This is a genomic window from Kitasatospora sp. NPDC001159 (assembly GCF_053598235.1).
On the sequence record NZ_JBSFJV010000067.1, the window covers coordinates 1 to 45,983 of the forward strand.

Genomic DNA, 45,983 nt, shown 5'->3' on the forward strand with positions numbered 1-45,983 from the left:
GCCGGGGGAGGCGCTGTACCAGCGGTAGCCCGGAAACGCCTCGGGCGAGCAACCCCGAAATTTCGGGGGTGCTCGCCCGAGGGGAGTCACGTCAGCTGTAGACCGGGCCGGTGAACTTCTCGCCCGGCCCGGCGCCCGGCGCGTCCGGGACGATGGACGCCTCGCGGAAGGCCAGCTGCAGCGAGCGCAGGCCGTCCCGCAGCGGGGCCGCGTGGAAGTTGCTGATCTCCGGGGCGCCGGCGGTGACCAGCCCGGCGAGCGCGGTGATCAGCTTGCGGGCCTCGTCCAGGTCCTTGTCCTTCTCGCCGCCCTCGGCGAGACCGCACTTGACCGCGGCCGCGCTCATCAGGTGCACCGCGACGGTGGTGATCACCTCGACGGCGGGCACCTCGGCGATGTCGCGGGTGAGGTCGTCGAAGCCGATCGCGTCGTCGTCCGCGCCGGGGTTCTGGGTGGGCTCGCTGCTCAAGGGGGGCTCGTTCCGTCGTGCGGTGTGGGTACACGTGGAGCGTACAAGGGCCCTGTAACGCGCCGAAAAGGCAGTGCGCCGGGGCGGGAATGGATTTCGACCCCCCGGCGCTGTATGCTTCGAGACTGACCGGCCGGGATCCCGTATGGGTACCTGGCCAGCAAGTGGAGGCTCCACTGCAAGGAGGCCCGAGAGGGCAACCGCGAAAGTCTCCCACCTGATCGGCCTCGCGGTCGACGGGTCCCGGTCCGCGACGGGCGCCACGGCGCCGAGTCGCCGCAGCGCCCCTCACCGGGTGCCGCCCCCGGTTGTGTGGAGCCCCGCTTGTACCGAGCGGGGCTTTTTTCGTGTCGCGGTGCATGCGGTGCCGAGAGGTGCCGGGCAGCGCAGCTCGAATGAAGCCCCGCCCAGTGGTCGAGTCCACTACGTGCGACCGCCGTCCGACGGCCGCATCGCAGAAGGTGCAACCGAGGAGGCCCCATCAGCACCGAGCCCCGCATCAACGACCGGATTCGCGTCCCGGAGGTGCGACTCGTCGGTCCCAGCGGCGAGCAGGTCGGCATCGTGCCGCTTGCCAAGGCGCTGGAGCTCGCGCAGGAGTACGACCTCGACCTGGTCGAGGTCGCGGCGACCGCCCGGCCGCCGGTGTGCAAGCTCATGGACTACGGCAAGTTCAAGTACGAGTCGGCCATGAAGGCCCGTGAGGCGCGCAAGAACCAGGCGCACACGGTCATCAAGGAGATGAAGCTCCGGCCGAAGATCGACCCGCACGACTATGACACCAAGAAGGGTCACGTCGTCCGGTTCCTCAAGCAGGGCGACAAGGTCAAGATCACGATCATGTTCCGCGGTCGTGAGCAGTCCCGTCCCGAGCTGGGCTTCCGTCTGCTGCAGCGGCTCGCCGACGACGTCCAGGAGCTGGGCTTCGTCGAGTCCTCGCCGAAGCAGGACGGCCGGAACATGATCATGGTTCTTGGCCCGCACAAGAAGAAGACCGAGGCGATGGCCGAGGCCCGCGCCCTCGCGGACGCCCGCAAGGCCGAGCGGCTGGGCCGGACCCCCGGCTCCGACGCCGCCCCCGCGGACGACGCCGAGACCGACGTCGTGACCGAGGCACAGGACGCCCCGGCCGAGGCCGAGGCCCCCGAGGCCGACGCTCCGGTCGAGCAGCCGGCCGCTCCCCAGGGCGCCTGAGCCGCGAGGCTCACGGCAGTCCGGGGTCGGCCCCCAGGGTGACGGGGCGTCCCGCCCGGTCACCGCAGATCCATCCAGTTCACGCCCGCGCGGCGCAGGTCGCGCGGGCGCGGACGGGACTGACGAGGAGATACGGCGAAATGCCGAAGCAGAAGACGCACAGTGGCGCCAGCAAGCGCTTCAAGATCAGTGGCTCTGGCAAGGTGCTGCGCGAGCGCGCCGGCCGCCGCCACCTCCTGGAGCACAAGCCCTCGACGCTGACCCGCAAGCTGGCCGGGACGGTCGAGATGGCCCCCGCTGACGCCAAGAAGATCAAGAAGCTTCTCGGCAAGTGATCGCCTTCCCGCCCGGTGCGAGCCGGCGCGGGGCAGCTGATCCTTCCCGACCCATTCGAATGACGGACCACGTGAAGTAGTCCGTGGTCCAACCCAAGGAGTAATCAAGTGGCACGCGTCAAGCGGGCAGTCAACGCCCACAAGAAGCGCCGGGTCATCCTGGAGCGCGCCAGCGGCTACCGTGGCCAGCGTTCGCGCCTGTACCGCAAGGCCAAGGAGCAGGTCACCCACTCGCTGGTCTACAACTTCAACGACCGCAAGAAGCGCAAGGGCGACTTCCGTCAGCTGTGGATCCAGCGCATCAACGCTGCGGCCCGTGCCAACGGCATCACCTACAACCGCTTCGTGCAGGGCCTGAAGGCCGCCAGCGTCGAGATCGACCGCAAGATGCTGGCCGACCTGGCCGTCAACGACCCGGGTGCGTTCGCCTCCCTGGTCGAGGTCGCCCAGAAGGCGCTGCCGGCCGACGTGAACGCCCCGAAGGCCGCCGCGGACGCCGCCTGATCTTCCGAGATCGGTTGAGCTCTGACCGGACCCGCAGGCTCTCCTGCGGGTCCGGTTCTGCTTTCCGCTCCTCAGCACCTCCAGAGTCAGCGCCTCCAGAGAACGAGACCATGCCGAGCACCGACACCCCCCTGCTCACCTCCCTGCGCTCGCCGCGCGTCGTCGCCGCCCGCCGGCTGGCCAAGCGGAACCAGCGCACCAAGGAGCGCCGCTTCCTGGCCGAGGGCCCGCAGGCCGTCCGGGAGGCCGTCGCCTTCGGCAAGCTGCCGGGGACGGCCGAGCACGCGGTGGTCGAGGTGTACGTGGGCCTGGAGGCCGCCGAGCGGCACGCGGACATCGTCGAGGCCGCCCTGAACGAGGGGCTGCCGGTGCTGACCGCCACCGACGAGGTGATCGCCGGGATCTGCGACACGGTGACCCCGCAGGGCATCGTGGCGCTCTGCCGCTTCATCGACACCCCGTTCGCCGAGGTGCTCAAGGCCCGGCCCAAGCTGGTGGCGATCCTCGCCCACGTGCGCGACCCCGGGAACGCCGGCACCGTGCTGCGCACCGCCGACGCGGCCGGCGCGGACGCCGTGGTGCTCACCGACGCCTCGGTGGACCTCTACAACCCGAAGGCCGTCCGGGCCTCCGTCGGCAGCCTGTTCCACCTGCCGGTGGCGGTCGGCGTGCCGGTCGAGGAGGCGGTCGGGAAGCTGCGCGAGGCCGGCATCCGGGTGCTCGCCGCGGACGGCGCGGGGGAGCGTGACCTGGACCAGGAGCTCGACGAGGGCACCCTGGGCGCGCCCGGCGCGTGGGTGTTCGGCAACGAGGCGTGGGGGCTCCCGGAGGAGACCCGGGCGCTCACCGACGAGGTCGTGCGCGTCCCGATCCACGGGTACGCCGAGAGCCTCAACCTGGCCACCGCGGCCGCCGTGTGCCTGTACGCCTCGGCACGGGCGCAGCGTTCGCCCGGCGGCTGCCGTTCGAACGGCTGACACGCCCCGGGGCGCGCCCGGATCGCCACGCTGCAAGCCCTACTGTCGGGGCCTGCGAGGCGCTAGGGTCTGCCTCGGTGGGGGGAACGGCACGGTGGGTAATCGGGGAGGCAACCCATGGTCGGCAGCGGGCCCGAGCTCGACCCGGACGACCTGCCGGACGGCCTGGTGGTCGCCGACGCGCTGGGCCGGGTGGTCTGCTTCAACCGGGCCGCGGCCCGGCTCACCGGCGTGCTCCCGGAGGCCGCGCTCGGCAGCGCGCTGGAGGACGTCCTGCCGCTGGAGGACCTGGACGGCCGCCGCTGGTGGCAGCTGACCGACCCGTATGGCGGCCTGGCCATCCGCACCCGCCAGCCCGAGCGCAACCTGCTGCTGCCCGGCGGCCGTGAGGTGCTGGTCTCCGCCCGGTACGTCCGGACCGGGCCCGGCGGGCCGCTGGAGCGCCTGGTGATCGCCCTGCGCGGCACCGAGGCCCGGCGCCGCACCGAGCGCAGCCACGCCGAGCTGATCGCCACCGTCGCACACGAGCTGCGCTCCCCGCTGACCAGCGTCAAGGGCTTCACGGCCACGCTGCTGGCCAAGTGGGAGCGGTTCACCGACGGGCAGAAGCGGCTGATGCTGGAGACCGTCGACGCCGACGCCGACCGGGTCACCCGGCTGATCGCCGAGCTGCTGGACATCTCCCGGATCGACTCCGGTCGGCTGGAGCTGCGCAAGCAGGTGGTCGACCTGGCGGCCGCGGTGCGCCGGCACGTCGAGCGCAAGGTCGCCACCGGCATCCCCGAGGAGCGCTTCGACATCCGGATCAGCGAGCCGCTGACCGTGCTGTGGGCCGACCCGGACAAGGTCGACCAGGTGCTGGCCAACCTGCTGGAAAACGCGGTGCGCCACGGCGAGGGAACTGTCACGATCGAGGTGGCACCGGCCAAGGAGGTCGTCGAGGCGCCCGTCTGGGAGCGCTCCGGCACTCCGCCCCGCATCGTGGAAGGCACCGCGGTCACCGTGAGCGATGAAGGAAGCGGCATCCCCGAGGAGTCGATGCCGCGCGTCTTCACCCGCTTCTGGCGGGGCTCCAAGCGCGGCGGCACCGGCCTTGGGCTCTATATCGTCAAGGGCATCGTGGAGGCCCACGGCGGCTCGATCCGGGTCGACCGCGCGCCCGGCGGCGGGGCCCGGTTCCGATTTATCCTGCCCGCCGGCGTTCCGGACTTCATGCTCTGACAGAGAATGCAACGACAAGCACAGCATGCTCTGAGAGGGCACCGGGGTCCCGCCGGACGGGCTTGACGGCAGCCGCGCTACGCGCTGCGACTACACTCGACCTTTGGCGTTGCGCAACGCCCTGTGCGGCTGTGCCGCGGACACCACTCCCCGTTAGCCCTTCGGTCTCCCCGTGAGCCGTCCGGTGAACGGAGATCGGCTGCCCGCGCCCCGGCCCCGCCGGGCGTGACGCGAAGGCGAGCCCCACACACCTGAGCACGGACGAGCAGGAGCACGGGAAAGATAGAGATGTCGGCACCCAACAAGTCGTACGACCCGGTCGAGGTCGAGGCCCTCAAGCCCGAGGTGGTGGAGCAGGCGCGGGACGAGGCGATCGCCGCCTTCGCCGCCGCCGGCACCCTGGACGAGCTGAAGCAGGCCAAGGTCGCCCACACCGGCGACCGCTCCGCGCTCTCGCTCGCAAACCGCGAGATCGGCGCCCTTCCGCCGCACGCCAAGGCCGCCGCCGGCAAGCTGATCGGCCAGGCCCGCGGCGCCGTGAACCAGGCGCTCGCCAAGCGGCAGGCCGAGCTGGAGGCGGAGCGTGACGCCCGCGTGCTGGTCGAGGAGGCGGTGGACGTCACGCTGCCGTACGACCGCGCCCCGCGCGGCGCCCGGCACCCGCTGACCACGCTGGCCGAGCGCATCGAGGACACCTTCGTCGCGATGGGCTACCAGGTCGCCGAGGGCCCCGAGGTCGAGGCCGAGTGGCTCAACTTCGACGCCCTCAACCTGGGCCCGGACCACCCGGCCCGCTCGATGCAGGACACCTTCTTCGTCCAGGCCCCGGACGGCTCCGCCGACTCCGGCGTGGTGCTGCGCACCCAGACCTCCCCGGTCCAGGCCCGCACCATGCTCGACCGCGAGCCCCCCATCTACGTGGTCTGCCCCGGTCGGGTCTACCGGACCGACGAGCTGGACGCCACCCACACCCCGGTGTTCCGCCAGGTCGAGGGCCTCGCCGTCGACGAGGGCATCACCTTCGCCGACCTCAAGGGCACCATCGAGGTGCTGGTCGAGAAGCTGATCGGCGGCGGCCTGGAGCTGCGCTGGCGCCCCTCGTACTTCCCGTTCACCGAGCCGAGCGCCGAGATCGACCTGCAGTGCTTCGTGTGCCGCGGCGAGAGCGTCGGCAACCCGGACCGCCCGTGCCGCACCTGCTCCTCCGAGGGCTGGATCGAGCTCGGCGGCTGCGGCGTGGTCAACCCCCGGGTGCTGGTCGCCTGCGGCGTGGACCCGAACCGCTACAGCGGGTTCGCCTTCGGCCTGGGCCTGGAGCGGATCCTGATGAATCGTCACAACGTCGCCGACATGCGCGACATGGTCGAGGGTGACGTGCGTTTCACCCTCCCGTTCGGGATGGAGATCTGATGCGCGTCCCGCTTTCCTGGCTGCGCGAGTACGTCGATCTGCCGGCCGGCGAGACCGGCCGTGACGTGGCCGAGCGCCTGGTCCGGGCCGGCCTGGAGGTCGAGACCGTCGAGCAGCTCGGCGCCGACCTCAAGGGACCGCTGGTGGTCGGCGAGGTGCTCTCCATCGAGGAGCTGTCCGGCTTCAAGAAGCCGATCCGGCACTGCTTCGTCAACGTCGGCGACGCCAACGGCACCGGCGAGCCGCAGGAGATCGTCTGCGGCGCGACCAACTTCGCCGTCGGCGACAAGGTCGTGGTCGTGCTCCCGGGCGCGGTGCTGCCCGGCCCGTTCCCGATCGCGGCCCGCAAGACCTACGGCCACACCTCGGCCGGCATGATCTGCTCCGCCCGCGAGCTGGGCATGGGCGACGACCACAACGGCATCATCGTGCTCCCGCCGGAGTACGAGCCCGGCACCGACGCCATCGAGCTGCTCCAGCTGGTCGACGAGGTGCTCGACATCGCCGTCACCCCGGACCGCGGCTACTGCCTGTCCATGCGCGGCGTGGCCCGCGAGGCCGCCGCCGCGTACGGGCTGCCGCTGGCCGACCCGGCGCTGCTCGACGTGCCGCCGGCCAACTCCTTCGGCTACCTGGTCAAGGTCAACGACCCGGCCGGCTGTGACCGCTTCGTAGCCCGTACGGTCGTCGGCGTCGACCCGAACGCCAAGTCCCCGATCTGGCTGCAGCGCCGCCTGCAGAAGGCGGGAATCCGCCCGATCTCGCTGACCGTCGACATCACCAACTACGTGATGCTGGAGGTCGGCCAGCCGCTGCACGCCTACGACAAGCAGCGCGTCGACGGCCCGATCACGGTCCGCCGGGCGGAGCAGGGCGAGACCCTCACCACCCTCGACGGCGTCGAGCGCAAGCTCGTCGCCGAGGACCTGCTGATCTGCGACAACAGCGGCCCGATCGGCCTGGCCGGGGTCATGGGCGGCGCCTCCACCGAGATCCTCGACCCGGCCGCGGGCCCGGGCACCACCGAGGTGATCATCGAGGCGGCGCACTTCGCCCCGGTCTCGATCGCCCGCACCGCCAAGCGGCACAAGCTGCCCTCCGAGGCGTCCAAGCGCTTCGAGCGCGGCGTCGACCCGGAGGCCGCCCGCGCCGCCGCGCAGCGCGCCGTCGACCTGCTGGTGCTGATCGCCGGCGGCACCGCCGAGGCCGGGGTCACCGACATCGCGGCCCCGCACCCGGTGCGCACCATCACCATCGCCGCCGACCTGCCCGACCGGGTGGCCGGCACCGAGTACGGCCGCGAGACCGTCACCCGGCGCCTGCAGGAGATCGGCTGCTCGGTCGCGGGCGCCGACGTCCTGGAGGTCACCCCGCCGACCTGGCGGCCCGACCTCACCGACCCGTACGACCTCGCCGAGGAGGTCATCCGGCTGGAGGGCTACGACAACGTCCCCGCCCGGATGCCGGACGTGCCGCCGGGCAAGGGCCTGACCGAGGCCCAGCGCATCCACCGCCGGATCGGCGTGGCACTGGCCGGCGCCGGCTACGTCGAGGTCAACAACTACCCGTTCCTCGGCGAGGCCGCCTTCGAGGCGCTCGGCCTGGAGCCGGACGACCGCCGCCGCCGTACGGTCAAGCTGGTCAACCCGCTCAACGACGAGGAACCGTCGCTGCGCACCACGCTGCTGCCGGGCCTGCTCGGCGCGCTGCGCCGCAACATCGGCCGGGGCAACACCGACCTGGCGATCTTCGAGACCGGCACCGTGTTCCGGCCCAAGGACGAGCTGACCGTGGCCCCGCGCCCGGCCGTCGACCACCGGCCGAGCGACGCGGAGCTGGCCGCGCTGGACGCCGCGCTGCCGGACCAGCCGCGCCGGCTCGCCGTCGCCCTCGCGGGCGAGCGGCTGCCCTCCGGCTGGTGGGGCAAGGGCGCCCAGGCCTCCTGGGCGGACGCGATCGAGGCGGCCCGTACGGTGGCCCGTGCGGCCGGCGTCGAGCTGACCGTCCGCCAGGACCAGCACGCGCCCTGGCACCCGGGCCGCTGCGCCGCCCTGGTCGTCGCCGGCACCGACCGGGTGGTCGGCCACGCGGGTGAGCTGCACCCGCGCGTGGTCAAGGCGCTCGGGCTGCCGGCCCGGTCCGCGGCCATGGAGCTCGACATCGACCTGCTGACGGCGGACGGCCCGGAGAAGGTCAACGGCCCGGCGGTCTCCGGCTTCCCGGTGGCCACCCAGGACGTCGCGCTGATCGTCGACACCGCCGTCCCGGCCGCCGAGGTCGAGGCCGCGCTGCGCGCGGGCGCGGGCGAACTGCTGGAGGCCATCCGGCTGTTCGACGTGTTCACCGGTGAGCAGGTGGGTGAGGGCAAGAAGTCGCTGGCGTACGCGCTGCGCTTCCGTGCCGCCGACCGCACCCTGACCGCCGACGAGGCCACCGCCGCCCGCGAGGCCGCCGTCGCCGAGGCCGTCAGCCGCACCGGCGCGGTGCTGCGCGGCGCCTGAGCGCGGACGCGCCGTAGGGGCTGAAGGGCCCCGCCCGGACCACCGTGGTCCGGGCGGGGCCCTTTGCTTCTTCTTGGGTTGACGGCATGTCATCATTCCCACTTAACTCATTAACTATGGAACTAGATAAAGGTGCTGACCAGCCCTCCCCAATCGAGTTCCGCCTGGACCCGATCTCCGGTGTCCCGACCTACCTGCAACTCGTGCAGCAGGTCGAACAGGCGTTGCGGATGGGCTGGTTGGCCGAGGGGGACCGGTTGCCCCGGGTGCGCGAGGTGGTCGCCGGGCTGGCGATCAACCCCAACACCGTGCTCAAGGCCTACCGGGAACTGGAGCACCGCGGCCTGGTAGTCGGTCGGCGGGGCCAGGGGACCTTCGTGCGCGGGCTGCCCGCCGGGGTGGTGCCGCTGCGGGAACGGGCCGCGCTGCGGCGGGGATTACTGGACTGGATGCGCTCGGCACGGGCTGCCGGGCTGGACGAAGGGGGGATGGTCGCGGTGTTCGAGGACGCGCTGCGCGACCTGCGTGAGGGGCGCGACGGGGTGGTGGCGTGATGGCGACGGACACGGTGATCGACTGCGGCGGGATCGGCAAGCGCTACCGTCGCTCCTGGGCGTTGCGGGACTGTCATCTCGCCGTCCCCGCCGGACATGTGGTCGCCCTGGTCGGCCCGAACGGCGCCGGCAAGACCACGCTGCTCAGCCTGGCCGCCGGCCTGACCCTGCCCAGTGAGGGTGCGATGACCGTCCTCGGCGACCAACTACCGGGCTCGCCGCTGGCCTTGGACCGGATCGGCTTCGTCGCTCAGAACGCCGCGCTCTACCCCGGCCTGTGCGTGCGCGACCTGCTCGCGATGGGCCGTCACCTCAACCGGCGCTGGGACGCCGACCGGGCGCGCACCCACCTGGAGGGCCTCGGCATCCCGCTGGACCGCAAGTACGGCCGGCTCTCCGGTGGCCAGCAGGCCCAGGTCTCGCTGGCCCTGGCGCTCGCCAAGCGGCCCGAACTCCTGCTCCTGGACGAGCCGTTGGCCGCGCTCGACCCGCTCGCCCGGCACGACTTCATGTCCGTGCTGCTGACCGCGGTGGTCGAGGACGGCCTCTCGGTGGTGTTCTCCTCGCACGCCGTCAACGAGTTGGAGCAGAGCTGCGACCACCTGGTGGTGCTGGCGGGCGGCCGGGTCCAGGTGACGGGGGAGGTGGACGACCTGCTGGCCGGCCACCGGATGCTCACCGGCCCGACCGCCGAGGCGGAGGCGGTCGCCGAGCGCCTGCCGGTGGTCCGCGACCGCCGGGCCGGCGCCCAGTCCCACCTGCTGGTCCGCACTGGCGGCGTGGACGCCCCCGTGTCTGGTGAGTGGCGCCAACAGCGCATCGGCCTGGAGGAGTTGGTGCTCGCCTACCTGCGCGAGCCGACCGCCTCCGCCCTGCCCGGCCCGCGCGGGGCCGTCCGTACGAACGAGGAAGTGCTGCTGCCGTGAGTTCCACCACCATCGCGCCGCCCCGGTCCGCCATCCTTCGGGCCGCCGGGCTGCGCCACCGGACGACCGTGCTGATCCTGCTCACGGTGATGGCGGTGCTCGCCCTCGGGCTGCTGCTGCACGGCTGGTACGTCCATGATGGCCTGGAGCGCACCGGCGCCGCCTCCTGCGATCCGGCCACCGACGCCTGCGTGGCCCGGTACAAGAACTTCCTGCACGGCTACGGCACCTCGATGCTGGCCATGGAGCCGGTGGTCTATGTGCTCGGCACCGCGTTCGGAGCTTTCGTCGGCGGGCCTTTGCTGGCACGGGAGTTCGAGCACGGCACGGTGCGCTTCGCGTGGACCCAGGGCGCAGGACGTTCCCGATGGACGGCGGGCGCGGTGACCCTGGTGGGCGGGGTGCTGGTGCTGGTGGCGGCACTGTTCGGGCTGTTGCTGGGCTGGTGGAGCGCGCCGATGTCCCTCGCGGACGGGCGGTTCAACCCGAATCTCTTCATCCAGGCATGGCCGGTGATGATCGGTCGCGTGGTCGTGACCTTCGGGGCGGCCGTGCTGGCCGGCGCGGTGCTGCGCCGCACGGTGATCGCGGTGGGCTTCGGCCTGGCCGTCTCGGTCGCGCTGCCCTTCGTGGCCGAGTCGTTCCGTTTCCACTACCAGCAGCCGCTGGAGGAGGCGGTGCACAACATGCGGGGGATGGCGCTCGACGGGCGCTGGCTGGGGGAGGTCTGGTACTCGGACCCGGCCGGCAACCGGATCTCCGAAAACGATTTCTACAGCCACGGGAACACCTTCGCCCAGCTCGACAGGCTGGTACGGGACGGCGGCTACACCGCGCACCAGGTGTACCAGCCGGCGGACCGGTTCTGGCCGTTCCAGTTCATCGAGGCCGGCTGGATGCTGGCGCTAGGGCTTGCGCTCTGCGCGGCGGCGGTCTGGTGGGTGCGACGCCGGGCGGTCTGACCTGGTGCGTCCACATTGGCTTGAAGTGGATCCGTCAAAACCCTTGCGGGGGTGGGACTTCCGGGCGTTTGCTTCTCGTTAGGAAAGTTTCCTAACCCACCGAGGAACCGGAGCATTCATGCGTCCTCAGCCCCGTCGCGCCCTCCGCATGGCCCTCGCCGCCGCCCTGGTGGCCGCGCCCCTCACGGTCGCGGCCACCTCGGCCGCCCAGGCCGCACCGACGTCGGTGACCGCCGCGCACCTCAACGGAGTCGGTCTCGACGACCCGCACAAGAAGGACATCGCGATGCAGCTGGTGTCCAGCGCGGAGAACTCGTCGCTGGACTGGAAGGCCCAGTACAAGTACATCGAGGACATCGGCGACGGCCGCGGCTACACCGCCGGCATCATCGGCTTCTGTTCCGGCACCGGGGACATGCTGGAGCTGGTGCAGCACTACGCAGACCTCAAGCCCGGCAACGTCCTCGCCAAGTACCTGCCCGCGCTGAAGAAGGTCAACGGCAGCGACTCGCACGCCGGCCTCGGGGCCCCGTTCGTCAAGGACTGGGCCACGGCCGCCAAGGACCCGGCCTTCCAGCGGGCCCAGAACGACGAGCGCGACCGGGTGTACTTCAACCCCGCCGTCAACCAGGCCAAGGGTGACGGCCTGGGCGCCCTCGGCCAGTTCGTCTACTACGACGCCATCGTGATGCACGGCCCGGGCAACAGCTCCGACAGCTTCGGCGGCATCCGCGCGGCCGCCATGAAGAAGGCCAGGACGCCCGCCCAGGGCGGCGACCAGGCCACCTACCTCAAGGCCTTCCTGGACGCCCGCAAGGTGGTCATGAAGAAGGAGGCCGCGCACTCCGACACCAGCCGGGTCGACACCGAGCAGCTGGTCTTCCTCAACGCCAAGAACTTCGACCTCAACCCGCCGCTGAAGTGGAAGGTCTACGGCGACAGCTACGCCATCAACGGCTGACGCCCCGGCCGGCACGGCGTCGGGAGGCCGGTCTCCCCCGGTCTCCCGCCGCGCCAGCCTTCGATCCCCCCCCGCGAAAAGCCAAAGAGGATGTGAAAATCCTGTTCATCCCGTAACGAATCGAGCAGGAGGATAACGAAGGGCCCCTCCCTTGTTGACGCATTCGCCCGGTGGCGCTTGACTCCGTCCCCTGCCGCAGGTCTGCGGCGCAGCACAGGAGGCACCACCGATCATGAACAGACCCATGCGTCTCGCGGCCACGGGCACGGCCGCCGTGTCGCTCGCACTCACCCTGGCGGCCTGCGGTCAAACCGCGGCGCCCCAGAAGCCGGCGGCCGGCGGAGGCAACGAGGGCATCGGTCTGCTACTGCCGGAGAGCACGTCCTCCACCCGGTACGACGCCTTCGACAAGCCGCTGATCGAGCAGACGGTGGCCGGCCTCTGCACGAAGTGCACGATGAGCTACGCCAACGCGGGCGGCGACGCGAACGCCCAGAAGAAGCAGTTCGACGACATGCTCGCCAAGGGCGTGAAGGTCATCCTGCTCGACCCGGTGGATGCCAAGCTCACCGCCCCGTGGGTCGACGCCGCCAACGCCAAGGGCGTGAAGGTCGTCGCCTACGACCGGCTGGCCCAGGGCAAGGTCGCCGCGTATGTCTCCTTCGACAACCAGCACACCGGTCAGCTCCAGGGCCAGTCCCTGCTCGACGCGCTCGGCTCGAAGGCCTCCTCGGCCAATGTCGTGATGATCAACGGCGCCGAGTCCGACCCCAACGCGGCGCAGTTCAAGGCGGGCGCGCACCTGGCGCTGGACGGCAAGGTCAAGATCGCCTACGAGCAGTCCGGCGAGTGGAAGCCGGAGGTGGCCACGGCGAAGATGAACGAGGCCATCCAGAGCCTCGGGAAGAACGGGATCCAGGGCGTCTACGCCGCGAACGACGGCATGGCCGCCGCCGTCATCGAGGCCCTGAAGGCCGCAGGCATCAAGAACGTGCCGGTGGGCGGCCAGGACGCCTCCATCGACGCGATCCGCCGGGTGCTCACGGGCGAGCAGGCGTACACCATCTACAAGCCGTACAAGCCCGAGACCGACGCGGCGGGCAGCATCGCCGTCCAGCTGGCCGAGGGCCTGGACATCAGCACCACCGCGACCTCGGTCACCGACAGCGGCGGGCTGCAGATCCCCTCGCTGCTGCTCACCCCGATCGTGGTGACCAAGGCGAAGGTGGAGACCACGGTCGTCGGCGGCGGGCTCTACAAGGCGTCCGACATCTGTACCCAGCCGTACGCGGACGCCTGCGCCGAGGCCGGGGTCAAGTAGTCGGGGCCGCCAGGCACGTGAAAGGGCGCGCCCGCACCGGAGCCTCCTGTGCGGGCGCGCCCTTCCGTGTCGAGGCTCAGGCGCTCGCGGTGTAGTCGTAGAAGCCGCGGCCGGACTTGCGGCCCAGCAGGCCCGCGTCGACCATCCGGGACAGCAGCGGGGGAGCGGCGTACAGCGGCTCCTTGTACTCGTCGTACATCGACTCGGCGATGGAGACGATGGTGTCCAGGCCGATCAGGTCGCACAGCCGCAGCGGGCCCATCGGGTGGGCGCAGCCGGCCTCCATGCCCTTGTCGATGTCGGAGGCGGTGGCCACGCCCGACTCGAACATCCGCACCGCGGACAGCAGGTACGGCACCAGGAGCGCGTTGACCACGAAGCCGGCCCGGTCGCGGGCGCGGATCGGCTCCTTGCTGAGCACCTGGGAGGCGAAGGCCTCGACCCGCTCGGTGGTGGTCGCCGAGGTGGTCAGGGTCGGGATGACCTCGACCAGCTTCTGCACCGGCGCCGGGTTGAAGAAGTGCAGGCCGATGACCTGCTCCGGGCGGGAGGTGGCGGCGGCCAGCTTCACGATCGGGATCGAGGAGGTGTTGGAGGCCAGGATCGCGTCGCGGCGCTCGATCACCCGGTCCAGGGTCTCGAAGATCTTGACCTTGATGTCCTCGCGCTCGGCGACCGCCTCGACCACCAGGTCGCGGTCGGCGAAGTCGGCCAGGTCGACGGTGAAGGACAGCCGGGACAGGGCCTCGTCCCGCTGCTCGGCGGTCAGCTTGCCGCGCTTGACCGCCGTATCCAGGGAGTTGGTCAGCCGGGTGCGGCCGAACTCCAGCGCCTCACCGCTGGCCTCCGACACCAGGACGTCCAGCCCGGCCCGGGCGAAGACCTCCGCGATGCCCGACCCCATCAGGCCGCAGCCCACTACTCCGACGCGCGCGATGTCACTCACTCAGTTGCCCTTCGGTGGTGCTGGGGGTCGCCCAGCGAACTGGTGGCCCAGCGAGCTGCTGGTCAACGGGTCGGTGGACCGGAATGGGTGCACCGGTCACCGCCCCGACGACGTTACTACTCCGTACCGCCCAGTAGGTCACCCCCTCCCCGGCGGAGTGCCAGCGTTCACCGGTCCTCCGAACGAGTGAGGCCGCGCCGCCCGCGCGTGTGCCCGGGGCCCTCACCGCCCGGCGGCCGACAGAATGCCGCAGGTCCGACAAAACGCCGCGGACGGGGGCCGGGGACGGGAAGGGAGCACGCGGTGCCGATGGGATCACTCACAGGACAGGTCGCCCTGATCACCGGCGCCGGCCGGGGCATCGGCCGGGAGATCGCCATCGGTCTGGCCGCCGAGGGAATGGCCGTCGGCCTGGTCGGCCGTACCCACGACACGCTGACCGAGACCCTCAAGGAGTGCTTCAAACGCGGGGCCCGGGGCGTCGCGGTCACCGCCGACGTATGCCGCCCCGGCTCGGTGCGCGAGGCCGTCCGGCTGGTCGAGCGCGACCTCGGCCCGATCGACCTGCTGGTCAACAACGCCGGCCAGGTCGACCGCGCCGAGGTGCCGATCTGGGAGACCGACCCCAACCAGTGGTGGCAGGTGATCGAGACCAACCTGCGGGGCCCCTACAACCTGCTGCGCTGCGTGCTGCCGAGCATGGTGGCCCGGCGCAGCGGCCGGGTGGTCAACCTCAACTCCGGCTTCGCGCTGCGCCCGGACGGCAACTACACCGCGTACGCCACCTCCAAGGGCGCGCTGCTCCAGCTCTCCGACAACATGGCCGACTCGCTGGCCCAGCACGACATCGTCGTGCTGGACATCAGCCCCGGCGCGGTGGCCACCGACATGACCGCCGGGATGCCGATGTTCAAGGACATGAAGACCTGGGGCTCGATCCCGTACGTGGTCGCGGTCATCGTGGACGCCGCCCGGGGCCGCTTCGACGAGCTGCACGGGCGGTTCATCCACGCCGGGCGGGACGACCTGACGGAGCTGGTCGAGCGGGCCGAGGAGATCCGCGGGACGGACGCCCGGACGCTGCGGCTGCGCCCGTACAAGGACGACGACCCGATGGCCTGACCGGTCCGGTGATCTGGCCGGCCCGGTGGCCTGGCAGTCCGGCCGAACGGTTACGCGCACAGCTGGCTGGCGGTGACCGGCTTGAGCCCCGCCTTGGCCAGGCCGTCCAGGATCGTCGGCAGCGCGTCGATGGTGCACTGGTGGCCCATGTGCAGGGCCACCACCGAGCCGCCGCGCACCGTGTTCAGCACCCGGCGCTGCAGCTCGGCGGCGGTCGGGTCGTTGTAGTCGCGCGGGTCGACGTCGAACGACAGCACGTGCTCGTAGCCGACCGCCTTGGCCTGGTCGCGCACCATCTGGGTGGCGTACTGCGCGGCGGAGGGGCGGAACCAGCGGCCGATCGAGCCGGTCAGCTTCTGCAGCCGGTCGGCGCACTGGGCGATCTCGGCACGGGCCTGGTCCGGGGCCATCGCGGAGATGTTGAAGTGGTTCTGGGTGTGGTTGCCCAGCTCGTGCCCGCCGTCCAGGATCCGCCGGGCCATCTGCGGCTGCTGGTCCAGCCAGCTGCCGACCACCATCACGGTCAGCTTGGCGCCGCGCTGCTCGGCGGCCTCCAGCAGCGCGGTGGCGAGCTTGGGGTCGCCGCTGCCGTGGAAGGTGAGCGCCACGTTCTTGCCGGTGCGCGGCCCGTGCACCACCTCGTACGGCGTGCCGGCCGCGAGCGGCGTCAGCGCGGGCGGGGTCGGCGGGGCTGAGGTCTGGGCGGCGGCCGGGGTCGGCTCGCCGGTGGGCTGCGGTGTGGCCGGGGTGGTCGGCGCGGGGGACTCCGGGCCCTCCCCGCCGTTCCAGGCCGGGTCGGTGGTGTGCTGCGGGTCGACGACTCCGGGATGGGCGGCGAGCGTCCCGGTGTCGGCCCGGCGGGGCGTACCGCTGCCGCAGCCGGTGAGGAGTCCGCCGGCGGCGGTCAGGGCGGCCAGCTGGGCGGCGGTGCGCAGTACGGTGCGGCGTTCGGCAGTCATCGGCAGCCAGCATAGAGAGGACGGCCCCGCCGAGCGATCCGGCACAGGCGGCCACACGCGCTTTGACGTGGACACACTCCGTTCTGCGAGTGTTGCGTGAACCTGAACTCCCGCTGTTTCCATGGCGTGTCGTTGGATACGATCACGGCGCGCCGCGTGTTACGGGGCGGTAGGTACATTCCGGCATTGCGCATTGGGGGCGGAAGATGATGCACGAGGACACCGCGGCCGTCGGCCAGGGCGCCGACTGGGAGTGGGCCAGAGCCGAGGACTGGCAGCCGCCGAGCGAACTCGACACTGGCATACCGCACACCGCGCGGATGTACGACTACTACCTGGGCGGCAAGGACAACTTCGAGGCGGACCGCAAGGCCGCCCAGGCCGCGATAGCCGCCTACCCGGCGCTGCCGCTGCTGGCCCGCACCAACCGGCAGTTCCTGGGCCGGGCCGTCGAGTTCGCGGCGGGCCGGGGGATCCGTCAGTTCATCGACATCGGCACCGGCATCCCGGCCGTCGGCTCCACCAACGAGGTCGCCCAGCGGGTCGTCCCGGACGCCCGGGTGGTGTACGTGGACAACGACCCGATCGTCGCCACCCACGCCCGCGCCCTGCTGGCCGGGCACGCGGCCGGGCACACCTCGGTCATCGAGGCCGACCTGCGCGACCCGGAGACCATCCTGCGCAACCCCGCGCTGGCCGCCGCCGTCGACCTCTCCCAGCCGGTCGCGCTGATGCTGGTCGCCGTCCTGCACTTCATCCGCGACGAGGAGGGCGCACAGCAGATCGTGCGCACCCTGCGCGACGCGCTCGCGCCCGGCAGCGCGCTGATCCTGTCCCACGGCAGCCCCGATTTCGCCTCCCGGGAGAGCGCCGCCGAGGGCGCCCGCATCTACAGGAGCGCCAGCGCCCCGCTCGTCCTGCGCCCGCGCGCCGGCGTTGAACCCTTCTTCGGCGACTTCGAGTTCGTCGGCCCCGGCCTCGTCCAACTCCCGCTCTGGCGCCCCACCGCCGGCCACGTCCCCACCACCGACCTCCCCGAGGGCTGGCAGGACGTCTCCGCCTACGCGGGCGTCGCCTTCAAACACTGAGCGACCCCGTACGACAGCCCGGTCCCGGCACCTCCCTCCTGCGCCGGGACCGGCCGTCGAAGGCTATGGCGGGCCACTGACACTGCTGACCGGATCGGCGAGGACGCCCCGCGGCGCCTCGCCGTACAGGCCGAGCATCCGTGTGTACCGGGAGAAATTGGCGCGACAGGGCGCGGTGCGCGGTGTTGGCTTCCGCGGAATGGAACCCCTGAGCGACTCCGAGATCCGCGCGTCCTTCGTCAACTGCTCCAAGGGCGAGGCCCGTCGGCTCAACCTGCCCCGGGGGCTGGCCGAACTGCCCCTGGGAGAGCCTGGACTTCCTCGGCTGGCGGGACCAGGGCGCGCCCGACCAGGGCGCACCTGGTGGCGCCGCACGGCGGTGAGGTGGTCGGGGTGACGCTGCGCTCGCCGATGGTCCGGCGCAGTCTGACCAAGAGCAATGTGTGCTCGCTGTGCATCACCGCGCACGCCGGGTCGGGCGTCGCGCTGCTCGCGGCCCGTCGGGCCGGGGCGGCGGGGCGCGAGGGCAACACCGTGGGCACCTACATCTGCGCCGACCTGGCCTGCTCGCTCTACGTGCGCGGGCTGAAGAAGTCCACCCTGGTCACCCGGCCCGACGAGTCGCTGCCGCTGGAGGACCAGATCGCCCGTACCGTGCTCAACCTGGACGCCTTCGTGGCCCGGGTGCTCACCGACACGGTGGCGTAGGGCGACTACCGTCCGCGCAGCCCGTCCAGCTCGCGGCGCTCCCGCTTGGTCGGGCGGCCGGCGCCGCGGTCGCGTTCGAAGACCGGCGCCACGAACTCGCGCGGCGGCCGCGGCGGGCTGTTGTCGATCAGGCACTCCGCCGCGACCGGGGCGCCGACCCGCTTGCGGATCAGCTTCTGCACCACGACGACCCGCTCGTAACCCTCCTCGCGGACCCGCACCTCGTCCCCGGGCTTCAGGGTCTGGGCCGGCTTGGCCCGCTCGCCGTTCACCCGGACGTGCCCGGCCTTGCAGGCGGCGGCCGCCAGCGACCGGGTCCTGGCCAGCCGGACCGACCAGATCCAGGCGTCCACCCGCACGCTTCCCTCGTGTTCAGCCATCCCACGAGCCTACCCAAGGCCTACCCGAGCCCTAAGCGGCCGAAGGTGCCTCCTGGACCGCCCAGCCGTTGCCGTCCGGGTCGTTGAAGAACACGAAGTTGTTCCAGTCCTCGCCGTGCCCGTCCACCCGCGACCTCGCCACGAAGTGCTGGACCGGGCTGACCGCCACGCCGCGTGCCACGAGTTCCGCGTGCGCCTTCTCGATGTCCGGCACCACCAGTTGGAGTCCCTTCACCGACCCGGGCGCCGAATCGATCACCCCGGTACCCACCACGATCGAGCAGGACGACCCCGGGGGAGTCAGCTGGACCACCCGGACTCCGTCCCGCAGCCGGGTGTCGTGGTCGACCGTAAAGCCGGCCTGCTCCTCGTAGAAGAGCTTCGCACGATCCACGTCCGCCACTGGGACCACTACGACTTCGAGCTTCCAGTCCATCGCCCTCACCCCTCTCGGCCGGGCACTTCCAGTATCCGTCCGGCAGGATTCGTACTGAACCTTCCCCGTCGGGCCGTCCGATAGCCTGAGAGCACGATGAATCCGCAGACCACGCCCGCCGCGACCCCGCCGGCCACCCCGTTGGCCACCCCGTGGGGCACCCTCGACCTCACCCGCTTCCCGGCGGACCCGCGCGAGCGGCTGCGGGCCTGGGACGCCGCCGACGAGTACCTGCTGCGCCACCTCGCCGGTGAGGCGGACAGCGCCGCCGGCGCCCCGACCGAGCTGTCCGGCCGCCGGATCGCCGTCCTCGGCGACCGCTGGGGCGCGCTGACCACCGCGCTGGCGCCGTACGAGCCGGTCCAGATCACCGACTCCCACCTCGGCCGGCAGGCCACCCGGGAGAACCTCGCACGGGCTGGCGCCGCCGTCGACGAGGCCCGGCTGCTCACCACCCGGGACACCCCGCCGGAGCGGATCGACGTTCTGCTGGTGCGCGTCCCCAAGAGCCTGGCGCTGCTGGAGGACCAGCTGCACCGGCTCGCCCCGGCGATCCACCCGGGCACGGTCGTGGTCGGCACGGGCATGGTCACCGAGATCCACACCTCGACCCTGCAGCTCTTCGAGAAGGTCCTCGGTCCGACCCGCACCTCGCTCGCGGCCCGCAAGGCCCGGCTGATCTTCTGCACCCCCGACCCGGCGCTGGATCCCGGTCCCAGTCCGTGGCCGCACCGCTACGCGCTGCCGCCGGACATCGGCCCGGCCTCCGGCCGTACGGTGGTCAACCACGCCGGCACCTTCTGCGCCGAGCGGCTCGACATCGGCACCCGTTTCTTCCTGGCCCACCTGCCGACCCCGGCCCCCGGTGACCGGGTGGTCGACCTGGGCTGCGGCAACGGCGTGGTCGGTACGGCCGCCGCGCTGGCCGGGCCGGGCGCGGAGCTGGTGTTCGTGGACGAGTCCCACCAGGCGGTGGCCTCCGCCGAGGAGACCTTCCGCGCGAACCTGGGCCCGGACGCCCCGGCCGAGTTCCTCACCGCCGACGCGCTCGCCCCGGACGTGTTCGCCCCCGGCTCGGTGGACCTGGTGCTCAACAATCCGCCGTTCCACTCCCACCAGGCCACCACGGACGCCACCGCCTGGCGGATGTTCAGCGGCTCCCGGCGGGCGCTGCGGCCCGGCGGCGAGCTCTGGGTGGTCGGCAACCGGCATCTCGGTTACCACGTCAAGCTGCGCAAGCTCTTCGGCAACTGCCGACTCGTCGCCGGGAACCCCAAGTTCGTGGTGCTGCGGGCCGTGAAGCGCTGAACGACGGCGGTCAGCAGCGCAGCCCGACGCCCCAGCCGCGGCGCTGCGCCTCGGTGACCACCCGGCCCCAGTGGGTGAGGAGTTCGGTCCACCTCTCGAAGTCGCCGACCTCGGTGCCCGGCTCCGCCGCGTACCGGTCGAAGGGCTCGCGCAGTTCCGCCAGCCGGGGCGGCACCCGCTGCCACCACCCGGCCACCACGGGTACGAGGTCCGGCGGCAGCCAGAGCAGCAGCGCCGCGTCCCAGGTGCAGGGCCGCTTCGGCAGTCCGGCGCCCTCCCCGGTGAGGTCCTCCAGGGCGCAGACCCATCGCGCCGGCGTACGGCCTGTCACAGCCCGGCGGCCGACTCCGAGTCTTGCATGGATTTTCCCTCCCGCGTATATTCATGCCACGACGAAGGAGGAACGCCATGGCATTGCGAGTCGCCGTCGCCGGCGCGAGCGGGTACGCGGGCGGCGAGGTCCTGCGCCTGCTGCTCGGCCACCCGGAGGTGGAGATCGGGGCGCTGACCGGCGGCTCGAACGCGGGCACCCGCCTGAGCGCGCTGCAGCCGCATCTGATCCCGCTGGCCGACCGTGTCCTCGAACCCACCACCCCCGAGGTGCTGGCCGACCACGACGTGGTGTTCCTGGCGCTGCCGCACGGCCAGTCCGCGGCCGTCTCCGAGGCGCTCGGCCAGAACGTCCTGGTGGTCGACTGCGGCGCCGACTTCCGACTCAAGGCCGCCGCCGACTGGGAGCAGTTCTACGGCTCCGCGCACGCCGGCACCTGGCCCTACGGCCTGCCCGAACTCCCCGGCCACCGCGCCGCGTTGAAGGGCAGCAACCGGATCGCGGTGCCCGGCTGCTACCCGACGGCCGTCTCCCTGGCGCTTTTCCCGGCGTACGCGGCCGGGCTCGCCGAGCCGGAGGCCGTGGTGGTCGCCGCCTCCGGCACCTCCGGCGCCGGCAAGGCCGCCAAGCCCCACCTGCTGGGCAGCGAGGTCATGGGCAGCGTCAGCCCGTACGGCGTCGGCGGCGTGCACCGGCACACCCCGGAGATGGTGCAGAACCTCACCCCGCTCGCGGGCGAGCCGGTCACCGTTTCCTTCACCCCCACCCTCGTCCCGATGCCGCGCGGCATCCTCGCCACCTGCTCCGCCAAGGCCAAGCCGGGCGTGAGCGCTGACAGCCTGCGCGCCGCCTACACCGAGGCGTTCGCGGACGAGCCCTTCGTCCACCTGCTGCCCGAGGGGCAGTGGCCGCAGACCAGCAGCGTCTACGGCGCCAACACCGCCCTGGTCCAGGTCGCCCTGGACCCGACCGCCGGGCGGATCATCGCGATCAGCGCGATCGACAACCTGGTCAAGGGCACCGCGGGCGGCGCGGTACAGAGCATGAACATCGCCCTCGGCCTGCCCGAGGAGCTGGGCCTTCCCGTGAACGGAGTCGCACCGTGACCAATCCTGTGAACGTCGGCGTGACCGCCGCCAAGGGGTTCCGCGCCGCCGGGGTCACCGCTGGCATCAAGGCCTCCGGTACCCCGGACCTCGCCCTGGTGGTCAACGACGGTCCCTCGCTCGCCGCAGCCGGCGTCTTCACCGCCAACCGGGTCAAGGCCGCGCCGGTGCTCTGGTCCGAGCAGGTCCTCAAGGGCGGCCGGGTCTCCGCCGTCGTCCTCAACTCCGGTGGCGCCAACGCCTGCACCGGCCCGCTCGGGTTCCAGGACACCCACGCCACCGCGGAGAAGGTCGCCGTCGAGCTGGAGCTCAACGCCGGCGAGGTCGCCGTCGCCTCCACCGGCCTGATCGGCGTGCGGCTGCCGATGGACATCCTGCTGCCCGGCGTCACCCTGGCCGCTCAGGAGCTCCGCGAGACCGGCGGCGAGGCCGCCGCGATCGCCATCAAGACCACCGACACCGTGCACAAGACCGCGCAGCTCACCAGCCCGGCCGGCTGGACGGTCGGCGGCATGGCCAAGGGCGCGGGCATGCTCGCCCCGAGCCTGGCCACCATGCTGGTCGTCCTCACCACCGACGCCGACCTGGACAGCGCCGCCCTGGACGCCGCGCTGCGCGGCGCCACCCGCACCACCTTCGACCGGATCGACTCCGACGGCTGCATGTCGACCAACGACACCGTGCTGCTGCTCGCCTCCGGTGCCACCGGCATCACCCCGGACCCGGCCGAGTTCGCCGAGGCCGTCCGCGCGGTGAGCGCCGACCTGGCCCGCCAGCTGATCGGCGACGCCGAGGGCGCCAGCAAGGACATCCGGATCGACGTGACCGGCGCCGCCACCGAGGACGAGGCCGTCGAGGTCGCCCGGACGATCAGCCGCAACAACCTGCTCAAGTGCGCCGTGCACGGTGAGGACCCCAACTGGGGCCGGGTGCTGGCCGCGATCGGTACCACCTCCGCCGCCTTCGACCCGAACCGGCTGGACGTGGCCATCAACGGCGTCTGGGTCTGCCGGGACGGCGGCGTGGGCGAGGACCGCGACCTGGTGGACATGAAGGGCCGTGAGGTCGTCATCACCGCGAACCTCAACGCCGGTACGGCGAGCGCCTCGCTGTGGACCAACGACCTCACCGCCGACTACGTCCACGAGAACAGCGCCTACTCCACCTGAGCCGCGCCATCCGTTCCGATAAGGGAAACCCGTGCAGATCGCACCCAAGGGCGAACAGGCCCGCAACAACACCGCGTTGCCCAAGGCCATGACGCTGATCGAGGCGCTCCCGTGGCTGGAGCGCTTCCACGGCAAGACCGTCGTGATCAAGTTCGGTGGCAACGCCATGGTGGACGACAGCCTCAAGGCGGCCTTCGCCCAGGACGTCGTCTTCCTCCGCTACGCCGGACTGCACCCCGTCGTGGTACACGGCGGCGGCCCGCAGATCAGCGCCCAACTCGACAAGCTCGGGCTGGAGTCCAACTTCACCAACGGCCTGCGCGTCACCACCCCCGAGACCATGGACGTGGTCCGGATGGTGCTGGCCGGCCAGGTTCAGCGCGAGCTGGTCGGCCTGCTGAACGAGCACGGCCCGTTCGCCGTCGGCATGACCGGCGAGGACGCCCACACCATGACCGCGGTCAAGCGCTACGCGGTGGTGGACGGCGAGCAGGTCGACATCGGCCTGGTCGGCGACATCGTCAACATCGAGGCCGGCGCGGTGAAGGCGCTGATCGCCGACGGCCGGATCCCTGTCATCTCCTCGATCGCCCGCGGCGCCGACGGCCACGTCTACAACATCAACGCGGACACCGCGGCCTCCGCCCTGGCGGTCGCGCTGGGCGCCGAGATGCTGGTGGTGCTCACCGACGTCGAGGGCCTCTACAAGGACTGGCCGAGCTCCGACGACGTGATCAGCCAGCTCACCGCGAGCGAGCTGGACGAGCTGCTGCCGGGCCTGGCCACCGGCATGCTCCCCAAGATGGAGGGCTGCCTGCGCGCCGTCCGCTCCGGCGTGGGCACCGCCCGCGTGCTGGACGGCCGGGTCCAGCACAGCCTGCTGCTGGAGATCTTCACCGACGAGGGCATCGGCACGATGGTCGTGCCGGACGACGAACCGACCGTGACCGGGGGACTGGCATGACGCACAACGAGCAGCTCGCCCACCGGTGGCAGCACGCGTTCACCGACAACTACGGGACCCCCCGCATCCCGTTGGTGCGCGGCGAGGGCGTCAAGCTCTGGGACGCGGACGGCAAGGAGTACACCGACCTGCTCGGCGGCATCGCCGTCAACGCCCTCGGCACCGCCCACCCGGCCGTGGTGGAGGCGGTCAGCCGGCAGATCGCCACCCTGGGGCACGTCTCCAACCTGTTCATGGCCGAGCCGACCATCGCCCTCGCCGAGCGGCTGCTGAAGCTGGACGGCCGCGAGGGCGGCCGGGTGTTCTTCTGCAACTCCGGCGCCGAGGCCAACGAGGCCGCCTTCAAGATCAGCCGGCGGACCGGCCGCACGCACCTGGTCGCGCTCCAGGGCGGCTTCCACGGCCGGACCATGGGCGCCCTCGCGCTCACCGGCCAGCCCGCCAAGCAGGACCCGTTCCGCCCGCTGCCCGGCGACGTCACCCACGTCCGCTTCGGCGACGTCGAGGCGCTGCGCGCCACCGTCACCACCGAGACCGCCGCCGTCTTCCTGGAGCCGATCCAGGGCGAGAACGGTGCCATCCCGCTGCCGGACGGCTACCTCAGGGCCGCCCGCGAGATCACCCGGGCCACCGGCACCCTGCTCGTCCTGGACGAGATCCAGACCGGCATCGGCCGCACCGGCCACTGGTACGCCCACCAGGCCTTCGAGGGCATCGAGCCGGACGTGGTCACCCTGGCCAAGGCGCTCGGCGGCGGCCTGCCGATGGGCGCGGTGCTGGCCTTCGGCGAGGCGGCCGAGCTGCTCACCCCGGGCCAGCACGGCACCACCTTCGGCGGCAACCCGGTGGCCGCCGCGGCCGGGCTCGCGGTGCTGGACACCATCGAGTCCCAGGGCCTGCTGGAGCACGTCCGCAAGATCGGTGACCGGCTGCGGCTCGGCGTCGAGGCGATCGGCGACCCGCTGGTCGCGCACGTGCGCGGCGCCGGCCTGCTGCTCGGCATCGTGCTCACCCAGCCAGTCTCGGCCAAGGTCCAGGCCGCCGCGCAGGAGGCGGGCTTCCTGGTCAACGCCGCTGTTCCGGACGCCGTACGGCTGGCGCCGCCGTTGGTGCTGACCGAGCAGGAGGCGGACGCCTTCCTGGCAGCGCTGCCGGGCATCCTCCGGACGGTGCGCGAGAGCGCCCCGGCCGATGCGAGTTGACCGTCGTCCGGGAGAATAATCACATGACCGATTCCCACTCCGGCCCCTCCGCCGCCGGCCCGACGCCGCAGGTCCCGCAGACCCGCACCGCGCGTCACCGGCGGATCGTGGACCTGCTCACCCGCCAGCCCGTGCGTTCGCAGAGCCAGCTCGCCAGGCTGCTCGCCGACGACGGACTCGTGGTCACCCAGGCCACCCTCTCCCGGGACCTGGACGAGCTGGGCGCGGTCAAGATCCGCAACCGGGACGGCGCGCTGATCTACGCCGTCCCGGCCGAGGGCGGCGACCGTACGCCGCGCGCACCGATGGGGGAGTCGGCCAGCGAGGGCCGGATGGCCCGGTTGGCCGGCGAGCTCATGGTCTCCGCGACCGCCTCGGGCAACCTGGTCGTGCTGCGCACCCCGCCCGGGGCCGCGCAGTTCCTGGCCTCGGCGATCGACCAGGCCGAGGTGTTCGAGATCATCGGCACCATCGCCGGCGACGACACCGTGCTGCTGATCAGCCGCGACCCGTCCGGCGGTCAGGCGCTCGCCGACCACCTGATGCAACTCGCCCAGGCCAAGGCGCAGTAACACCTCGACCCCCGAAACCCCGGCCATGGGGACAACTCCGGCCGGGGTTTTGTGTTTCATACGGCGTCGTGCATACTTATGCCATCCACTGCACATGTGTGCCGCACACCCATACGTGTAAGGAGCCACCGCGATGACCGCCCAGCAGTCCTCCGACGTCCGCCTCTGGGGCGCGCGCTTCGCCGACGGCCCGTCCGAGGCGCTGGCCAAGCTCTCCGCCTCGGTCCACTTCGACTGGCGCCTCGCCCCGTACGACATCGCCGGCTCCAAGGCCCACGCCCGGGTGCTGCACAAGGCGGGCCTGCTCTCCGACGAGGAACTCGCCGCCATGCTGGCCGGCCTCGACCAGCTGCTCGCCGACGTCGAGGCGGGCACCTTCACGGGCACCGTCGCCGACGAGGACGTGCACACCGCCCTGGAGCGCGGCCTGCTGGAGCGCCTCGGCGCCGACCTCGGCGGCAAGCTGCGGGCCGGGCGCTCGCGCAACGACCAGATCGCCACCCTGTTCCGGATGTACCTGCGGGACCACGCGAAGACCATCGGCGGCCTGCTGCTCGACCTCCAGCACGCCCTGGTCGGCCTGGCCGAGGCGCACCCCGACACCGCCATGCCGGGCCGCACCCACCTGCAGCACGCCCAGCCCGTCCTCTTCGCCCACCACGTCCTCGCGCACGTGCAGGCCCTCGGCCGGGACGCCGAGCGGCTGCGCCAGTGGGACGCCCGCACCGCCGTCTCGCCGTACGGCTCCGGCGCGCTGGCCGGCTCCTCGCTCGGCCTCGACCCGCAGGCCGTCGCCGCCGACCTCGGCTTCGAGGGCGGCTCGGTCGGCAACTCCATCGACGGCACCGCCTCGCGCGACTTCGTCGCCGAGTTCGCCTTCGTGACCGCGATGATCGGCGTCAACCTCTCCCGGATCGCGGAGGAGGTGATCATCTGGAACACCAAGGAGTTCGGCTTCATCACGCTGCACGACGCCTTCTCCACCGGCTCCTCGATCATGCCGCAGAAGAAGAACCCGGACATCGCCGAGCTGGCCCGCGGCAAGTCCGGTCGGCTCATCGGCAACCTGACCGGCCTGCTGGCCACCCTCAAGGCGCTGCCGCTCGCCTACAACCGGGACCTCCAGGAGGACAAGGAGCCGGTCTTCGATTCCTGCGACACCCTGGAGGTGCTGCTGCCTGCGTTCACCGGGATGATGGCCACCCTCACCGTGCACCGGGAGCGGCTGGAGGAGCTGGCCCCGGCCGGCTTCTCGCTCGCCACCGACATCGCCGAGTGGCTGGTCAAGCAGGGCGTGCCGTTCCGGGTCGCGCACGAGGTGGCCGGAGCCTGCGTCAAGGTCTGTGAGGCCCAGGGCATCGAGCTGTCCGACCTGACGGGCGAGCAGTTCGCCTCGATCTCCGAGCACCTGACCCCCGAGGTCCGCTCGGTGCTCAGCGTGCACGGCGCCATCGCCGCCCGCAACGGGCGCGGCGGCACCGCCCCCTCGGCCGTCGCGGTCCAGCTCGCCGAGGTCAAGGCGGACCTGGCGCGGCAGCAGGAGTGGGTGTAGGGGCTGTCTTTCGGGTCCTCGCCTGATCCGACAGAACCCAGGAGACGGCCCCAGGGCTGACCCCCGGCACGACGGGGGAGGGGCGCGGCGGTCCGACCGGCGCGCCCCTCCCGCGTACGTGCCCCGGCTCGGGCGTAACCGGGCCCGCCCGGGCCCGTCATGCACGGTGTGTGCACAGCCCTTCCGCCCGTCCCCTCCGCCGAGGACGTCTACCTCGCCGAACGCCGCCGCCGGGTGGTCCGCGAGACCGTCGCCGCCCTGCCCGGCCGCTGCCCCCAACTCGTCGCCGCCCTCGCCGAGGACCCGCCGCCGACCTACCGCGAACTCTCCGCACGCCTCGGCATGCCGCGCGGCTCGATCGGCCCCACCCGCTCCCGCTGCCTGGCCTGCCTCCGGCTGCTGCTCCACGCGGAGCGCTTCCTCTGAGTGACCGGGGTGATTCTCCCCACCCTCGCCCCACCCCTCCCGCCACTCCCCCGCCGTGACACTCGCCACTGTCCGCCCCCCGAAGGTTGAGGGAAGCTGACGCCCGGGTAGAGCGCTGGCGAACGCCACTTTTGACGGTGGCGCGATCGCTCGGATACTGAGCGTGAGCGCGCCACCCTCTGCGCGCCGGGCACGACGACTGGGGAGGCCCCTCCACATGGGCATGAGCGTGATCATCTCGGCCGCGGTGGCCGAGGATGCCGAGCAGATCCTCAAGCTCCAGTACCTGGGCTACCAGCCCGAGGCGGAGCTGTACGGCGACTGGGCGATAGAGCCCCTGACGCAGACCCTGGAGAGCCTGCGCGCCGAACTGGCCGAGCAGCACGTCCTGGTCGCCCGGCTGGGCGAGGAGGTGGTCGGCACCGTCCGTGGCCACGTCGACGCCGAGGGCATCGGCCGGATAGGGCGTCTGGTGGTCCACCCCCGGATGCAGCGGCACGGCCTGGGCGGACGGCTCCTGGACGCCCTGGAGCGCCGCCTCGTCGAGGACGGCCGCCCGGTGACCGCCTACCGTCTGTTCACCGGCCACCGCAGCCTCGGCAACCTGCGCCTCTACGCCCGCCAGGGGTACCGGCAGACCGCCGTCGAGCAGGTCAGCAGCCGGCTGAGCTTCGTGCACCTGGAGAAGTCCGCCGCGACCCCGCTCGCCGCGACCGCCTGACCCCCCGCCCGTACGGGCCCGGCCCCGGCGCCGCCACCATTCGGACAGGAAGGTGGCGGCGCCGAGCCGTATCACCGCTGGTCAAAGGCGTGAGTGTCCGAAATGCGGACGTCTCTGCCGAAAAATTGGGCGCAATTCAGCTGATCTGTTTTACTGGCTCACATGGCTGCGACGACGAACTGGACCCCCTCCGGCACGCTGCCGGCAGGTGAGCGTGCCATGTGCCGTCGAATGTGTCACTGCTGAGGGCCACCGCCCCCGGCACTCCTCTGAGAGTGCCTCCCCCTCGCGCCCCGAAGCGAGACTCCGGCACCGCTCCCGTCCGTGCGAGCGTGCCTTCCCTCCCGGAACCCCTCCCTCCGGCGTGCCCGCACACCCGCGGCCGCCGCTGACCCGTAAGGGCCGTGCCGTCGCGCGGCCCGGCCGCCCAGCGGTCACGATCAAGGGCGGCAGGTCCGGATCCCCCTGGCGAAGCGTCGTAGGACACCGCCGACCGCAACCCCGGTCGGGCGGTCGACACGCCGCCCGCCCCCGACCCCCGGAAGCAGCTGTGATCACCACCACGGACCTCACGAAGGTCTACCGTTCCCGAGGCCGCGAGGTGACCGCTCTCGCCGGCGTCGACCTGCACGTCCGTCCGGGCGAGGTCTACGGAGTCGTCGGCACCAGCGGTGCCGGCAAGTCCACCCTCATCCGCTGCGTGAACATGCTGGAGCGCCCGACCTCCGGCACCGTCACCGTGGACGGGGTCGAACTCACCACGCTGTCCGGCGGTGAGAACCGGGCCGGCCGGGAGCTGCGCGAGGCGCGCCGCCGGATCGGCATGGTCTTCCAGCACTTCAACCTGCTGTCCTCGCGGACGGTGCAGCAGAACGTCGAACTCCCGCTGGAGATCAACGGCCTGGACCGCACTCAGCGCCGCCGCAAGGCCGCCGAGCTGCTGGAGCTCGTCGGCCTCGGCGAGAAGGCCCGCAGCTACCCCAACCAGCTCTCCGGCGGTCAGAAGCAGCGCGTCGGCATCGCTCGCGCCCTGGCCGGCGACCCCAAGGTGCTGCTCTCCGACGAGGCCACCTCGGCCCTCGACCCGGAGACCACCCGCTCGATCCTCAAGTTGCTGCGCGACCTCAACCAGCAGCTGGGCCTCACCGTCCTGCTGATCACCCACGAGATGGACGTCATCAAGACCGTCTGCGACTCCGCCGCCCTGATGCGCGGCGGCCGGGTGGTCGAGTCCGGGAAGCTCACCGAGCTGCTGGCCGAGCCCGGCTCCGAGCTGGCCCGCGAGCTGTTCCCGCTCGGCGAGTTCGGCACCGGGCAGCCCGGTTCCACCGTGCTGGAGATCACCTTCCAGGGCGACACCTCGGCCCAGCCGTTCGTCTCCCAGCTCGCCCGTACCTACCAGATCGACATCAACATCCTCGGCGCCGCCGTCGAGACCATCGCCGGCCGGATGGTCGGCCGGATGCGGGTCGAACTGTCCGGCGGCCACCAGGACAACGTGGTGCCGATCGGCTACCTGCGCGAGCAGGGCCTGCAGGTGGACGTGATCGGTGCGGCGAACGGAGCGGTGGCATGACCTGGGACCAGATGCAGGAGCTGATGTGGCCCGCCACCCAGGAGACCTTCCAGATGGTCGGGGTGTCGGCGGCGGTCACCGTGCTGCTCGGCCTGCCGCTGGGCGTGCTGCTGGTGCTCACCGACAAGGGCGGCCTGCTCGCCAACCGGGCGGTCAACAAGGCCATCGGCTTCGTGGTGAACATCGCCCGCTCGGTGCCGTTCATCATCCTGATGATCGCGCTGATCTCCTTCACCCGCTGGCTGGTCGGCACCTCCATCGGCTGGCAGGCCGCTACCGTGCCGCTCACCGTCGGCGCCATCCCGTTCTTCGCCCGCCTGGTCGAGACCTCCGTCCGTGAGGTCGACCGCGGTCTGATCGAGGCGGTGCAGTCGATGGGCGGCAGCACCTGGACGATCGTGCGCAAGACCCTGCTGCCCGAGGCGCTGCCCGGCATCGTGGCCTCGATCACCACCACCGTCATCACCCTGATCAGCTACTCCGCGATGGCCGGCACGGTCGGCGGTGGCGGCCTCGGCACCCTCGCCGTCAACTACGGCTACCAGCGCTTCGAGACGGCATTCATGTGGGTCATCGTGGCCGAGCTGGTGATCATCGTCACCGCCGTCCAGTTGATCGGCGACTTCGCCGTCCGGCGCCTCGCCCACCGCGGCCGCGGCGGCGGCCGGACCCGGCTGCTCGGCCGCACCCCGACGACTCCGGACCAGGACCTCGTCGCCTCCTAGACCTCCCTCGTCCGACCCCGGACGCGGCTCCCCGCAACACGCAGAAAGGCACTTTTCGTGCGCAACGCCCTGAAGTTCACCAGCGTCCTCGCCACCGCCGGCCTCGCCCTCTCGCTGGCCGCCTGCGGCAGCTCCGGGTCCTCCTCGGACCCGAACGCGCCGCTCAAGGTCGTCGCCAGTCCCACCCCGCACGGGCAGATCCTCAAGTACGTCAAGGACAACCTCGCGGACAAGGCCGGCCTCAAGCTCGACATCAAGGAGGTCACCGACTACGTGACCCCCAACACGGCGGTGCAGGACGGGTCGGCCGACGCCAACTACTTCCAGCACGTCCCGTACCTGGAGGACTTCAACAAGAAGCACGGCACCGACATCGTCTCGGTCGAGACCGTGCACCTGGAGCCGCTGGGCCTTTACTCCAAGAAGGTCAAGGCGATCACCGACCTGCCGGACGGCGCCACCATCGGCCTGCCCAACGACGCCACCAACGAGGGCCGCGCGCTCAAGCTGCTCGCCGACAACAAGCTCATCACCCTCAAGGACGGCGCCGGCACCACCGCCACCCCGGCCGACGTGACGGGCAACCCGAAGAACCTCAAGTGGAAGGAGCTGGAGGCCGCCCAGCTGCCCCGCTCGGTCTCCGACCTCGACGCCGCCGTCATCAACGGCAACTACGCGATCGACTCCGGCCTGAAGCCGGCCACCGACGCGCTGGTGCTGGAGAAGGCCGAGGGCAACCCGTACGCCAACATCCTCGCCGTCAAGAAGGGCAGGGAGAACGACCCGCGGGTCAAGAAGCTCGCCGAGCTTCTGCACTCCGACGAGGTCAAGAAGTACATCAACGACACCTTCCAGGGCTCGGTCATCCCGGCCTTCTGATCGTCACTGATCGTCATGCCGTCACACCCTGACGTCCGACCGGGCCCCCGCCGTACCTCGGCGGGGGCCCGGTCGGGCAGTATGCACCCAGGGACGCCCCGGCCGACCGCGTTCTGACGTACCGTCGTGCGGGCGGCGCACCGCGTGGTACCCGGGGCGCGACGGGGGCGTACGGTGTTGTGTTCACGACCCGGCGAGGAGAGACGGCATGGCAGCGAGCTTCCCCGAGACCGCCATCAGCACCGAACGGCTGCTGCTGCGTCCCCTTGCGGAGGATGACGCCCCCGGCCTGGCCACCATGATGGCCGACGACCTCGTCCTGGCCTGGACGGATCTCCCGCACCCGTTCACCCGGGACTACGCGGCCGACCTCGCCCGCACCCTCGCTCCCGCCCACCGGGCCGAAGGCCGCGGCATCGTCTTCGCCGTCACCGAGCACCTCACCCAGCGCCTGGTCGGCCTGGTCGAACTGCGCAACACCGACTGGCGGCTGCGCACCACCGAGATCTCCTACGTCACCGCCGTCTGGGCGCGCGGCGAGGGCTACGCCCCGGAGGCCGTCCTCGGCGTCGCCCAGTGGCTGTTCGAGGACCGCGGCTTCCTGCGCCTGGAGATGCGCACCGCCGCCGGGAACACCGCCGCCCAGCAGGTCGCCCAGAAGATCGGCGGGATCAGCGAGGGCGTGCTGCGCAGCGCCTGGATAGTGCGGGGCGAGTCCGGTGAGGTGGTGGAGGAGAGCCGCAGCGACCTGATCCTGTGGAGCCTGCTCCCGGAGGACCTGGAATCGCCCGAACTGCACCGGGACGGCTGGCACGGCGACCACCGCTACGTGCTGCGCGACTGATCCACCGCCCGTTGCCGCGGTGAAAGCACCCGGTCACCCGATCGGCACGGACATGTGTACGAGATGTCGGCCGTCAGGGCCCGTCCTCGGGGGATCACACCCGGTAGCCTCTGCACCGGCGCCGCACAGCCGGCGCGACGAGCCGCGCATCGAGTCGAGGGAGAACGGCCGCAGATGGCTGACCGGATCACGGTCATCGGGTGGGACGGAACGCCGCTGACCGAGGCCGCCGGTGCGGCCCTCGCCGCCGCGACCCTGGTGGCCGGCGCGCCCTACCAACTGGGCGCCCTCCCCGTACCGGACGCCGCCGAGCGGATCGCCCTCGGCAACATCCAGCAGGCTGCCAAGAAGATCGCCGAGCACCGCGGCGCCGCCGTCGTGGTCGCCGAGGGTGACCCGGGCTTCTTCGGCGTGGTGCGCACCCTGCGCAGACCCGAGTTCGGCCTCGAACTCGAGGTCCTGCCCGCCGTCTCCTCCGTCGCCGCAGCCTTCGCCCGGGCCGGGATGCCCTGGGAGGACGCCCAGGTGGTCAGCGCGCACGGTGGTCGGCTGCGCCGCGCGGCCAACATCTGCCGGGCCCACCCCAAGGTCGCGGTGCTCACCGCGCCGGGTGCCGGTCCGGGCGAACTCGCCCTGATGCTGCGCGGGGTGCACCGGACCTTCGTGGTCTGCGAGGCCCTCGGCACCCCGGAGGAGGACGTCACCGTCCTGACCTCCGACCGGATCGCCGACCACGTCTGGCGCGACCCCAACGTGGTGCTGGTGATCGGCGGTACCGCCCAGGCCGGGACGGTGGACGAGGCGGCCGGCTGGTTGGCCGGGCGCCCGGTCGGTTACCCCGGCGCGGAACGCGGCTGGGCGCTCCCCACCGACGCCTACGCGGGCGCCGGGCGCACGGAGGGCGGAGCGGGCGCGTCGGATGCGCTCCCCGCGCACGTCCGCGCGCTGGTGCTGGCCCGTCTGGGTGCACGGCCCGGGGACCTGGTCTGGTCGGTCGGCGCCAGCAGCGGCGCCCTCGCGGTGGAGGCGGCCCGGTTCGGCGCCGCCGTGGTCGCGGTGGAGGCCTCCCGCTCGGCCTGCGCCCGGCTCACCGTCAACGCCCGCCGGTACGGCGTCGAGGTGGAGACCGTGTACGGCCACGGCCCCGAGGTGCTGGGCGGACTGCCGGAGCCGGACGCGGCGGTGGTGGAGTCCGGTGGCCTCGACGTGGTGCGCGCGGTGCTCGCCCGCAAGCCCGAGCGCTTCGTCGCGCTGGCCCGCACCTTCGCCGAGGCGGAGGAAGTCCGCCGGGCCATCACCGAGGCCGGCTACCGGGCGGACGGCGCGCTGCTGCAGTCCACTCCGCTGCGCCCCGCGGGGGAGGGCGGCGGACTGGAGCTCGGGGAGGGCGCGGGCGGCGCACTGCTGCTCTGGGGTGAGCAGATCGTGTGAAGGCCTCGGGTGAGTGCCGGGACCGCCGCGCAGGCTCGGCGGTGATCCAGGTCGCATCCGGACACTGATTCGAGAGGTCACCGCGCCGGGCCGGTAGTGTGGCGTCCCAGGCGGCTGCAGCCGTCGGCGACCCGCCCGATTCGGTCGGTTTGTCACCTTTTTTGACGTGGTGCAACCCGGTTCCGCTCGGAGTGTGGGCAATTCGACGGGCCGCTTGCCGGACCTGGAGAATGCCGTAGGGTCCGGTGCGGTCGTGCCGGTTGCTCCGGGTTGTCGTTGTTTCAGATGGTGCGCCGTCCTTACGGGCGGTGCCCCGGCCGGGGTGCCGCAGCGCGCCGGAAGGACTTTGGCCGCAGCGCCTCGGCGCGGCGGCCGCGTGTGGTTGAGGGGCGGGTCGGTGCAGGCCCGGCCCGTGCGGATGGGCGCTGCGGTCGGTGATCGCGTCGCCAAGGGGCGCGGCAGCGGCCTGGAAGGAGCTTTGACAATGACCGATGGCGGCCACGTCCCGGGCGAGGGACTGCCGGAGCACCTGCACGCCGGGCCCGACCCGCTCGGCGGACCGGAGGGCGTCGCGGGCGTTGCACCCCTGCAGGGCGTCGCGACGGACGGCGGGGTGATCCCCAACCCGGCGGCGCCGGTCGGCGGCCTGCCCGGCGCGGGTGTCATCCCGCCGGAGGGCCAGCCGAGCTACGCCGTTCCCGGCATGCCGTCCCCGGCCGTCCCGGGCGACGGCTGGACCGTCGACCAGGGCGCCGCGCGCCCGGCCTTCCACTTCGTCGACCAGCCGGACGGGCTGGACGACGAGGACGACGTGCTGCTGATGCCCGGCCCGCAGGGCTCCTGGGGTGCCGAGCAGGCGCCGTTCGCGCCGCAGCCGGACGGCACCCCGCTCGAGCCGTCCTGGCCGCCGGTGGACCCGCCGGTGCTCGGCGCCGAGTACCCCCAGCAGTCGCCCGTCCAGGCCGTCCCGATGCAGCCGCAGGCCCAGCAGCCCATGACGCAGGCTCAGCAGCCGCGCCGCCCGCTGCACGCCGGCCCGCCCATCCCGGACCCGTCGCTGATGACCGGCCAGGTGCCGGTCCGTTCGCTGGCCGACCGCGGCCCGTCGCAGGGCGGCACGCCCGCGCACGGCATCCCGGTCGTCGGCCGGCCGCCGATGGGTGAGGCCGTCGCGCCGGTCCCGGGTGCCGTGCCCCAGGACGTGCCGCAGGCCGTTCCGATGGCGCCCGCCGCGCCGATGCCCCCGATGGCTTTGACGGTCGAGGGGGTGCAGGACGTCCAGCAGGCGCCGCAGGGTCAGGGCTTCCAGCAGGTGCCGCTGGCCGCGCAGCCGATCGAGGGCCTGATGACCGTCGAGACGGTCGGGGCGATCGAGGTGGTCGAGGTCGTCGAGATGCCGGAGGCCGGCCAGGCCGTACCGACGCCCGAGGCCGCTCAGGCGGCGCCGGTCCCGGAGGCCGCGCAGGCCCAGGCCGTCGTGGCCGAGGGCGTTGCCCAGCGGGTGGCCGAGGCCGTTGTGGTCGAGACCGCCGCGGTGGAGACCGTTGCCGTCGAGGCCGTCGCCGTCGAGGCCGTCGCCGTCGAGGCCGTTGCCGTTGAGGGTGGCGCCGCCGAGGCCGCCGTGGCCGAGGGTGCCGCCGAGGCCGTCGCGACCGCCGAGCAGACCGAGGCCGCCGCCCCGGCCGGCCAGCCGCGTCGGATCTCCGCCTTCCTCGCCGCGCCGACCCCGCACGGCCTGCCCAAGGTCGAGGCCGCCCAGCAGGCCCCGGTGGCAAGGGAAGCGGCGCAGCAGCAGCCCGCTCCCATAGCGGCCGCCGACGCGCCGCAGGCCGTCGAGGCGGTTCAGGAGGCCCCGGTGGCCCAGGAGGCCGGGCAGCCCGCCGAGGCCGCGCCGCAGGCCGTCGCCGAGCCGGTCGCGGAGACCGCCGCCGGTACCGGTGAGATGCCCTCCGGCCAGGCCGTCGAGCAGCCCGCCGAGCAGCCTGCCGTCGAGGGCGAGCAGCCGCAGCCGGAGGCCGTCCAGGCCGAGCAGCCCGCCGGGGCCCCGGCCGAGCTGGCCGCCGAGCAGCCGGAGCAGGTCGTCGAGGCCACCGCTGAGCCCGTGGCCGAGCAGGCCGTCGAGCAGCCCGCCGAGGCCGGGGTGGCGCAGGCCGCCGAAGCCGTCGTGCCGGAGGCGGAGCAGCAGCCGGCCGCCGAAGCCGTCGTGCCGGAGGCGGAGCAGCAGCCGGCCGCCGAGCAGCCCGTCGAGCAGCCGGTCGCCGAGCAGCCCGTCGAGCAGCCGGTCGCCGAGACCGCCGAGGCCCCGGCCGCCGAGGAGCCGCAGGCCGAGCAGGTCGCGGAGCAGGCCGGGCAGCCCGCCGAAGCCGCGCCCGAGGCCGCCCCGGAGGAGGCCTCGGCCGTCGAGCCGACCGCGGAGCAGCCCGCCGCCGAGACGGCCGAGCAGCCGGTCTTCGAGCAGGCCGTCGAGCAGCCCGCCGAGGCCGAGGCGGCGCAGGCCGCCGAAGCCGTCGTGCCGGAGGCGGAGCAGCAGCCCGAGGGCCAGCCCGAGCAGCCCGCCGAGGACCCGCGGGCCGTCGAGCCCGCCGAGCCGCGCGGCCCGGCCGCCCCCGGGTACGACGAGGCCGGCCGCGGCGCCGTCCACCAGGTGATCCGCGAGCGCCGCGACATCCGCAACGGCTTCCGCCCGGACCCGATCCCCCACGAGGTGCTGATCCGCGTCCTGGAGGCCGCCCACACCGCGCCCAGCGTCGGCTACTCGCAGCCCTGGGACTTCGTGGTGATCCGCTCGGCGAAGACCCGCAAGCGGATGCACGCCCTGGCGGAGCGTCAGCGCGAGGCGTACGCGGACTCGCTGCCCAAGGGCCGAGCCAAGCAGTTCCGCGAGATCAAGATCGAGGCCATCCTCGACACCCCGGTCAACATCGTGGTGACTGCCGACCGCACCCGCGGCGGCCGGCACACCCTGGGCCGGCACACCCAGCCGCAGATGGCCCCGTACTCGGCTGCCCTGGCCGTCGAGAACCTCTGGCTGGCCGCCCGCGCCGAGGGCCTGGGCGTCGGCTGGGTGAGCTTCTTCGACGACGAGCAGCTGGTCCGCGAACTCGGCCTGCCCGAGCACCTGGAGGTCGTCGCCTACCTGTGCGTCGGCTTCGTCGACTCCTTCCCGGACGAGCCCGAGCTGGAGCAGCAGGGCTGGGCCAAGAAGCGCCCGCTGTCCTGGGTGGTCCACGAGGAGCAGTACGGCAACCGCGCGCTTCCCGGCGAGGAACCGCAGAGCCTGCTCGCCGACACCCTGCGCGGCATCCGCCCGCTGGACGCCAAGGCGCTCGGCGAGGCCTGGGACCGGCAGAAGCGGATGACCAAGCCGGCCGGCTCGCTCGGCATGCTGGAGATCATCTCCGCCCAGCTGTGCGGCCTGTCCCGCAAGTGCCCGCCGCCGATCCCGGAGCCCGCCTGCGTGGCGATCTTCGCGGGCGACCACGGCGTGCACGCCCAGGGCGTCAGCCCGTGGCCGCAGGAGGTGACCGCCCAGATGGTCGGCAACTTCCTGGCCGGGGGAGCGGTGATCAACTCCTTCGCCAAGCAGATCGGCACCGAGGTCTGCGTGGTGGACGTCGGCGTCGCCGCCGAGCTGCCGGACGCCCTCCAGCAGGGCCGCGCCACCGGCCTGCTGCCGCGCAAGGTCCGCCCCGGCACGGGCGACATGACCCAGGGCCCGGCGATGACCCGCGAGGAGGTCCTGCAGGCGATCGAGGTCGGCATCGAGACCGCCCGCGACCTGGTCGCGGCGGGCAACAAGGCCCTGGTCACCGGTGACATGGGCATCGCCAACACCACCGCCTCGGCCGCCCTGATCTCGGTCTTCACCGGCCTCGACCCGGCCGAGGTCACCGGCCGCGGCACCGGCATCGACGACGAGACCCACTCGCACAAGATCGAGGTCATCCGCGCCGCGCTGGCCCTGCACCAGCCCGACCCGAACGACCCGATCGGCGTCCTCGCGGCCGTCGGCGGCCTGGAGCACGCGGCCATCGCCGGTTTCCTGCTGGGCGCCGCCTCGCTGCGCACCCCGGTGGTGCTGGACGGTGTCATCGCCGGTTCGGCGGCGCTGGCCGCCAAGGCCATCGCGCCCGAGGTGCTGGCGGCCTGCATCGCCGGCCACCGCTCCGCCGAGCCCGGCCACCAGGCCGCGCTGGCGAAGCTGGGCCTGCGTCCGCTGATCGACCTCGACCTGCGGCTCGGCGAGGGCACCGGTGCCCTGCTGGCACTGCCGCTGGTGCAGAGTGCGGCCCGCGCGATGCACGATGTAGCCACCTTCGACTCCGCCGGGGTCACCGAGAAGGCCTGACGTACTCCGTCACCGCTCCGCGGACCGGCCCGAGGGCGCGCCGGCCCGCGGAGCGGCGTATCTCCGTACCGTCCCCGACACCCTCACCCCCGATCAGGAGCACCGCCGATGAGCGCGCCCACCCCGCACCCGAGCACCGAGGGCCGTACCCCCTACCCCGTCGGCCTGCTGCTGGCCGGCCGCCGCGTCGTCGTGGTCGGCGGCGGCCAGGTCGCGCAGCGGCGGCTGCCGGCCCTGATCGCCTCCGGCGCCGAGCTGCACCTGATATCCCCGGCCACCACCCCGGCCGTCCAGGCCATGGCCGACGCGGGCGAGCTGACCTGGCACGCCCGCCCGTACCGGGACGGTGACCTGGCCGGCACCTGGTACGCGCTGGTCGCCACCGACGACCCGGCGGTCAACGCGGCGGTCAGCGCCGAGGCCGAGCGCGAGCGGGTGTTCTGCTCCCGCAGCGACGACGCCTCCGCCGCCACCGCCTGGACCCCGGCCAGCGGCCGCGACGCGGGCGCCACCGTCGCCGTCCTCACCGGCGACCCGCGCCACTCCGCCGCCCTGCGCGACACCATCGTCGGCGGCCTGCGGGACGGCTCGTTGGCCTCCCGCCAGTACCGCTCGCACGGCGCCGGCGTGGCCCTGGTCGGCGGCGGCCCCGGCGACCCGGACCTGATCACGGTGCGCGGCCGCCGGCTGCTCGCCGACGCCGACGTGGTGGTCGCCGACCGCCTCGCCCCGCGCGAGCTGCTCGCCGAGCTGCCCGAGGACGTCGAGGTGATCGACGCATCGAAGATCCCGTACGGCCGCCAGATGGCCCAGGAGGCGATCAACCGGGCGCTGATCGAGCACGCCAAGGCCGGCAAGTTCGTGGTCCGGCTCAAGGGCGGCGATCCGTACGTCTTCGGCCGCGGTGGCGAGGAGCTGCTGGCCTGCGCCGAGGCGGGCATCCCGGTCACCGTGGTGCCCGGGATCTCCAGCTCGATCAGCGTCCCGGAGACGGCCGGAATCCCGGTCACCCACCGCGGGCTGACCCAGGAGTTCACCGTGATCTCCGGCCACGTCGGCCCGGACGATCCGCGCTCGGTCACCAACTGGCCGGCCGTCGCGGGGATGAGTGGCACCCTGGTGCTGCTGATGGCCGTCGACAAGATCGGCGCGATCGCCGCCAGGTTGGTCGAGCACGGCCGCCCGGCCGACACCCCGGTCGCGATCGTCCAGGAGGGCACCACCGCCGCCCAGCGCCGGGTGGACGCCACCCTGGGCACCGTCGCCGCGGTGGTCGAGGCCCAGGGGGTCAAGCCCCCGGCGGTGATCGTCGTCGGCGACGTGGTGAACGTCCTCGCCGCCGCCTTCCAGCGCTAGGACGCTTACGGGCGGTTCGCGGAGTGGGAAGTCGGCCGGTCCGACTTCCTACTCCAGCGGCTGCTCCGTCCAGATGACCTTCCCGGTCGCGGTGTAGCGCGTCCCCCAGCGGTCCGCGAACTGCGCGACCAGGAACAGCCCGCGCCCGCCCTCGTCCTCGGTCGCCGCGTACCGCAGGTGCGGCGAGGTGCTGCTGCCGTCCGACACCTCGCAGATCAGCGCCCGGTCGCGCAGCAGCCGCACCTTGATCGGCTCGGAGCCGTACCGGATCGCGTTGGTCACCAACTCGCTCAGGATCAGCTCGGTGACGAACGCGGCCTCGTCCAGCCCCCAGTCCGCCAGCCGCGCCGCCACCTGCGCCCGGACCGTCCGCACCGCCGCCGGGTCGGAGGGCACGTGCCACTCCGCCACCTGGTCCGGCGCCAGCACCCTGGTCCGCGCCACCAGCAGCGCGATGTCGTCCTGCGGGTGCGTCGGCAGCATCGCCCCGAGCACGTCCGCGCAGGTCTGCTCCGGCGTGCGTGGCGGCCCGCTGAGCGCCGTCCGCAGCAGCTCCAGCCCCTCGTCGATGTCCCGCTCGCGGTCCTCCACCAGCCCGTCGGTGTACAGCACCAGCCGACTGCCCTCGGCGAGCTCCAGCTCGACGGTCTCGAACGGCAGCGCCGCCAGCCCCAACGGCGGTCCGGTCGGCAGCTCCGGGAACACCACGTGGCCCTGCGGGTCCACCACGGCCGGCGGCGGGTGCCCGGCGCTGGCCAGCGCGCAACGCCGCGACACCGGGTCGTAGATCGCGTACAGGCACGTCGCCCCGGCCAGCCCCGAACTCTCGCTGAAGGCCGCCTCGTCCTGGTCGATCCGGTTCACCAGCTCGTCCAGGTGCCCCAGCAGCTCGTCCGGCGGCAGGTCCAGGGTCGAGAAGTTGTGGATCGCGGTGCGCAGCCGTCCCATCGTCGCCGCCGCGTGCAGCCCGTGACCCACCACGTCGCCGACCACCAGCGCCACCCGGGCGCCCGGCAGCGGGATCACGTCGAACCAGTCCCCGCCCACCCCGGCCTGGGCCGACAGGTAGCGGTGCGCCACCTCCAGCGCGTTCTGGGCCGGCAGACTGCGCGGCAGCAGGCTGTGCTGCAGGGTCACCGCCATCGCGTGCTCGCGGGTGTAGCGGCGGGCGTTGTCGATGCACACCGCCGCGTGCGCCACCAGCTCCTCGGCCAGCGCCAGGTCCTCCGGCTCGAACGGTTCCGGCCGCTCCGACCGCCAGAACCGGGCCACCCCCAGCAGCACGCCGCGCGCCCGCAGCGGCACCCGCACCAGCGAGTGCACCCCGTACGCCAGGATCTGCGCCGAGCGCTCGGGGTCCTGCTCGCGCCACTTCTGGGACTCGGGCAGGTTCGGCTCACGGTCGGCCTCCCCGCTGTGCAGCGCCCCGGCCAGCGGGGTGGCGGGTACCACGTCCCAGGTGGTGCCCACCGGGTAGAACGGCGCGTCGGTGCTGATCCCGGCGATGGCCGCGCGCCGCATCCGGCCGAGAGAGGCGCCCGGCGGGGGCTCCTCGCCGGCCGGCACCTGCTCCGCGAGGTCCACCGTGACGAAGTCCGCGAACCGGGGCACCGCGACCTGCGCCAGCTCCTCGGCCGTCCTGGTCACGTCCAGCGAGCTGCCCACCGTCAGCCCGGCGTCGTACAGCAACCGCAGCCGCCGCTGCGCGCCCTCGGCCCGGCCGGTCAGCGCCAGCAGCTCGGTGGAGTCCCGCAACGTGGCGACGCAGCCGGGCGGGCGGCCGGCCTGGTCGATCAGCCGTACGTTCACCGCGAGCAGCCGCTCCCCGGCCAGCACCACCTCGTCGGTCACCTGGCGGTTGGCGGTCAGCAGCTCCAGCGGGGCGGGCTCCAGGCCCAGCCCGGTCACCGGGCGGCCCTCGGCGTCCGGCGGCAGGTCGAGCAGCCGGCGCGCCTCGTCGTTGCAGAGCAGCAGCTGCCCGTCCCCGCCGACGATCATGACGCCCTCACGGACCGCGTGCAGCACCGCCGCGTGGTGCTCGTACAGCCTGGTCATCTCGACCGGGCCCAGCCCGTGCGTCTGCCGGCGCAGCCGTCGACTGACCAGCGCCGTGCCCAGGGTGGCCAGCCCGATCGCGCCCGCCGCCGCGCCCAGGACCACCGGCAGCTGGCGCTCGCTCGCGGTGGAGACGTTGCTCAGGGTGACGCCCGCCGAGACCAGCCCGACCACCGAGCCGCCCGGCGCGTACACCGGGACCACCGTCTGGACCAGCGGGCCCAGCGTGCCGGTGAGCTGCTCGGTCACCACCTGGCCGTGCAGCGCGGGCTCGTAGGTGCCGATGAACTTCTGACCGATCCGGGTCGGGTCGGGGTGGGTGTAGCGGATGCCCTGGTTGTTCAGCACCACGATGAAGTCCACGCCCGAGGCGACCCGCGCGGACTGCGCCTTCGGCTGCAGGACCGCGGTGGGGTCGGGGGAGCGCAGCGCGGCCACCATGCCCGGCGAGTTGGCGAAGGCCTGCGCGACCGCCACCGACCGGTTGGTGGCCTCGCGCTCGGCGTCGTTGTGCGACTGCACCACCAGCGCCACCGCCGCCCCCGCAACGAGCAGCAGCACGATCAGGATCTGCAGAGCGAACACCTGCCCGGCCACCGACCGGTGTCGGACCGGTCGCGACCGCTTCGCGCGTGGCAGCTGTTGCCGACCGTGTGGGCGCCCACCGGAGGAGCCGGCGTCGCCGGTGGCACCAGAGGCCGACGGAGCCCAGGATCGGCCCGGATTTCGGGCCATACGGTCATATTTACATTCCGAGTAGCCTGCGACCACCCCCGTCCCTTCGGCCGTTTGGCCTTCCCCGCCCCGGCTTGGCAAGATCGCAGGGTGTCCGAACCCAGCACCATCACCGACCCCGCCGACCCCCGCCTCGCCGACTACACCGGCCTCACCGACGTCGAACTGCGCCGCCGCCGCGAACCCGCCGAGGGCCTGTTCATCGCCGAGGGGGAGAAGGTCATCCGCCGCGCCCTCGCGGCCGGCTACCGGATGCGGTCGATGCTGCTCACCGCCAAGTGGCTGGACGTGATGGCCGACGTCATCGCCGAGGCCGACGCCCCCGTCCACGTGGTCGAACCCGCCCTCGCCGAGGCCGTCACCGGCTACCACGTCCACCGCGGCGCCCTCGCCTCGATGGAGCGCAAGCCCCTCCCGGACGCGGCCGACCTGCTCGCCGGGGCCCGCCGGGTCGCCGTCCTGGAAGGCCTGGTCGACCACACCAACCTCGGCGCCATCTTCCGCAGCGCCGCTGCCCTCGGTATGGACGCCGTCCTGCTCTCACCCGACTGCGCCGACCCGCTCTACCGCCGCGCCGTTAAGGTCTCCATGGGCGCCGTCTTCGCCGTCCCCTACGCCCGCCTGGACCCCTGGCCCGCCGCCCTCGGCACCGTCCGCGACGCCGGCTTCACCCTCCTCGCCCTCACCCCCGCCGACACGGCCGTCGACCTCGCCGGCCTCGCCCCCCACACCCTCCCCAAAACGGCCCTCATGCTCGGCGCCGAGGGTGACGGCCTCACCCCCCACGCCATCGCCGCCGCCGACCACCCCGTCCGCATCCCCATGGCCCACGGCATCGACTCCCTCAACGTAGGCGCCGCAGCCGCCGTGGCCTTCTACGCCGTCACCACCCCCTGACCCCCTCCGTCGCGCAGTTCCCGCCGCACACACCGGCCGGACCCCGCGCAGGAAGTCGGCTCGCATCCCCGGGCCTGGCCCTGCGCGTGGGAAGTCGGCCGGGCCGACTTCCCACTCCCCGCCTCAGCCCGCCGGAGCCGTGGGCGGCGCAGGAGCGGCCGCCGGGGGCGGGGTGGTGAGGCCGGTGCCGCCGGAGGCGCCTGCGCCGGGCCAGGATTCGTCGAGGGTGCCGTCGGCGCGGACGGCGTAGCGGGTGGAGCTGACCGCGCCGGTGGCGGCCACGCGCTCCTCGCGGACGACCGCGCTGCCGTCCAGGCGCCAGGTGGCCGAGGCCTGCGGGTCGGCCGTCGAGGTGCGGGAGGTGGTGGCGACCGGGTTGTCCCCGGCGAAGGTGTAGAGGTGGACGAGGTCGACCGGCGCCGACCCCTCGGCCCGCCGCAGCACGACGACTGCGGCCGGCTGCCCCTTGTACCGGGCTGGCAGCACCGCGCTCAGCGCGACCTGCGGCCCGGACCCGGCCGAGTGCCCGTCCTTCAGGGTGATCACGGCCCCTCCCGGCCCGTCGGGGTAGCTGCGGTTCGGCCAGTTCACCACCGGGCCCGGCCCCTGGGCTGGCGACAACGCCCCGTCCGTCGCACCGCTGCGGGCCGCCGCCGGCAGCGGCGTCGCCGAGGACTGCGGAGTGACGTCCACCGAGACCCCGGGCACCGCCTGCTCGCCTCCGCGGCCACCGCGGGGATCCGCCGTCGCCGTCTGTCCGACCAGCGGCCGCGCCCCCTGGTTGCTGCGGTTCTCGCACCCCTGGGCCACCGCGATGGCCAGCGCGACACCGATCGTCACGGTGACGAAGACCACCAGCCGCTGCCGCAGCAGCCGCTGCCGCGCCGTGCCGGATCGCCCGCCGGGAGCCGGGGTGTGCTGCCGGTCCCGGGGCCGGGGACGCCCGGGCGGCGGCGTCTGCGGGCGGTCCCGCAGTGGACGGGTGACCGGCGTCGCCTCGGGCTGCGGGGGCGGAGCAGCCGGGCGCCGCGCTGACCCCCCCGCCGGCCCGGCGGGGCCACCGGGCCGACCGGCCGCCGCTCTGGCCCGTGCCGGAGCGACCGGTTCGGGCGAACGCCCCGGGGCGGGAACCCCCTGCCGGGGGGCTTCCGGTGCGGGGACCTGCGGCGGAGCCGCCGGAGCTGCCCGTCGTGCCCCGCGTGCACCGCCACCGGCGGCCCCCATCGCCGCGCCGCGCGCCGCCAGTTCGCTGAGCCGCTCGTGCAGCGCGGCAGCGCCCGGCCGTTCGGCGGGCTCCTTGGCCAGGCAGGCCCGGATCAGCGGGGCGAGCTGCGGGGGGACGGCCGACAGGTCGGGCTCCTCGTGGACGACCCGGTACAGCATCACCTCGGAGGAGGCCCCCGACCCGAACGGTGTGTCCCCGGTGAGCGCGTACGCCAGTGTCGCCCCGAAGGCGAAGACGTCCGTGGCCGGGGTGACGGCCACGCCGCGGACCTGCTCGGGCGCGAGGAAGCCGGGGGAGCCGACCGCCGTGCCGACGTGGGTGAGGGTGCTGGCGCCGCGCGACCACGCGATGCCGAAGTCGATGATCCGCGGGCCGCGCGGCGAGAGCAGGATGTTGGACGGCTTGAGGTCCCGGTGGACGACCCCGGCCTCGTGCACCTTGACCAGCCCGTCGGCCAGCGCCGCCCCGATCCGGGCGGCTTCGGGCCAGCTCAGCGGCCCCTCGTCGCCGACCCGCTTGTAGAGCGAGGGCCCGGGGACGTAAGCGGTGGCCAGCCAGGGCCGGTCGGCCTCGATGTCCGAGCCGACGACGCGGGCGGTGCAGCCGCCACGGATCCGGGAGGCTGCGGCGATCTCGCGGGCGAAGCGGGTGCGGAACTCCTGGTCCTCGGCGAGTTCGGCGCGGATCAGCTTGAGCGCGACGCGCTGCCCGCGGCGGTCGGAGCCGAGGTAGACCACGCCCATGCCGCCGGCGCCCAGTCGGCGGTGCAGGCGGTACGGCCCGACGATGCGGGGGTCCTCACGCCTCAGCCGCATCATCGCCATGTCTCGTTCCCCGTCAGCCCGTGGGTGAGGCCCCGTCGGTTGGGGCATCGTCAGTTCCTGTCTGGCACAGCTTACGGACTGCCCGCTGCGGTGTGCTGATACGCAACACCTCAAGCCACCGTGCGATTGTCGGATCTTGCGGTGAGCTGCAGGTCACAGAGGCGCCGAATCGTTTCTCGGGGTTACCCCTCAGGGTTCCCCCGGGGGCGGGGTGCGGCCTGTCTCCCCCTCCGGTAGTACGCCTTGAGTCGGAGCGTCATCCTCCGGGATGCCCGAGGAACAGTACGACGGCATGACGCCCGGAAGGCCCCCCGACCAATAGCGTTGTGCTCAGCGGTGGACGGGGAGCTCGTCCCCCGAGGTAAGCCGTTCACCGCGCCAACTCGATCGGATCAGGAGCAGGGCCATGGCATCGCAGCAGACGGGCACCACCACCCGCCGCCGTCGGTCGGCCTTCACCCAGTCCCAGTCCGCCGAGCAGCCCTCCCGGCACCCCGCCGTCGCGCTGGCCATGGCCCTGCCGTGCGCCGTGCTCCTGGTGCTGCTGTTCGGCGGGTGGGACCAGATGGCCAACCAGGCCGAGGCCCTGGTCGACCTGATCGGCCGCTGAGGGAGGAACACCAGAACGGGCACTGGTCCCCTGGGGACGGGGAACAGTGCCGCCGGGGCGCTCACCGGGAACCCGGCCGCGGCGAGCGTATCGGAGATCGAGCGCCTGGTGCGTGAGGTGGTGTTGGTCAGCAGCACGTACGGCACGCCGTCG

39 protein-coding genes and 2 pseudogenes are annotated in these 45,983 nt (G+C 72.9%); 33 read left to right on the top strand and 8 right to left on the bottom strand.

The features are described 5' to 3' along the window. Positions 1 to 91 precede the first annotated feature (91 nt). On the bottom strand, positions 92 to 469 hold the full coding sequence (locus tag ACWC9T_RS28355) for a DUF1844 domain-containing protein (protein WP_316520291.1): 378 nt from the start codon (positions 467 to 469) through the stop codon (positions 92 to 94). 480 nt (positions 470 to 949) lie between these two features. Here ACWC9T_RS28355 and infC point away from each other — a divergent pair, with 480 nt between their 5' ends. The 12 genes from infC (at position 950) to ACWC9T_RS28415 (ending at position 13,335) form a co-directional block, all read left to right on the top strand. Then, on the top strand, positions 950 to 1,663 hold the full coding sequence (gene infC / locus ACWC9T_RS28360; protein ID WP_449823920.1) for a translation initiation factor IF-3: 714 nt from the start codon (positions 950 to 952) through the stop codon (positions 1,661 to 1,663). 140 nt (positions 1,664 to 1,803) lie between these two features. Next, entirely contained in the window at positions 1,804 to 1,998 is a 195-nt protein-coding gene (rpmI, locus tag ACWC9T_RS28365) for a 50S ribosomal protein L35 (protein ID WP_030286227.1), read from the top strand. Between the two features lie 108 nt (positions 1,999 to 2,106). Then, on the top strand, positions 2,107 to 2,502 hold the full coding sequence (rplT, locus tag ACWC9T_RS28370) for a 50S ribosomal protein L20 (RefSeq protein ID WP_030055649.1): 396 nt from the start codon (positions 2,107 to 2,109) through the stop codon (positions 2,500 to 2,502). Positions 2,503 to 2,612: 110 nt separating this feature from the next. Continuing rightward, positions 2,613 to 3,479: a TrmH family RNA methyltransferase gene (locus ACWC9T_RS28375; RefSeq protein WP_449823889.1), complete on the top strand. Its 867-nt coding sequence runs from the start codon at positions 2,613 to 2,615 to the stop codon at positions 3,477 to 3,479. 117 nt (positions 3,480 to 3,596) lie between these two features. Beyond that, positions 3,597 to 4,700 (top strand): ATP-binding protein, encoded by a 1,104-nt coding sequence (locus tag ACWC9T_RS28380; protein WP_449823890.1) that lies wholly within the window; start codon positions 3,597 to 3,599, stop codon positions 4,698 to 4,700. 288 nt (positions 4,701 to 4,988) lie between these two features. After that, entirely contained in the window at positions 4,989 to 6,110 is a 1,122-nt protein-coding gene (gene pheS / locus ACWC9T_RS28385; protein ID WP_392899158.1) for a phenylalanine--tRNA ligase subunit alpha, read from the top strand. After that, a complete protein-coding gene (pheT, locus tag ACWC9T_RS28390) occupies positions 6,110 to 8,611 on the top strand; it encodes a phenylalanine--tRNA ligase subunit beta (protein WP_449823891.1) in 2,502 nt (833 codons plus the stop codon). The genes pheS and pheT overlap by 1 nt, the downstream gene beginning before the upstream one ends. Before the next feature lie 116 nt (positions 8,612 to 8,727). Then, on the top strand, positions 8,728 to 9,165 hold the full coding sequence (locus ACWC9T_RS28395; protein ID WP_449823892.1) for a GntR family transcriptional regulator: 438 nt from the start codon (positions 8,728 to 8,730) through the stop codon (positions 9,163 to 9,165). After that, positions 9,165 to 10,091 (top strand): ATP-binding cassette domain-containing protein, encoded by a 927-nt coding sequence (locus ACWC9T_RS28400; protein WP_449823893.1) that lies wholly within the window; start codon positions 9,165 to 9,167, stop codon positions 10,089 to 10,091. Before ACWC9T_RS28395 ends, ACWC9T_RS28400 begins: the two co-directional genes overlap by 1 nt. Beyond that, the gene (locus ACWC9T_RS28405; protein WP_449823894.1) at positions 10,088 to 11,053 is read left to right on the top strand and encodes a hypothetical protein; all 966 of its coding nucleotides are present in this window, start codon (positions 10,088 to 10,090) and stop codon (positions 11,051 to 11,053) included. The genes ACWC9T_RS28400 and ACWC9T_RS28405 overlap by 4 nt, the downstream gene beginning before the upstream one ends. Before the next feature lie 118 nt (positions 11,054 to 11,171). Beyond that, entirely contained in the window at positions 11,172 to 12,014 is an 843-nt protein-coding gene (locus tag ACWC9T_RS28410; protein ID WP_449823895.1) for a chitosanase, read from the top strand. 232 nt (positions 12,015 to 12,246) lie between these two features. Next, complete coding sequence (locus tag ACWC9T_RS28415) at positions 12,247 to 13,335, top strand: sugar ABC transporter substrate-binding protein (protein WP_449823896.1); 1,089 nt, start codon at positions 12,247 to 12,249, stop codon at positions 13,333 to 13,335. A gap of 76 nt (positions 13,336 to 13,411) precedes the next feature. Here ACWC9T_RS28415 and ACWC9T_RS28420 read toward each other — a convergent pair whose 3' ends face one another. Continuing rightward, positions 13,412 to 14,281, bottom strand: coding sequence for a 3-hydroxybutyryl-CoA dehydrogenase (locus ACWC9T_RS28420; RefSeq protein WP_449823897.1), 870 nt, complete (start codon positions 14,279 to 14,281; stop codon positions 13,412 to 13,414). Between the two features lie 309 nt (positions 14,282 to 14,590). On the opposite strand from ACWC9T_RS28420, the gene ACWC9T_RS28425 reads away from it, so the two are divergent. Further along, positions 14,591 to 15,403, top strand: coding sequence for an SDR family NAD(P)-dependent oxidoreductase (locus ACWC9T_RS28425; RefSeq protein ID WP_449823898.1), 813 nt, complete (start codon positions 14,591 to 14,593; stop codon positions 15,401 to 15,403). A gap of 50 nt (positions 15,404 to 15,453) precedes the next feature. On the opposite strand, the gene ACWC9T_RS28430 is transcribed toward ACWC9T_RS28425, so the two are convergent. After that, entirely contained in the window at positions 15,454 to 16,362 is a 909-nt protein-coding gene (locus ACWC9T_RS28430) for a polysaccharide deacetylase family protein (protein WP_449823899.1), read from the bottom strand. A 206-nt stretch (positions 16,363 to 16,568) separates the two neighbouring features. Between ACWC9T_RS28430 and ACWC9T_RS28435 the strand changes: the two genes are divergently transcribed. Continuing rightward, positions 16,569 to 17,450, top strand: a complete 882-nt coding sequence (locus ACWC9T_RS28435; RefSeq protein WP_449823900.1) for an SAM-dependent methyltransferase — start codon at positions 16,569 to 16,571, stop codon at positions 17,448 to 17,450. A gap of 199 nt (positions 17,451 to 17,649) precedes the next feature. Then, a pseudogene (locus ACWC9T_RS28440) lies at positions 17,650 to 18,158 on the top strand (FBP domain-containing protein). A gap of 5 nt (positions 18,159 to 18,163) precedes the next feature. On the opposite strand, the gene ACWC9T_RS28445 reads toward ACWC9T_RS28440, so the two are convergent. Then, positions 18,164 to 18,538, bottom strand: a complete 375-nt coding sequence (locus ACWC9T_RS28445) for an RNA-binding S4 domain-containing protein (protein ID WP_449823901.1) — start codon at positions 18,536 to 18,538, stop codon at positions 18,164 to 18,166. A 31-nt stretch (positions 18,539 to 18,569) separates the two neighbouring features. After that, a complete protein-coding gene (locus tag ACWC9T_RS28450) occupies positions 18,570 to 18,974 on the bottom strand; it encodes a VOC family protein (protein ID WP_449823902.1) in 405 nt (134 codons plus the stop codon). A gap of 96 nt (positions 18,975 to 19,070) precedes the next feature. Between ACWC9T_RS28450 and ACWC9T_RS28455 the strand changes: the two genes are divergently transcribed. Then, on the top strand, positions 19,071 to 20,282 hold the full coding sequence (locus tag ACWC9T_RS28455; RefSeq protein WP_449823903.1) for a methyltransferase: 1,212 nt from the start codon (positions 19,071 to 19,073) through the stop codon (positions 20,280 to 20,282). Positions 20,283 to 20,292: 10 nt separating this feature from the next. Here the strand turns inward: ACWC9T_RS28455 and ACWC9T_RS28460 are convergent, their stop codons facing one another. Further along, positions 20,293 to 20,613 (bottom strand): hypothetical protein, encoded by a 321-nt coding sequence (locus ACWC9T_RS28460; RefSeq protein WP_449823904.1) that lies wholly within the window; start codon positions 20,611 to 20,613, stop codon positions 20,293 to 20,295. A 77-nt stretch (positions 20,614 to 20,690) separates the two neighbouring features. Between ACWC9T_RS28460 and argC the strand changes: the two genes are divergently transcribed. The 15 genes from argC (at position 20,691) to cobA (ending at position 39,484) form a co-directional block, all read left to right on the top strand. Further along, the gene (argC, locus tag ACWC9T_RS28465) at positions 20,691 to 21,719 is read left to right on the top strand and encodes an N-acetyl-gamma-glutamyl-phosphate reductase (RefSeq protein ID WP_449823905.1); all 1,029 of its coding nucleotides are present in this window, start codon (positions 20,691 to 20,693) and stop codon (positions 21,717 to 21,719) included. Further along, the gene (argJ, locus tag ACWC9T_RS28470) at positions 21,716 to 22,888 is read left to right on the top strand and encodes a bifunctional glutamate N-acetyltransferase/amino-acid acetyltransferase ArgJ (RefSeq protein WP_449823906.1); all 1,173 of its coding nucleotides are present in this window, start codon (positions 21,716 to 21,718) and stop codon (positions 22,886 to 22,888) included. Before argC ends, argJ begins: the two co-directional genes overlap by 4 nt. 88 nt (positions 22,889 to 22,976) lie before the next feature. Continuing rightward, positions 22,977 to 23,852 (top strand): acetylglutamate kinase, encoded by an 876-nt coding sequence (argB, locus tag ACWC9T_RS28475; RefSeq protein ID WP_449823921.1) that lies wholly within the window; start codon positions 22,977 to 22,979, stop codon positions 23,850 to 23,852. Then, the gene (locus ACWC9T_RS28480; RefSeq protein ID WP_449823907.1) at positions 23,849 to 25,054 is read left to right on the top strand and encodes an acetylornithine transaminase; all 1,206 of its coding nucleotides are present in this window, start codon (positions 23,849 to 23,851) and stop codon (positions 25,052 to 25,054) included. Before argB ends, ACWC9T_RS28480 begins: the two co-directional genes overlap by 4 nt. 23 nt (positions 25,055 to 25,077) lie before the next feature. Further along, the gene (locus ACWC9T_RS28485; RefSeq protein WP_355669871.1) at positions 25,078 to 25,626 is read left to right on the top strand and encodes an arginine repressor; all 549 of its coding nucleotides are present in this window, start codon (positions 25,078 to 25,080) and stop codon (positions 25,624 to 25,626) included. A gap of 133 nt (positions 25,627 to 25,759) precedes the next feature. Continuing rightward, complete coding sequence (gene argH, locus ACWC9T_RS28490) at positions 25,760 to 27,178, top strand: argininosuccinate lyase (RefSeq protein WP_449823908.1); 1,419 nt, start codon at positions 25,760 to 25,762, stop codon at positions 27,176 to 27,178. A gap of 168 nt (positions 27,179 to 27,346) precedes the next feature. Further along, entirely contained in the window at positions 27,347 to 27,604 is a 258-nt protein-coding gene (locus ACWC9T_RS28495; protein ID WP_396249483.1) for a hypothetical protein, read from the top strand. A 217-nt stretch (positions 27,605 to 27,821) separates the two neighbouring features. Next, positions 27,822 to 28,325: a GNAT family N-acetyltransferase gene (locus ACWC9T_RS28500; protein WP_449823909.1), complete on the top strand. Its 504-nt coding sequence runs from the start codon at positions 27,822 to 27,824 to the stop codon at positions 28,323 to 28,325. 550 nt (positions 28,326 to 28,875) lie between these two features. Then, positions 28,876 to 29,901, top strand: coding sequence for a methionine ABC transporter ATP-binding protein (locus ACWC9T_RS28505; RefSeq protein ID WP_449823910.1), 1,026 nt, complete (start codon positions 28,876 to 28,878; stop codon positions 29,899 to 29,901). After that, a complete protein-coding gene (locus tag ACWC9T_RS28510; protein ID WP_449823911.1) occupies positions 29,898 to 30,626 on the top strand; it encodes a methionine ABC transporter permease in 729 nt (242 codons plus the stop codon). The genes ACWC9T_RS28505 and ACWC9T_RS28510 overlap by 4 nt, the downstream gene beginning before the upstream one ends. A gap of 57 nt (positions 30,627 to 30,683) precedes the next feature. Further along, positions 30,684 to 31,505, top strand: coding sequence for a MetQ/NlpA family ABC transporter substrate-binding protein (locus ACWC9T_RS28515; protein WP_449823912.1), 822 nt, complete (start codon positions 30,684 to 30,686; stop codon positions 31,503 to 31,505). Between the two features lie 208 nt (positions 31,506 to 31,713). Next, the gene (locus tag ACWC9T_RS28520; protein ID WP_449823913.1) at positions 31,714 to 32,349 is read left to right on the top strand and encodes a GNAT family N-acetyltransferase; all 636 of its coding nucleotides are present in this window, start codon (positions 31,714 to 31,716) and stop codon (positions 32,347 to 32,349) included. A 174-nt stretch (positions 32,350 to 32,523) separates the two neighbouring features. Next, positions 32,524 to 33,780: a precorrin-6y C5,15-methyltransferase (decarboxylating) subunit CbiE gene (cbiE, locus tag ACWC9T_RS28525; protein ID WP_449823914.1), complete on the top strand. Its 1,257-nt coding sequence runs from the start codon at positions 32,524 to 32,526 to the stop codon at positions 33,778 to 33,780. A gap of 484 nt (positions 33,781 to 34,264) precedes the next feature. After that, positions 34,265 to 38,128: a nicotinate-nucleotide--dimethylbenzimidazole phosphoribosyltransferase gene (gene cobT, locus ACWC9T_RS28530; protein ID WP_449823915.1), complete on the top strand. Its 3,864-nt coding sequence runs from the start codon at positions 34,265 to 34,267 to the stop codon at positions 38,126 to 38,128. A 108-nt stretch (positions 38,129 to 38,236) separates the two neighbouring features. Further along, positions 38,237 to 39,484: a uroporphyrinogen-III C-methyltransferase gene (cobA, locus tag ACWC9T_RS28535; protein ID WP_449823916.1), complete on the top strand. Its 1,248-nt coding sequence runs from the start codon at positions 38,237 to 38,239 to the stop codon at positions 39,482 to 39,484. A gap of 48 nt (positions 39,485 to 39,532) precedes the next feature. On the opposite strand, the gene ACWC9T_RS28540 is transcribed toward cobA, so the two are convergent. Beyond that, the gene (locus tag ACWC9T_RS28540) at positions 39,533 to 42,274 is read right to left on the bottom strand and encodes a SpoIIE family protein phosphatase (RefSeq protein ID WP_449823917.1); all 2,742 of its coding nucleotides are present in this window, start codon (positions 42,272 to 42,274) and stop codon (positions 39,533 to 39,535) included. A 90-nt stretch (positions 42,275 to 42,364) separates the two neighbouring features. Here ACWC9T_RS28540 and ACWC9T_RS28545 point away from each other — a divergent pair, with 90 nt between their 5' ends. After that, positions 42,365 to 43,171 (top strand): TrmH family RNA methyltransferase, encoded by an 807-nt coding sequence (locus ACWC9T_RS28545; RefSeq protein WP_449823918.1) that lies wholly within the window; start codon positions 42,365 to 42,367, stop codon positions 43,169 to 43,171. Between the two features lie 792 nt (positions 43,172 to 43,963). Here ACWC9T_RS28545 and ACWC9T_RS28550 read toward each other — a convergent pair. Next, positions 43,964 to 45,220 (bottom strand): annotated as a pseudogene (locus ACWC9T_RS28550) (serine/threonine-protein kinase); the annotation flags it as partial. A gap of 406 nt (positions 45,221 to 45,626) precedes the next feature. Here ACWC9T_RS28550 and ACWC9T_RS28555 point away from each other — a divergent pair. Continuing rightward, positions 45,627 to 45,830 carry a hypothetical protein gene (locus ACWC9T_RS28555; RefSeq protein WP_449823919.1) on the top strand — a complete coding sequence of 68 codons (204 nt, stop codon included), beginning with the start codon at positions 45,627 to 45,629 and terminating at the stop codon, positions 45,828 to 45,830. Positions 45,831 to 45,983 lie beyond the last annotated feature (153 nt).

Excerpts from the sequence above, each read along its gene's own strand:
- rpmI (WP_030286227.1), top strand. The coding sequence starts at position 1,804 with ATGCCGAAGCAGAAGACGCACAGTGGCGCCAGCAAGCGCTTCAAGATC.
- ACWC9T_RS28375 (WP_449823889.1), top strand. The coding sequence starts at position 2,613 with ATGCCGAGCACCGACACCCCCCTGCTCACCTCCCTGCGCTCGCCGCGC.
- ACWC9T_RS28380 (WP_449823890.1), top strand. The coding sequence starts at position 3,597 with ATGGTCGGCAGCGGGCCCGAGCTCGACCCGGACGACCTGCCGGACGGC.
- pheS (WP_392899158.1), top strand. The coding sequence starts at position 4,989 with ATGTCGGCACCCAACAAGTCGTACGACCCGGTCGAGGTCGAGGCCCTC.
- pheT (WP_449823891.1), top strand. The coding sequence starts at position 6,110 with ATGCGCGTCCCGCTTTCCTGGCTGCGCGAGTACGTCGATCTGCCGGCC.
- ACWC9T_RS28395 (WP_449823892.1), top strand. The coding sequence starts at position 8,728 with ATGGAACTAGATAAAGGTGCTGACCAGCCCTCCCCAATCGAGTTCCGC.
- ACWC9T_RS28400 (WP_449823893.1), top strand. The coding sequence starts at position 9,165 with ATGGCGACGGACACGGTGATCGACTGCGGCGGGATCGGCAAGCGCTAC.
- ACWC9T_RS28410 (WP_449823895.1), top strand. The coding sequence starts at position 11,172 with ATGCGTCCTCAGCCCCGTCGCGCCCTCCGCATGGCCCTCGCCGCCGCC.
- ACWC9T_RS28415 (WP_449823896.1), top strand. The coding sequence starts at position 12,247 with ATGAACAGACCCATGCGTCTCGCGGCCACGGGCACGGCCGCCGTGTCG.
- ACWC9T_RS28425 (WP_449823898.1), top strand. The coding sequence starts at position 14,591 with ATGGGATCACTCACAGGACAGGTCGCCCTGATCACCGGCGCCGGCCGG.
- ACWC9T_RS28430 (WP_449823899.1), bottom strand. The coding sequence starts at position 16,362 with ATGACTGCCGAACGCCGCACCGTACTGCGCACCGCCGCCCAGCTGGCC.
- ACWC9T_RS28435 (WP_449823900.1), top strand. The coding sequence starts at position 16,569 with ATGATGCACGAGGACACCGCGGCCGTCGGCCAGGGCGCCGACTGGGAG.
- ACWC9T_RS28445 (WP_449823901.1), bottom strand. The coding sequence starts at position 18,538 with ATGGCTGAACACGAGGGAAGCGTGCGGGTGGACGCCTGGATCTGGTCG.
- ACWC9T_RS28450 (WP_449823902.1), bottom strand. The coding sequence starts at position 18,974 with ATGGACTGGAAGCTCGAAGTCGTAGTGGTCCCAGTGGCGGACGTGGAT.
- ACWC9T_RS28455 (WP_449823903.1), top strand. The coding sequence starts at position 19,071 with ATGAATCCGCAGACCACGCCCGCCGCGACCCCGCCGGCCACCCCGTTG.
- argC (WP_449823905.1), top strand. The coding sequence starts at position 20,691 with ATGGCATTGCGAGTCGCCGTCGCCGGCGCGAGCGGGTACGCGGGCGGC.
- argB (WP_449823921.1), top strand. The coding sequence starts at position 22,977 with ATGACGCTGATCGAGGCGCTCCCGTGGCTGGAGCGCTTCCACGGCAAG.
- ACWC9T_RS28480 (WP_449823907.1), top strand. The coding sequence starts at position 23,849 with ATGACGCACAACGAGCAGCTCGCCCACCGGTGGCAGCACGCGTTCACC.
- ACWC9T_RS28485 (WP_355669871.1), top strand. The coding sequence starts at position 25,078 with ATGACCGATTCCCACTCCGGCCCCTCCGCCGCCGGCCCGACGCCGCAG.
- argH (WP_449823908.1), top strand. The coding sequence starts at position 25,760 with ATGACCGCCCAGCAGTCCTCCGACGTCCGCCTCTGGGGCGCGCGCTTC.
- ACWC9T_RS28500 (WP_449823909.1), top strand. The coding sequence starts at position 27,822 with ATGGGCATGAGCGTGATCATCTCGGCCGCGGTGGCCGAGGATGCCGAG.
- ACWC9T_RS28510 (WP_449823911.1), top strand. The coding sequence starts at position 29,898 with ATGACCTGGGACCAGATGCAGGAGCTGATGTGGCCCGCCACCCAGGAG.
- ACWC9T_RS28520 (WP_449823913.1), top strand. The coding sequence starts at position 31,714 with ATGGCAGCGAGCTTCCCCGAGACCGCCATCAGCACCGAACGGCTGCTG.
- cbiE (WP_449823914.1), top strand. The coding sequence starts at position 32,524 with ATGGCTGACCGGATCACGGTCATCGGGTGGGACGGAACGCCGCTGACC.
- cobT (WP_449823915.1), top strand. The coding sequence starts at position 34,265 with ATGACCGATGGCGGCCACGTCCCGGGCGAGGGACTGCCGGAGCACCTG.
- cobA (WP_449823916.1), top strand. The coding sequence starts at position 38,237 with ATGAGCGCGCCCACCCCGCACCCGAGCACCGAGGGCCGTACCCCCTAC.
- ACWC9T_RS28540 (WP_449823917.1), bottom strand. The coding sequence starts at position 42,274 with ATGGCCCGAAATCCGGGCCGATCCTGGGCTCCGTCGGCCTCTGGTGCC.
- ACWC9T_RS28555 (WP_449823919.1), top strand. The coding sequence starts at position 45,627 with ATGGCATCGCAGCAGACGGGCACCACCACCCGCCGCCGTCGGTCGGCC.